The organism is 'Cynodon dactylon' phytoplasma, assembly GCF_009268075.1.
Classification (GTDB): Bacteria; Bacillota_I; Bacilli_A; order Acholeplasmatales; family Acholeplasmataceae; genus Phytoplasma; species Phytoplasma cynodontis.
In genome coordinates, this window is record NZ_VWOH01000002.1 from 1 (window position 1) to 57,671 (window position 57,671).

General features: G+C 20.1%; 48 protein-coding genes, 1 tRNA gene and 1 other RNA gene (1 of these 50 running past the window's edge). 35 read left to right on the forward strand and 15 right to left on the reverse strand.

Features of this window, described 5'->3' with window-relative positions:
- Window positions 1-265 precede the first annotated feature (265 nt).
- The 13 genes from F1741_RS01110 to F1741_RS01170 all read left to right on the forward strand — a co-directional run bounded on the left by F1741_RS01110 (window position 266) and on the right by F1741_RS01170 (window position 13,567).
- Window positions 266-2,455: a polyribonucleotide nucleotidyltransferase gene (locus F1741_RS01110; protein WP_152309775.1), complete on the forward strand. Its 2,190-nt coding sequence runs from the start codon at window positions 266-268 to the stop codon at window positions 2,453-2,455.
- A 59-nt stretch (window positions 2,456-2,514) separates the two neighbouring features.
- Window positions 2,515-2,940: RNase P RNA component class B (gene rnpB / locus F1741_RS01115), an RNA gene on the forward strand.
- Between the two features lie 98 nt (window positions 2,941-3,038).
- On the forward strand, window positions 3,039-4,535 hold the full coding sequence (gene lysS, locus F1741_RS01120; protein WP_152309776.1) for a lysine--tRNA ligase: 1,497 nt from the start codon (window positions 3,039-3,041) through the stop codon (window positions 4,533-4,535).
- An 84-nt stretch (window positions 4,536-4,619) separates the two neighbouring features.
- On the forward strand, window positions 4,620-7,238 hold the full coding sequence (locus F1741_RS01125) for a PHP domain-containing protein (protein WP_152309777.1): 2,619 nt from the start codon (window positions 4,620-4,622) through the stop codon (window positions 7,236-7,238).
- Between the two features lie 43 nt (window positions 7,239-7,281).
- Window positions 7,282-7,758, forward strand: a complete 477-nt coding sequence (locus F1741_RS01130) for a hypothetical protein (protein ID WP_152309778.1) — start codon at window positions 7,282-7,284, stop codon at window positions 7,756-7,758.
- Between the two features lie 43 nt (window positions 7,759-7,801).
- A complete protein-coding gene (locus tag F1741_RS01135) occupies window positions 7,802-8,470 on the forward strand; it encodes a hypothetical protein (RefSeq protein ID WP_152309779.1) in 669 nt (222 codons plus the stop codon).
- A gap of 28 nt (window positions 8,471-8,498) precedes the next feature.
- Complete coding sequence (locus tag F1741_RS01140; protein WP_152309780.1) at window positions 8,499-9,572, forward strand: GNAT family N-acetyltransferase; 1,074 nt, start codon at window positions 8,499-8,501, stop codon at window positions 9,570-9,572.
- Between the two features lie 78 nt (window positions 9,573-9,650).
- Complete coding sequence (locus tag F1741_RS01145; RefSeq protein WP_152309781.1) at window positions 9,651-10,556, forward strand: rhodanese-related sulfurtransferase; 906 nt, start codon at window positions 9,651-9,653, stop codon at window positions 10,554-10,556.
- 88 nt (window positions 10,557-10,644) lie between these two features.
- The gene (rplU, locus tag F1741_RS01150; protein WP_152309782.1) at window positions 10,645-10,959 is read left to right on the forward strand and encodes a 50S ribosomal protein L21; all 315 of its coding nucleotides are present in this window, start codon (window positions 10,645-10,647) and stop codon (window positions 10,957-10,959) included.
- Between the two features lie 8 nt (window positions 10,960-10,967).
- A complete protein-coding gene (locus F1741_RS01155) occupies window positions 10,968-11,276 on the forward strand; it encodes a ribosomal-processing cysteine protease Prp (protein ID WP_152309783.1) in 309 nt (102 codons plus the stop codon).
- Window positions 11,277-11,299: 23 nt separating this feature from the next.
- Entirely contained in the window at window positions 11,300-11,593 is a 294-nt protein-coding gene (gene rpmA / locus F1741_RS01160; RefSeq protein ID WP_152309784.1) for a 50S ribosomal protein L27, read from the forward strand.
- Window positions 11,594-11,617: 24 nt separating this feature from the next.
- The gene (gene obgE / locus F1741_RS01165; protein ID WP_193310878.1) at window positions 11,618-12,883 is read left to right on the forward strand and encodes a GTPase ObgE; all 1,266 of its coding nucleotides are present in this window, start codon (window positions 11,618-11,620) and stop codon (window positions 12,881-12,883) included.
- 30 nt (window positions 12,884-12,913) lie between these two features.
- A complete protein-coding gene (locus F1741_RS01170; protein ID WP_152309786.1) occupies window positions 12,914-13,567 on the forward strand; it encodes a hypothetical protein in 654 nt (217 codons plus the stop codon).
- On the opposite strand, the gene F1741_RS01175 is transcribed toward F1741_RS01170, so the two are convergent.
- Complete coding sequence (locus tag F1741_RS01175) at window positions 13,527-14,267, reverse strand: TrmH family RNA methyltransferase (protein WP_152309787.1); 741 nt, start codon at window positions 14,265-14,267, stop codon at window positions 13,527-13,529. The two genes, F1741_RS01170 and F1741_RS01175, sit on opposite strands and share 41 nt — an antisense overlap.
- A 294-nt stretch (window positions 14,268-14,561) precedes the next feature.
- On the reverse strand, window positions 14,562-15,350 hold the full coding sequence (locus tag F1741_RS01180; protein ID WP_152309788.1) for a hypothetical protein: 789 nt from the start codon (window positions 15,348-15,350) through the stop codon (window positions 14,562-14,564).
- Between the two features lie 891 nt (window positions 15,351-16,241).
- Here F1741_RS01180 and F1741_RS01185 point away from each other — a divergent pair.
- Complete coding sequence (locus tag F1741_RS01185) at window positions 16,242-16,865, forward strand: hypothetical protein (protein WP_152309789.1); 624 nt, start codon at window positions 16,242-16,244, stop codon at window positions 16,863-16,865.
- A 338-nt stretch (window positions 16,866-17,203) separates the two neighbouring features.
- Window positions 17,204-17,662: a hypothetical protein gene (locus F1741_RS01190; protein WP_152309790.1), complete on the forward strand. Its 459-nt coding sequence runs from the start codon at window positions 17,204-17,206 to the stop codon at window positions 17,660-17,662.
- A gap of 124 nt (window positions 17,663-17,786) precedes the next feature.
- Here F1741_RS01190 and F1741_RS01195 read toward each other — a convergent pair whose 3' ends face one another.
- From F1741_RS01195 to F1741_RS01205, 3 genes are all read right to left on the reverse strand, one after another.
- Window positions 17,787-18,179, reverse strand: a complete 393-nt coding sequence (locus F1741_RS01195; RefSeq protein WP_244609565.1) for an effector protein — start codon at window positions 18,177-18,179, stop codon at window positions 17,787-17,789.
- 317 nt (window positions 18,180-18,496) lie between these two features.
- The gene (locus F1741_RS01200) at window positions 18,497-19,384 is read right to left on the reverse strand and encodes a hypothetical protein (RefSeq protein ID WP_152309792.1); all 888 of its coding nucleotides are present in this window, start codon (window positions 19,382-19,384) and stop codon (window positions 18,497-18,499) included.
- 119 nt (window positions 19,385-19,503) lie between these two features.
- On the reverse strand, window positions 19,504-20,157 hold the full coding sequence (locus F1741_RS01205; RefSeq protein ID WP_152309793.1) for a hypothetical protein: 654 nt from the start codon (window positions 20,155-20,157) through the stop codon (window positions 19,504-19,506).
- Window positions 20,158-20,666: 509 nt separating this feature from the next.
- Here F1741_RS01205 and F1741_RS01210 point away from each other — a divergent pair.
- The 10 genes from F1741_RS01210 to F1741_RS01255 all read left to right on the forward strand — a co-directional run bounded on the left by F1741_RS01210 (window position 20,667) and on the right by F1741_RS01255 (window position 34,058).
- On the forward strand, window positions 20,667-21,503 hold the full coding sequence (locus F1741_RS01210) for a hypothetical protein (RefSeq protein WP_152309794.1): 837 nt from the start codon (window positions 20,667-20,669) through the stop codon (window positions 21,501-21,503).
- Between the two features lie 92 nt (window positions 21,504-21,595).
- Window positions 21,596-23,170 (forward strand): ABC transporter ATP-binding protein, encoded by a 1,575-nt coding sequence (locus F1741_RS01215; RefSeq protein ID WP_152309795.1) that lies wholly within the window; start codon window positions 21,596-21,598, stop codon window positions 23,168-23,170.
- A gap of 368 nt (window positions 23,171-23,538) precedes the next feature.
- Window positions 23,539-24,585, forward strand: coding sequence for a phenylalanine--tRNA ligase subunit alpha (pheS, locus tag F1741_RS01220; protein ID WP_152309796.1), 1,047 nt, complete (start codon window positions 23,539-23,541; stop codon window positions 24,583-24,585).
- 33 nt (window positions 24,586-24,618) lie between these two features.
- On the forward strand, window positions 24,619-27,054 hold the full coding sequence (gene pheT, locus F1741_RS01225; protein ID WP_152309797.1) for a phenylalanine--tRNA ligase subunit beta: 2,436 nt from the start codon (window positions 24,619-24,621) through the stop codon (window positions 27,052-27,054).
- A gap of 10 nt (window positions 27,055-27,064) precedes the next feature.
- Window positions 27,065-27,976 (forward strand): ribosome small subunit-dependent GTPase A, encoded by a 912-nt coding sequence (gene rsgA / locus F1741_RS01230; RefSeq protein ID WP_152309798.1) that lies wholly within the window; start codon window positions 27,065-27,067, stop codon window positions 27,974-27,976.
- A gap of 75 nt (window positions 27,977-28,051) precedes the next feature.
- Window positions 28,052-29,872 carry a translation elongation factor 4 gene (lepA, locus tag F1741_RS01235; RefSeq protein WP_152309799.1) on the forward strand — a complete coding sequence of 607 codons (1,821 nt, stop codon included), beginning with the start codon at window positions 28,052-28,054 and terminating at the stop codon, window positions 29,870-29,872.
- A 72-nt stretch (window positions 29,873-29,944) separates the two neighbouring features.
- Window positions 29,945-31,240 (forward strand): ABC transporter ATP-binding protein, encoded by a 1,296-nt coding sequence (locus F1741_RS01240; RefSeq protein ID WP_152309800.1) that lies wholly within the window; start codon window positions 29,945-29,947, stop codon window positions 31,238-31,240.
- Between the two features lie 6 nt (window positions 31,241-31,246).
- The gene (locus F1741_RS01245) at window positions 31,247-32,095 is read left to right on the forward strand and encodes an ABC transporter permease (RefSeq protein WP_152309801.1); all 849 of its coding nucleotides are present in this window, start codon (window positions 31,247-31,249) and stop codon (window positions 32,093-32,095) included.
- Window positions 32,076-32,870 carry an ABC transporter permease gene (locus F1741_RS01250; protein WP_152309802.1) on the forward strand — a complete coding sequence of 265 codons (795 nt, stop codon included), beginning with the start codon at window positions 32,076-32,078 and terminating at the stop codon, window positions 32,868-32,870. The genes F1741_RS01245 and F1741_RS01250 overlap by 20 nt, the downstream gene beginning before the upstream one ends.
- 6 nt (window positions 32,871-32,876) lie before the next feature.
- On the forward strand, window positions 32,877-34,058 hold the full coding sequence (locus tag F1741_RS01255) for an extracellular solute-binding protein (RefSeq protein WP_152309803.1): 1,182 nt from the start codon (window positions 32,877-32,879) through the stop codon (window positions 34,056-34,058).
- Between the two features lie 56 nt (window positions 34,059-34,114).
- Here F1741_RS01255 and F1741_RS01260 read toward each other — a convergent pair.
- Window positions 34,115-34,202 (reverse strand) — tRNA-Leu (locus tag F1741_RS01260).
- A 9-nt stretch (window positions 34,203-34,211) separates the two neighbouring features.
- Entirely contained in the window at window positions 34,212-35,885 is a 1,674-nt protein-coding gene (locus F1741_RS01265) for a DAK2 domain-containing protein (protein WP_152309804.1), read from the reverse strand.
- 401 nt (window positions 35,886-36,286) lie between these two features.
- On the opposite strand from F1741_RS01265, the gene rpmB reads away from it, so the two are divergent.
- The gene (gene rpmB, locus F1741_RS01270) at window positions 36,287-36,475 is read left to right on the forward strand and encodes a 50S ribosomal protein L28 (RefSeq protein ID WP_152309805.1); all 189 of its coding nucleotides are present in this window, start codon (window positions 36,287-36,289) and stop codon (window positions 36,473-36,475) included.
- A gap of 54 nt (window positions 36,476-36,529) precedes the next feature.
- Complete coding sequence (locus F1741_RS01275) at window positions 36,530-37,291, forward strand: hypothetical protein (RefSeq protein ID WP_152309806.1); 762 nt, start codon at window positions 36,530-36,532, stop codon at window positions 37,289-37,291.
- Window positions 37,292-37,428: 137 nt separating this feature from the next.
- On the opposite strand, the gene F1741_RS01280 is transcribed toward F1741_RS01275, so the two are convergent.
- The 8 genes from F1741_RS01280 to F1741_RS01315 all read right to left on the reverse strand — a co-directional run bounded on the left by F1741_RS01280 (window position 37,429) and on the right by F1741_RS01315 (window position 48,401).
- Window positions 37,429-38,505: a DUF2130 domain-containing protein gene (locus F1741_RS01280; protein WP_152309807.1), complete on the reverse strand. Its 1,077-nt coding sequence runs from the start codon at window positions 38,503-38,505 to the stop codon at window positions 37,429-37,431.
- A gap of 62 nt (window positions 38,506-38,567) precedes the next feature.
- Window positions 38,568-40,199, reverse strand: coding sequence for a glutamine--tRNA ligase (gene glnS / locus F1741_RS01285; RefSeq protein ID WP_152309808.1), 1,632 nt, complete (start codon window positions 40,197-40,199; stop codon window positions 38,568-38,570).
- A 53-nt stretch (window positions 40,200-40,252) separates the two neighbouring features.
- Window positions 40,253-41,248 carry a tRNA (adenosine(37)-N6)-threonylcarbamoyltransferase complex transferase subunit TsaD gene (tsaD, locus tag F1741_RS01290; RefSeq protein WP_152309809.1) on the reverse strand — a complete coding sequence of 332 codons (996 nt, stop codon included), beginning with the start codon at window positions 41,246-41,248 and terminating at the stop codon, window positions 40,253-40,255.
- Between the two features lie 21 nt (window positions 41,249-41,269).
- On the reverse strand, window positions 41,270-41,854 hold the full coding sequence (tsaB, locus tag F1741_RS01295; protein WP_152309810.1) for a tRNA (adenosine(37)-N6)-threonylcarbamoyltransferase complex dimerization subunit type 1 TsaB: 585 nt from the start codon (window positions 41,852-41,854) through the stop codon (window positions 41,270-41,272).
- 73 nt (window positions 41,855-41,927) lie between these two features.
- Window positions 41,928-42,419, reverse strand: coding sequence for a tRNA (adenosine(37)-N6)-threonylcarbamoyltransferase complex ATPase subunit type 1 TsaE (gene tsaE / locus F1741_RS01300; protein ID WP_152309811.1), 492 nt, complete (start codon window positions 42,417-42,419; stop codon window positions 41,928-41,930).
- A gap of 29 nt (window positions 42,420-42,448) precedes the next feature.
- On the reverse strand, window positions 42,449-44,917 hold the full coding sequence (gene gyrA, locus F1741_RS01305; protein WP_212380315.1) for a DNA gyrase subunit A: 2,469 nt from the start codon (window positions 44,915-44,917) through the stop codon (window positions 42,449-42,451).
- A gap of 93 nt (window positions 44,918-45,010) precedes the next feature.
- Window positions 45,011-46,918, reverse strand: a complete 1,908-nt coding sequence (gyrB, locus tag F1741_RS01310; RefSeq protein ID WP_152309812.1) for a DNA topoisomerase (ATP-hydrolyzing) subunit B — start codon at window positions 46,916-46,918, stop codon at window positions 45,011-45,013.
- Between the two features lie 94 nt (window positions 46,919-47,012).
- Entirely contained in the window at window positions 47,013-48,401 is a 1,389-nt protein-coding gene (locus F1741_RS01315; protein WP_152309813.1) for an rRNA adenine N-6-methyltransferase family protein, read from the reverse strand.
- Window positions 48,402-49,101: 700 nt separating this feature from the next.
- Between F1741_RS01315 and tig the strand changes: the two genes are divergently transcribed.
- The 8 genes from tig to F1741_RS01355 form a co-directional block, all read left to right on the forward strand.
- Window positions 49,102-50,430 carry a trigger factor gene (tig, locus tag F1741_RS01320; protein ID WP_152309814.1) on the forward strand — a complete coding sequence of 443 codons (1,329 nt, stop codon included), beginning with the start codon at window positions 49,102-49,104 and terminating at the stop codon, window positions 50,428-50,430.
- Window positions 50,431-50,585: 155 nt separating this feature from the next.
- A complete protein-coding gene (gene lon / locus F1741_RS01325; protein WP_244609566.1) occupies window positions 50,586-52,970 on the forward strand; it encodes an endopeptidase La in 2,385 nt (794 codons plus the stop codon).
- Window positions 52,960-53,199 (forward strand): hypothetical protein, encoded by a 240-nt coding sequence (locus F1741_RS01330; RefSeq protein ID WP_152309815.1) that lies wholly within the window; start codon window positions 52,960-52,962, stop codon window positions 53,197-53,199. Before lon ends, F1741_RS01330 begins: the two co-directional genes overlap by 11 nt.
- 124 nt (window positions 53,200-53,323) lie before the next feature.
- On the forward strand, window positions 53,324-53,518 hold the full coding sequence (gene rpsU, locus F1741_RS01335) for a 30S ribosomal protein S21 (RefSeq protein ID WP_152309816.1): 195 nt from the start codon (window positions 53,324-53,326) through the stop codon (window positions 53,516-53,518).
- 168 nt (window positions 53,519-53,686) lie between these two features.
- Window positions 53,687-54,091 (forward strand): rRNA maturation RNase YbeY, encoded by a 405-nt coding sequence (ybeY, locus tag F1741_RS01340; RefSeq protein ID WP_152309817.1) that lies wholly within the window; start codon window positions 53,687-53,689, stop codon window positions 54,089-54,091.
- A gap of 48 nt (window positions 54,092-54,139) precedes the next feature.
- On the forward strand, window positions 54,140-54,961 hold the full coding sequence (gene era / locus F1741_RS01345) for a GTPase Era (protein ID WP_152309818.1): 822 nt from the start codon (window positions 54,140-54,142) through the stop codon (window positions 54,959-54,961).
- Window positions 54,962-55,023: 62 nt separating this feature from the next.
- Window positions 55,024-56,382 carry a glycine--tRNA ligase gene (locus F1741_RS01350; RefSeq protein ID WP_152309819.1) on the forward strand — a complete coding sequence of 453 codons (1,359 nt, stop codon included), beginning with the start codon at window positions 55,024-55,026 and terminating at the stop codon, window positions 56,380-56,382.
- Between the two features lie 57 nt (window positions 56,383-56,439).
- Window positions 56,440-57,671, forward strand: partial view of a DNA primase gene (locus F1741_RS01355; protein WP_152309820.1) — the 5' portion only. Its footprint extends 778 nt past the window's final position; the window shows 1,232 of its 2,010 coding nt (coding positions 1-1,232); the start codon lies at window positions 56,440-56,442; its stop codon lies off the right edge, out of view.

Consider the following 57,671-nt stretch of genomic DNA (forward strand, 5'->3'; position numbering starts at 1 on the left):
ACTTTTAAAAAGTAGTTAATTTTAAAGGTTGAACTTGGAAAGCCGGATGCATGGAGACATGCCTGTCCGGTTTGGGTGAGGGCTTATTGAAACCTAGTTATTTTATTTTTAAATTAACAAAGGCGCAATATTTCTATTCACATTCAGAGGGTCCTAGGTTCGAGCCCTAGTATAGGCGCCATGTTTTTATTTTTTTTATTTTATTATTTTCAAAAATAGTTTTTATATTTAATTTGAAAGTAAAATAAAGAGAGGAAATCTATAAATGAATTCTAAAACTTTTAAAACTATTTTTGAAAATAATTTATTGACTGTTGAAATTGATAAATTAGCTAGACAAGCTAACGGAACTGTTTTAGTTAGTTATAATGATACTGTTATTCTTAGTGTTTCTATAATGAGAGAACAAAAAAATAAATTAAATTATTTTCCTCTAATGGTTTTATATCAAGAAAAACTTTATGCAGCAGGAAAAATTCCTGGTAGTTTTTCTAAAAGAGAAGGAAAACCATCTGATCAAGAAATTTTAAATGCAAGATTAATCGATAGATCTTTGAGACCTTTATTCGATATAGAAATTAGAAATGAAATTCAAATAGTTAATACTGTTTTAAGTAGTAATTTTGATTGTAATAATGAAGTATTTGCTATTTTATGTAGTTCTCTTTCTTTAATAGTTTCTGATATACCTTTTGAAGAACCTGTTTCTGCAGTTTGTATAGGTAAAATAGATAAAAAATTAATTATTAATCCTAATTCACAACAAAAAGAGAAATCCGAATTTTTATTAATATTATCTGGTACTAAAGAAAATTTAAATATGATCGAATCTATAGCTAAAGAATCTTCCGAAGAGGATTTATTAGAAGCAATGAAGTTAGGTCATGAAGTAATTAGGGAACTTTGTTTTTTTCAAGAAAAAATAAAAAAAGAAATAAATCCTGAAAAAAAAGATATTTTAAAATTAGAATCAGAACAAAAATCAGAAATAGAAACAGAAATAGAAAAAGAAATTTTTCAAAATTATAAAAATAATATTAGAGATTTTTTTTATTCTAATAATAATAAAGTGATTTTTTCTAAAAAAGAGATTAATCAAAAAATTCAAAAAATTAAAAATTCAATTTTAAATCAGTACCAAGAATTTCAAGAAAATGAAGGAAAAATAAAAAATTTTTTTTCTTCAGAACAAATAAAAGAAAAGATTTTTAAAATAGAATCCATTTTAGATAATTTATTAGTTGATGAATTACGTTCGATGATTATTAATAAACAAAAAAGAATTGATCAAAGAGAATTAGATGAAATTAGACCTATCGATATTCAAATAGGATTATTGCCTAGAACCCATGGTTCTGCTATTTTTAATAGAGGCGAAACACAAAGTTTGGCTGTAGTAACTTTAGGTAATTTAAATGAAAGCAAAACAGTTGATGATTTGTCTGAAGAGGAAGAAAAAAGATTTATTTTACATTATAATTTTCCTGCTTTTTCTGTCGGCGAAATAGGAAGATATTTAGCTCCAACTCGAAGAGAAATTGGCCACGGAATATTAGCTGAAAAAGCTTTATTAAATGTTTTACCTTCTGAAGAATTATTTCCTTATACTATTAGAGTGGTATCAGAAATTTTAGAATCTAACGGTTCTTCCTCTCAAGCAACTATTTGCGCAACTTCTTTAGCTTTAATGGATGCTGGAGTACCTATCAAAAGATCTGTAGCAGGAATTTCAATTGGTTTGTTTTATGAAAATGATAAAAATTATTTTCTTTTAAGTGATATAAATGGTTTAGAAGATCATGCTGGAGATATGGATTTTAAAGTATCTGGAACTAAGAAAGGTATTACTTGTTTACAAATGGATATTAAAATAAGAAATATTAATTTTGATATTTTAAAACAATCATTGCAAAAAGCAAAGATAGCAAGGCTTAAAATTTTAGAGAAAATGGATTCAATTATATCTCAATCAAGAAAACAAGTTTCTTTTTACGCTCCTAAAGTAAAAATAATTAAAATTAAAACAGAACAAATTCGAGATGTTATAGGAACAGGCGGAAAAATTATTTCTCGTATTATTGATAAGTATGATAATGTTAAAATAGATATTAAACAAGACGGAACAATATTAATTTTTCATCAAAACGAAGAAATAGTTCAAAAAACAGCTGATTATATTTTAAATTTAGTTAAAGATATTAAAATAGGAGAATTTTATAAAGTAACTGTTTTAAGATTTTTGAATGATAAAAAAGGTCAACATTTTGGAGCCATTGTAGAAATTTTTCCAGGTGTAGAAGGTTTTATTCATATAAGTAAGTTATCACATTATAAAGTTAATAAAATGGAAAATTTTATTAATATAGGAGATGTAATAGTTGTGAAATGTATTAGTATTAATGAAAAAGGTCGTGTTGAGTTTTCTTTAAAAGAATATAATGATAAAAAAAATTAGTTTTTTAACTAAAAAGTACTTTTTTTGTTTAATTTTTGTTAAAATAATACTGTTAAAATAACATAAGGTGATCAAGGTTTAGTATTTTAAATAAATATTAAGTTTAGGAAAGTCCATGTTAGCACATGTTTCAGGAATAACATGTAGTGTTTGTGCTTAAGAAAAAAATAACTTAAGGTACTTAATTTTATTGAGTAACGGCTTTTTTAGATTCTAAGAACTTATTTTTATAAGTTTATGAAAATAAAAAAATAAAGTGCCACAGAGACGAGTTAATTAGAAATAATTAAGTGAAACGCGGTAAACCCCTCAAGCTAATAATCCAAAAAAAGGTAGGAGCACATAAAATAAACTTTTCCTGATTTTATTAAAGTTATTTTTATGCTATTTAAATTGAATTAAATAGAGATAAATGATCACACTTATTTTATAAAATAATTATTTTTGATTATTTTAAAAATAAGCACAGAACATGGCTTATGCATGTTATTTTTTAAAATAGAATCTTAGTCATAACAAAGATTCTATTTTTTTTATAAAAAAATAAAAATATCAATTAAAAGGATTCATTTTAATAAAAAATATGATTAAAAAAGATAAAAAATTAGAACATTATAAAGTTAGATTAAAAAAAATAGATATTTTAAAAAAATTAAATATACATCCTTTTATAAATAAATTTGTGAATTCTCATTTAATTTCTAATATATTTAATGAATATAATAATTATGAAAGAGAAGAATTAGAAGAAAAAAAAATTTTGGTGTCAGTTTCCGGTAGAATTATTTTAAAAAGAGATCAGGGTAAAACAGGTTTTGTTCTTTTACAAGATTTTGATGATTTTATTCAATTATATATAAATCAAAAAATAATATCGGATAAAGATTTTCAAATTTATAAAAATTCTGATTTAGGAGATATTATAGGCGTTATTGGTAATTTATTTAAAACTAAAACTAACGAATTAACAATTAAAGTTTCTCAATTTGTTCATTTAAGTAAAAGTTTATTACCTTTGCCTGATAAACATAGAGGATTAAAAAATAAAGAATATATTAGAAAAAAACGTTATATTGATTTAATAGTAAATTCTAAAACTAGAAAAATATTCATTACCCGTAATAAAATTCTTAAATCGATTCGAAATTTTTTTGATAGTAGAAGTTTTATAGAAGTAGAAACTCCGATTTTAAATTCTATATTAGGTGGTGCAGCTGCTAAACCTTTTATTACTCATCATAATTTTTTAGAATCTGATTTTTATTTAAGGATAGCTACCGAAATACCTTTGAAAAAAATAATTGTAGGAGGTATGAAAGCTGTTTATGAAATAGGCAGAGTTTTTCGTAATGAAGGGATGGATGCTAATCATAATCCAGAATTTACCACAATAGAAGCATATTTAGCGTACGCTGATATGGAAGAGATGATGAAATTAACACAGTCTTGTTTACAAGAAGTTTGTCAAAATATCTTAGGAACACTTCAATTTGAATATCAAAAAAATATAATTGATTTTAGCAAATTTTATAAATATGATATGTTAGATATTATTAAAGAAAAAACAGGCATAGATTTTAATATAGAAATGCCATTATCTAAATATCAGGAAATAGCATTAGAAAATGAAATTATTTTAAAGTCTTTTTATACTAAAGGTCATATTATAATTGCTTTTTTTGAAAAATTTGTTGAACCTTTTTTAATCCAACCTACTTTTATTTATAATTATCCTGTAGAAGTTAGTCCTTTAGCTCAAAAAAATTTTAAAAAAAAAGGTTTTGTAGAGAGATTTGAGTTGTTTATTAGCGGTAAAGAATTAGTTAACGCTTTTAGCGAGTTGAATGATCCCATAGAACAAAAAGAACGTTTTCAAGAACAATTATTACAAAAACAATTAGGAAATGATGAGACTGAAGAAATGGATGATGATTTTATTGAAGCTTTAGAATTTGGTATGCCTCCTACTGGAGGAATGGGGATGGGAATAGATCGTTTAGTTATGTTTTTGACTAATACTTCTAATATTAGAGATGTAATTTTATTTCCTCATTTTAAATTTCATAAAGAAAAAAAATAAAAAAATATTTTATAATGATTTTTTTATTTTTTCTTATAAATTATAAAGCATTTGAAATATGAGAGGTTATAAATTGTTTTTATTATGTTAGGTGTTTTTTATTTACAAACTTTTTATAGTATTATGAAAAGTATTGATTCTGTAGAGAATTTAATTAAAAAAGCTAAGAAAAACAGTTATGATTTTGTTGCTTTAAGTGAAGATGAAAATTTATATAGTATGATATATTTTCTTGATTTATGTGATAAATATAAAATAAAACCTATTATAGGAGTTAAAATATATTTACATTTAGATTTTGTTTTTCTCAAAGAAAAAATTGGGATTTTGATCTATTCTTTAAATGATACAGGAATTAGAAATTTAATTCAAATTGTTAATTTAATTAAAATTAAAAAAGATCCTAATTATATTCTATTATCAGAATTAGTTTTATTTCAAGAAGGAAATTTTTTTATATTATCTAACATAGATTTTGTTTTTTGTAATATTCTTGAAGGAGAAAAAATTAAACATATTTTATTTATATTAAAATCTAAAATAAAATATTTTTTTTTAGGTCTTTCTTTACAATCTGATTTTTTAGAAATATTTTCTAACATTTTTCTTTCATTATCTGAACAAATTAATATTAAAGTAGTTCCAGTACATAAAACAAATTATTTAGAAGAGAAAGATAAAGAAGTTTATGAATTTTTATTAGAATTATCCAATCAAAAACTAAATAAAAATTTTAATTTTAATTTTTTAGATAAAGATAAAATAAAAAAAAAATATCAAGTTTATTTTGATGATTATAAAGATATTTTTTTAGATTTAGATTTTTTTATAGAAAAAATAAAATATTCCAATAATATAATCAATTTTGTTAATAAATTACCATTTGATAAATCAGAAGAACCGAATCATTTTTTAAAAAAAATAGTTTATAAAAAATTATTAAAAAAATTTTCTGAAAAACCCGATCAATTACAAATATATTCTAAAAGATTATCTAAAGAATTAAAGATTATACAAGAAGTTTCTTATGCTGAATATTTTTTAATTGTTTATGATTTGGTATCTTATGCTAAAAAGAAAAAAATTTTAATAGGACCTGGAAGAGGTTCATCATCTAGTTCTTTAGTTTGTTTTTTTTTAGGTATTACAGAAGTAAATCCTTTATTATATGATCTTATTTTTGAAAGATTTTTAAATTCAAATAGAAAACAAATGCCAGATATTGATTTAGATTTTCCAGATGATAAGATAATTTTAATTTTGAATTATATAGTTAAAAAATATGGAATTCATAATGTTGCTAATATAATTACTTTTTACACTTTAAGTATAAAAAGTTTAAAAAATGAATTTAAAAAGAAAAAATTAAATATTAATATCGAAAAAATAAAAAAATTAGAAGGAATTCCTAAAAATATAGGGACTCATCCAGCAGGTATTATTATCAGTAAATATAATCTTTATGATTGTTTACCAGTTCAAAAAAATAACCAGAATAATAATCCTTTTTTATATCAAACTCAATTTGATATCAAACAGTTAACAAAAATAGGTATTAATAAAATAGATTTATTAAGTTTAAAAAATTTATCTTTTGTAGAAAAAATTTTAATAAAAATTCCTAAACAACATAAAATTAATTGGTCAGAAATTTCTTTAACAGATTCTGATACTTTTCGAACATTACAACAAGCATATACTAATTATATTTTTCAATTAGAATCTTCCAATGCTCGAAAAATTTTAAAAAAAGTTTTTCCAAAAAAATTTGAGGATTTAGTGGATGTATTAGCTTTAAATAGGCCAGGACCTATTATTTTTCTTAACGATTATATAAAAAATAAAAAAAATCCCCCCATTAATATTATTGATAAATCAATTGATTTTATAGTATCTAAAACTAATGGTATCATTTTATATCAAGAGCAAATTATGGAAATAGCTTTTCATTTTGCAGGATACAATTTGGGTGAAGCAGAATTATTTATGAAAAGTGTTACTAGTTTAAAAAATAAAAATTGTTATGATGATTTAATAAAAAAAAAATTTATTAATTCAAGTGAAAAAAAAGGACATGAACGTATTTTATGTTATAAGATTTATAATTATATTTTAAAGTTTTCTAATTATACTTTTAATAAAAGTCATAGTGTTGCTTATTCTTTGATAAGTTATCGTATGACTTATCTGAAAACTCATTTTTTTTTGTTTTTTTTTATGGTTCTTTTAGATGAAAATATAAAAAATTCGATCAAAACTTTTGAATTAATAACAGAAATAAGGTCTAATAAAAAGGTATTTTTTTTAAAACCTGATATTTTTTTAAGTACTTTAGAATATAAATTAGTAGAAAATAACAAAATTTTATTACCATTAACTACAATTAAAAATTTAGACGTAAATGTGTGTCGATTGATTATCCAAGAAAGAGAAAAAAAGCAATTTCAAGATTTTTATGATTTTAAATACAGATGTAAAAGAATTTTAAACAATATTATATTGAAAGATTTAATTTTTTCAGGTTCTTTAGATAGTTTTGGTTTTAAAAGAAAAACTTTATTTCAAAATGCAAATTTGGATTTTTTAGAAAATGAAGAATATTTTCGAAAAAAAATAGAGCAAGAAGATGAATATCCTCTGGAATATTTAAAAGCAGAAATAATTAAAATTTTTGGTTTTTATTTAGATTGTTTTATTTTTTAATTAAATGAATTAAATTAAATAAAGAAAGGTTAATTAATATTGAATGAATTGTCCGAATATATTTTTTAATTTTGTTAATTTTGTCAAAAAGACTTTTAATTATATTTTTTTATTATGTCAAAAAAAAAATAAATTTATAATTGTTGTTTCAGGTATAATAATTTTTGTTTTATGTTTAATTTATGGTCTTAAAAGAGATATTTACAAAAAAAATAATAATTATTATTGGAAAAATTTTCAGTTTGATTTAAAATACAATGTTAGTTATATTAGGTTTGAATTAGATGATATTGAAGAAGCTAGAGTAGATTATGAAAATAGATTCATCGGTATAAAATCTATGTTTTTAGGTATAATTATTTGTGTTATTTGGTTTAGTTTAAAAAAAGGATTAACTATTGGTATTAGTTTAGGTACTTTTTTAGGTTCATGTTTAGGTATTTGGATGTTTATTTTTTTTCCTTATTTGATATATTCATTAGAATTATTTATTATTAATCTTTTTAAGATTAGTTTTTGAAATTAAAAATATAGAAAGATATTTAAATAATAGAGTTAAAATTATGAAAATTGATTTTTTTAAAAAAATTGTGATTATTTCCGTTTTAGTTTCTCTCGCTATTTTATCTGACTTAGTTTCTGGAATGATTTTTTTTTCAATGCCTTTTGGTGGAAAAATTATGAAGCTTTCTTTCATTATTCTTTTTCTTTCAGGTTTTATTTTAGGTTTTAAAACAGGATTTATTATTTGTTTTTTTTATTCTTTTTTTCACATAGGGAAATTTTTTTACCGATTATCTTCTGTAGACAAATTATTTAATTTTAATTTGCAAGATGTTTTTTTAAGTATGTTATTTGATTATATTTTGCCTGATATAGTGATTAGTTTTTCTGGTATCAAACAAAAAGTATTAAATAAAAATATAAAAGATAAGTTTTATAATAAAAGTTATGAAATTTTTCGTATTTTAAAATTAATGTTTATTATTAGTTTTTTTAGATTTTTATTTTTTTTCACTTCTAGTTATTATGTTTATTTTTCTAAAATAAAATCTAAAATAGATATATCAAATAAAATAAATTATTTTATTAGTTTATTTAGTGGTGATAATTTATTGTTATTCTGTTTTTTATATTGTTTTATTCCTGTATTTGTAAATTTTTTTCTTAGTAGTTTATTTATTATTCTTTTTAATTATCGTATTAAAAATGCTTTAGAAAAATATAATTAATTTTTTAAAATTTTATAATGGAGTTTTTATGAATTTTCTAAATTTTAAACCTCCTAAGATTATTTCTTTTAATGATAATCATTTTGCAAAATCAATAGATAAATTATTATCAGAAGAAAATTTAAAAAAAGATTTTATAGAAGAATATGCTGTTATTTTATCTAATAATGAAGAAATAATAGGATTAATAGGACGTTATGCTAACAATTTACGTTGTTTAGTTGTAAATAGAAAATATCGTCAATATAATATAGCTAATGTTTTAGTTGGTTTTATGTCTAAAAGAATTTATCAAAAAAATTTTAGAGATATTTTTGTTTTTACAAAAATTATTAATTTAGATATTTTTCAAAATATGGGTTTTAAATTAATATTTCAAAATAATAGTTTTTGTTTTTTAACTAGTAGATATGATTTATTTGAAGATTATTTAAATTATTTATCAGAAAATAAATTTAAATCTACTTTTGATGATGATGGAAAATTAAATAGTGTTATTGTTATGAATGCAAATCCTTTCACTAAAGGACATAAATTTATTATTCAAAATGCTATAAAAAAAAGTAATTTTGTTTATGTAATTGTGGTTAAAGAAGATGTATCTTTATTCACATATCAACAACGTTTTACAATGGTAGAATTAGGTGTTAAGTATTTAAAAAATGTTAGAATACTAGAAGGTAGTAATTATATCATTTCAAAAAATATTTTCCCTTCTTATTTTTTCAAAAGCCAAGAAGAATCATCTGTAGAACAAATGTATTTAGATTCTTATATTTTTAGTGATTTTATAGCTCCTAGACTTAATGTAAAAAAACGTTTTGTTGGTGAAGAACCTTTTTCAAAAACTACTTTACTTTATAATAATGTAATGAATAAAGTTTTTTTAGAAAAAAAAATAGAATTAGTTATTATACCTAGAATGTTATTTCAGAGAAAAGCTATTTCAGCTACTCAAGTTAGGAAATTATTTATTCAAGGTAATTTTGAAAAAATTAAAAATTTAGTTCCAAAAAGTACTTTTAATTTTTTGAAAAAATTAGATTATTTAAAATATCGAACAGATCCAGATTTATTAAAATTAGTAGATAAAGGATTTTGATTTATTTTTGGGATAGTCAAAGATCAAATAAATAAATAAAAACTAATAAACAAAGAAAGGTGTTGTATATTTTAAATTATGTTAATAGATAACAATTATTACATTATTTTATTTTATTATTATACCAAAATAAAGGAACCAGAAAAATTACAAAAAGAACAGTTAGATTATTGCAAAAAATTAGGTCTTGTAGGAAGAATTATTATTGCTTCTGAAGGAATTAATGGTACTTTATCTGGTTTGCGTCAAAATATTGAATTATATATGCTTGATTTAAAAAAAAACAAATATTTTAAAAAAATAGAATTTAAAATAATAGAATACAATAGAAATGTGTTTCCTAAACTTGCTGTAAAAATTCGAAAAGAAATAGTTTCTTTAAAATTAAAAAAAGATATTTTTCCTGATATTAACAAAACATCTTATTTAGAACCAAAACAATTTTTTAATTTTTTAAAAGAAAAAAAAAATATTTTTTTGTTAGATGTAAGAAATATTTATGAATATAATTTGGGTCATTTTAAAAATGCTGTCAATCCTAATATCGAGAATTTTAGAGATTTACCAAAATGGATAGAAAAAGAAATTTTAAATTTTAAAAATAAAAAAACCCTTCTTTATTGTACAGGTGGTGTTCGTTGTGAAAAAATTTCTGCTTTGTTAAAAGAGAAAGGAGTTAAAGAAGTTTATCAACTTAAAGGTGGTATTATTAACTATAGTCAAGATAAACAAGTTCAAGGTGAATTATTTCAAGGTCAAATGTATGTTTTCGATCAAAGAATTGCTGTAAAAGTTAACAATAAAGAAAACGTAGTGGTGGGAAGAGATTATTTTGATCAAACTCCTTGCGAAAGGTATATTAATTGTTCTAATCCTGAATGTAATAAACAAATTTTGTGTAGTAAAAAGAATGAATTAGAAAAATTAGGAAGTTGTTCGATTCAATGCAGAAAAAATCCTAAAAATCGTTTTTTTAAAAATTAATATTTTTTTTTAAAAAAATTAAATTTTATTAAAAAAAAATAAGATATATAATATAAGATATAATCATATATAGAAAAGAGGTTTATTAATGTTTGCTATTATTAAGTCTGGTAATAAACAATATAAAGTTTCTCCAGGACAAGAAGTTTTTGTTGAAAAATTGTCTTTAAATGAAAACGAAAATTATTTATTTGATAAAGTTTTAGCTTTAGAGAATGATAAAAATCAAACTTTATTAGGAAATCCTTTTTTGAAAAATGTTAAAATAGAGTCTAAAGTTATTAAACAAGGCAAAGCAAAAAAGATTATTGTTTTTAAATATAAAAAGAGAAAAAAATATCGTTTAAAAAAAGGTCATAGACAATTATACACCAAATTACTTATTACTAAATTTATTTTTTAATAAATAATATGATCCAATATTTTTTTTATTATAAAAATAATATTATCTATAAAGTGACTATTAAAGGGCATGCTTTTTACTCTGACAGAGGAAAGGATATTATTTGTGCATCTGTTTCAACAGCTGTTTTAATGACTTTAAATTTGATAGAAATATTCAAATTACAAAAAAATATTAAATATAGTTTAAAAAAAGGAAACTTGATTTTAAAAGTTTTGATTCAAGATCTAATAATAGAAAATTTATTAAAAAATTTAGAATACTCTTTAAGAGATTTAAATAAGAAATATGTAAATAATTTAATAGAAAAAAAGTAAACAGAAGGAGTATAGTTATTATTATGTTAAGAATAGATATTCAATTATTTGCCTCTAAAAAAGGAGTTAGTTCTACTAGAAATGGTAGAGATTCTCATTCAAAAAGGTTAGGATTTAAGTTATCAGACGGACAGTATGCTAATGCTGGTTCTATAATTTTTCGTCAAAGAGGGACAAAAATATTTCCTGGAAAGAATGTAGGAATAGGAAAAGATCATACTTTATTTTCTTTAATTAGTGGCATTGTAAAATACGAAGTTAATAAAAATAAAAAGAAAAAAGTTTCTGTTTATTTATATGATAAAAAACAAAATTAAAAAAAAGTTTAGATAATAATATTTATGAATTTTATAGATAAAACAATTAATTTTGTCCAAGCAGGAAAAGGTGGAGATGGTATTGTTGCTTTTAGAAGAGAAAAGTATGTTCCTTATGGAGGCCCTTATGGCGGAAGTGGAGGAAATGGTGGTTCTGTTATTTTTATAGGAGATTCTGGATTAAATACTCTTTTAACTCTTCAATATCAAAAAAAAATAAGGGCATCAAATGGTTCTAATGGGCAAAATAAAAATAAAAATGGTGCTAAAGCTTCTGATCATGTAATTAAAGTACCTTTAGGTACTTTAGTATATAATAACGAAAATAACGAATTAATAGGAGAAATTATAAATCATGGTGAACATTTAGTTATCGCAAGAGGTGGTAAAGGAGGTCGAGGAAATTACTCTTTAGCTAATGCTAAAAATAGAGCACCTAATTTTGCTGAAAAGGGTGATTTAGGAGAAAGTTTAACTATTAGAGTAGAATTAAAAATTTTAGCTGATGTGGGGATGATAGGTTTTCCTAATGTAGGTAAATCTTCTTTAATTTCAACAATTTCTAATTCTAAATCTAGAGTAGATATTTATCCATTTACTACTTTAAAACCTTTTTTAGGAAGAGTTTTTTTTAAAGAAAAAAGTTTTACAATAGCTGATATACCTGGATTAATTAAAGATTCTCATTTAGGAAAAGGAATGGGTATTCGTTTTTTAAAACATATTGAAAGATGTAAAGTTTTATTATTTGTTTTAAGCGCAGAAAGCAAAAATGTTTATAAAGATTATTGTGATTTAATAATAGAATTGAAAAAATATAATAATATTATTTTGAATAAACCTCAAATAATAGCTTTAAATAAGATGGATTTACCAGAATCTCATAAAAAAATACCTCTAAAAATTAAAATTATTCCTATTTCCGTTTTAAAAAAACAAAATTTAGATTTATTATTAAATCAAATTGATCAATGTTTGACAAAAGATGTTAAAATTATTCAAAATATAAAAAAAGATTCTATAAAAGTATTTACATTAAACAATCAAGAAAATAATAAGAATAAAAAAAATGTTTTTGAAATTTTGAAAAATAATCAAGGTGTTTTTGTAGTTAATAGCGAAATAATTGAAAAATGGTTTTATCGAACTGATTTTAATAACGATGAATCTGTAAAAAGGTTTTGTTTTTTTTTAAAAAAAATAGGTTTAGAAGAAGCATTAATAAAAAAAGGTATGACTAATAAAGATAAAGTTAAAATTTGTAATTTGATATTTGAATTATTATTTTAATTGATTATAGAAAGAAAAAAATATTGTTATATGTTCAAAAAAAATCACCTTTCTTTACAAGAAATTGTTATTACCTCTTTTTTGTCTGCTCTTAATATTGTTTTTTATATATCATTATTTTCTGTAAAAAAGAATAGTCTTTTTCCTCTTTATGTTTTGAAAAAAGTTTCTTATAAATTGTTTTTATCTGACTTTTTTGTTTTATTATCTGCTATTCCTTTTTTATTTTTACCTTTTTATTCGAGAAAATCATTTTCATTTTTAGGATCTTTTATTTCTGAAGCTGGTTGTTTTTTTTTAAGAGGTTCTAAATATGCTTATAATCCTTTTGTTAGTTTTTTTTATGCTATTTGTTGGGGTATATTGCCCAATATTTTTTTTAAGAATAAAAAAAATTTTATAAAAAAGAAAAAAAACTTTTTTAGTATATATTTTTTTTTAACTATAATTATTTTTTTTCATTTTATTTTTTATACTGTTTTTAATATATTATGTGCAAATTATTTGTATTTGAAAGATTTATCGTGGAAAAAAAATTTTGATATAATAGAATTCTTATTCAAAAGATATTTATTTATTAGATTTTTTTTATTATTTTTATATTCTTTTATAATTACTTACTTATATATTAAATTGAGTAGTGTTATTTTAAAATATACATCAAAATACTACCAGCTGAACTAACATTTAAACTTTCTGTTTGGATTGATGTTTCAATATTTAATAAAAAATTAGATATTTTTTTAATTTCATTAGAAATTCCTAATCCTTCGTTACCTAGAATTAAAATTCTTTTTTTATGTTGATTTAAAAAAATATTATCTATTTTTTTTATATTAATATTTTTTTCATGAACACAAGCACTAAAAATAGTATATTTTTGTTTTATCATATTATTGAGAAAGTTATAAATATTACCTTTTTCTAGTGATAAATTAAAAAAAGCACCTTGACTAGTTCTAATTATTTTTTCATGATATAAATCAACTGAATCATGACTAAAAAAAACATGTTGAAATCCAAAAGCACAAGCGCTTCTTAACAAATTTCCTATATTTCCTGGATCTTGAATATTATCTAAAACCAAAATTTTTTGATTTATTTTCGGTTTTTCATTGTTAATTTTACAAAGAGCTATTTCAGGGAATAAAATTTTTTGTGGATGTATCTCTTTTAATAATTCTTTTGTTATTGTGATAACATTTTTTTTATTTTTTTTTTCATTATATAGACTATAAATTTGTTTAACTATTTTTTTTTTCCAGGCTTCTTCTATAGAGTGTTTTCCGAATACTACGAATTCTTTATAAAAAAGTCTGTATTTAGCAAATTTCACTAGTTTTTTTAATTTTTTGAAATGAATGTTTTTTTTAGATAAAATCATTTTTATTTAATATATTATTAATTATTAAAAAGATTTTTTAATAATGAGACCTTTTTTATTTTTTTATTAAAATTTAAATTATTTTTTTAAAAGTGTTTATTCATTACTCATAGTATAACTTAAAAATATAGAAAATAAATAAAATATAAAAAATAAATAATAAATTTTTTATTTGATTTAAAATTTTTAATAAATAATCCGAAAACTATATATAAATTAAAAATAAAAACTCTTTTTTAAAAAAAGAGTTTTTATTTTTAATTTATATTAAATACTTTATAATCGTATTTTATTTTATATTTTTTTGGTAAAAGAAATATTTTCTATACCAAGGCAAAAATCAAAAAATAAATTTTCTGTTGTATAAGAATACGTTTTAAAAAGAAACATAATTGGTATTTTGTTTTCATCAGGAGATTTTGTTATTTCTATATCTAAAACTAAATCCAGAACATTATCCGCATTGAATCTAGTGTGTTGTTGAGAACCAACATAAGAGTGACTTTGAGTATCATACACAAAACTATAAATAATTCTACTGTCTGGCTCATTAGAGCTTGTGTTATTTTTTAATTTTAATTTCTGTTGTCCTTCTTCAAATAATGATTCAAAATTGCACAAAGGTATATGAGCTGTAGAAGCTATACAATCTTGTTTTTGTACAGAAAGATAATTTAAATGATTTGGATTATCATAGTTAGGGAAAAGTTGATAAAAATCAATCGAAACATAAAAATTAATTAATATTTCTGAAAATTTATTTTGAATTTCGTTTAAAGAACTAACTCCTAAATGTTGAGGATAATTTAAATCTATTTTAATACTTTTTAAAATATCATAAAAAGAAGCTTCATTGCTATTTGAATTTAATTTATGATTTAGTTTTTCCAATTTCTTAATACTGGCTGAATTACTAGTTAGTTTTAAACATTTGGATGGATATCTATACGTAGATGTTGAAGGATTCATTGCAAATAAATGGTTTTGTTGAAAAATAAATAAAAATAAAATGAATATAAATTTAAAATAATTTTTATTTAAAAAAATATTTTTCTTAATATTATATTTATTATTTAATTTCATTAATTTAATTTATACACCTCATAATTTTATGATTTTTTATTTAAATTCAAAATTAAATTAAAAAATTGAAAAGTTTGATTAAATATTAAAATATATTCAAAAAACACTATCATTTTAATAATTTATAGATAAATGTCAAATTAAATATTAAATATTTATTATTTAATTATTCATATAAAATAATTTGATCTTTTTTGATTAAAATTTTTAAAGATTGACATTTAGCTTTTTTTGTATTTGTGATGTTTTTATTGTTTGTAATTTTAATAAATTTCAAGTAATCAAAAATTTTAGCTATTAGTAATAAACAAAATATAATCTAATTTAGTTAATTTTGCTAATAAAAAATGAGAAAACAAATTAGATAAAAAGAATTAAGAAGTAATTGAAAATTAATTAAAGATTCAAATTTATGTTCTGAATTAAATAAAGCATTTGTTAATTTTTAATAAATTTTGTTAAAAAAATATATTCATAATTAGATAATTCATAGTTAATTTAATATTAAAAAAATCTAAAAACTAAATTAATAAAAATATTAAAAAATATTAGTATAATCATTAAATTATTTAAATTATTAAATTTTTTTGCTGAATTTTTTGAAAAAAACATAATTTTAGTTAAAATTTGTTTTAATAATAGAATTTATTTTACGAAAAATAATTTTTTGTTGTTATCTCTTTAAAGTTATTTTTAATATTTAGTAAATTTTAATTTTAAAAAATTTTTTTTATTTTTATCATTTTTTATGATAAATAATGTCAAAATTTTAATATAATATGTTTGATAATTTTTTGTAACTTTATTTTAAATTTTAGTTATAAAAAATTATTTTTTTGCTTTATTAAGATTTTTTTTGAAAAAAATAAATTAAAAAAAGGATATCTAAGAATGAAAAAAAATAAAGATGAAAAAAATAATTTAAAAACTTATACTAAAGTCAATAATAAAGAGGGTGATATATTTAAAATTTATTCGGGTTTTGTTATAGGTGTTATTATTGGTTTTTGTATTATTTTCAATTTATTTAGTTTGTTAAAATCTTTTATAGATGAAAAATTATGTTCAAAAGAAAAATTGCTTTTTATTTTATTAGAAGAAACGGTAATCTTATTAAGAATTAGTTTTGTTTATATTTTTGCTAATTTTTTATATTGTTTTGTTGTTTATTTTAATCTTATCCCATCTAAGATTAATTTTTTTCAAAAAATAAAATATTTTAATTTAAGAAACTCTTCTGAATCTAATAAAGAAAATAAAAATTTTTCTGAATCTAATAAAGAAAATCTTAATATTTATTTTTATATTTTAGGTTCTTTTTTCATTTACTTAATTTTTCTTGTATTTTTAAATATTATCCAAATTTTTATTGATTTTGTGTTTAAAAAAGAAATAACAATAGATCAATTTTTGTGGATTACTTTTTTTTCTGTCATAATTTTTAATTATTATTTTGATTTTTTAAAGTATATATTACAGAAAAAAAAGATGAAAAATATTGAGAAAGAAAATTAAAATAAAGCAAATTCAAGTGAAAATTAATATTTTTAAAATGAAAGAAAAAAATAGACAATGTTTTTTTATTTAAATAAAAATAAATAATTTTTACTTTTTTTTATATAAAAAAAGTAGAAAAGTTTATATTTTTTTATTTTGTTTATTGGGTTTGATTTTTACTATTTTATGATTTTTTTAAAAAAAATTTATTTTAAATTATTATTTTATAAATATAATAACAAATATAGTTTTTTATATAGTCAACCTTATTTATAAAAATAAAATTTTTATTATATACAAATTAAAAATAATATATAATTAGTTTGTAAATATATTAGAAAGTTTTTTTAAGAATTATGAATTTTAATACCAAAAAAAAAAATAAATTTAATTTAATATTTTTATTTATTACAATTTTATTTTTAATATTAACTAATAATTATAAATTTGATTCAGTTTTTGCAGGTTTATTTCATTCCATACAAGACAAAGATATTGTTTTAAAAAATGTTCCTTCAGAAATTAAAAATAAAATAAAACCTTTTCAAAAGAAAATAGATTATTTGTTAAAAGAAAAAGATTTAATTGTAAAAGAATTTACAAGAATAGAAGAAAGTATTTTTGCTTTAAAATCAGAAATAAAAGAAATAAAGACTGTTTCTGGAAAAACATTCAAATTTAAAAATTCAAACGATTTAAAAATATTCTATTTACAACAAAAAAAAGATTTTTTTATAAAAAGAAAAGATGAAATTTCATCAGAAATTAAAATGATAGAAAATTTAATTAAAGATATTTTAGAATCTAGTTTTTAATTTTTTTTTAAAAAAATATTACAAATTTTTAAATAAAATAAAAAAATATTATCAGAAATATTTTTTTACAAATAAAAAAATTTCGGTTTGTTAAGACCGAAATTTTTTTTATTTTTAATTTTTTTTATTTTTTATAAGAAGATAAAATTCTTCTCAATTTAATTTCTAAATACACTTTTTCTAAATATATTTCTTCTAGTTGTTTTTCAAGTAATAATTTTTTTTTTCTTAAAAAAAATATTTGAAATTTTAAATTAATTAAATTTTTTTCTGGAATATTAGGGTTTGTTTGATTTTGAATTTTTAAATAAGATAATAAATTTTTTTCTGATTTATGGATTTCGTTTAAAATTGAATTTTTTTGCATATATAAATCATCTATTTGAGATGTTAAAATTTCAATTTCTTTTTCTTTTTCTGAGTAATTAATTTCTTTTTCTGAATAATTTGATTTGTTAAATATTGAATAAACTTTACCTGCATAAATTAAATTAGATTTTGAATAATTTATTAACATAAAAAATGACAATACCATAAATAAAAAAACAGAATTCAATCTTATTTTTTTTGAATTTAAATACATATTTTATAATATCTTTCTAATATAATTTTTTAAATTAAAAATCATAATAATTATAACTATTAAAACAGTTAAAAATTATAAAAATTTAATTTTTTTTATAAAGATAATAAAATTCTTTTAGAAAGATAAATTTTATTAAATAATAATAATTAATATTGAAAATAAAAAAATGATAATTTTAATTTTTTAATTTTTTTAACCTTTATTTAATAAACTAAAACATTTGCTCAAATTAGCTATTTTTAAATGTTTCACAAATTTTCAATTTTTGAATAACAATATGTATAAACGTTTGAAATAGTGGATAATTTATTTTTTTGATGATGATGATTTTGTATATTTTTTTTATCTGTTTTTATTTTTTTGATTTTATAACCCATTGAATCATATTCATTTTCAGATATAGTTTTATTTATTACTTTACGAAGGAAAATAAAATTATATAGTTTTGTAAAAGGAAATGAAAAATTGTTTTCATAATGAATATCGTACAATATTTTCTTTATTAATTGTCCTTTTTCATTATATTCAAAATAATATGTTTCTGTGAAGTATTTATAATTATACTTATTCAACAAAAAATTTATTAAAGAATCTTGATTATGAATATTGTTAAGAATATAATAGAATTTTTTTTTACTTTTTACTCTTCCTTGTTCATCGTAATTGTATTTTTCTATAATTCGATTATTATCATCTTTTATTTTAATTAGTTGATCTTGATCATTATATAAATAATATGAAATATTTTGTTTATGTGATTTCTCAAATTTAAATACAAAAAAATTATTGCGAATTGTGACTATTTTGCTAATAATTTTGGATTTTTTTCCTTGAAGGTTATCATATTCATATTGACAAATTTTATATGGTTCATTTTGATCAAGTAAATAATATTCTTTTTCTTTTAGTACAATTTGGTTGTTTAATAATTTTTGATATTTATATTTTACTTCTGTTCTGCTAAAATCATGATTATGATATCTAGCTGTTTTTAATAATAAAGAATTTGTATTTCCATATACTTTATAATTGTTTTTAAGACAAAACAAAATAAGCATTAATATTATTAATATTTTTAATATTTTAATTTTAAAAAATGTATTTATGATTTTATTATTAATAATTTGGTTTTTCATTTTTTTTATATTTCTTTCTTTTAATTTTTTTTTGATGATTATTAACAAATTAAAAAAAAATTTATTTTTATTATAAAATTTTATTAATAAACTCTATATTTATAAAAATTATCCGAATTTTATTCAGATAATTCTAAAACTAACTGAACTTCTGGATTTATATTAACATCTACAAAAAATTTTTTATCTAGATCTGTATAACCATCTGCGTATATTTCTAAATCTAATATCAAATTTTGTGATGGGGATTCCTCATATTCCTCATTTTTTATTTTGGTTTCAATTATAATTGTTAATTCATTAGCTGATGTATTATTGATGTCTTCTATGTTTATTGTCCTTGGATAGATATGATGAAGTAAAATATTCTCGTTTTGTGTATGTTGTTCTAAATCAATGACATTTATTCTAGGAGTTCTAACAACAGTTGAATCAATAACTTGTTCTTGATTATTTTTCAGAATAGAATACATATTAAATCTGTTTAAATAAAAAAAAGAACATTTTTGTTTAAATTCTTCAAAAGATTCTATTCCTAATTCTTCTGTTAGATCAGCTTTTAAATGTACTAATAAATTCATGCTTGTATTTGGATTAAGATTTGGGTTTACAGATGATATTGTTTCAATAATTCTTGAATTTTGATAAAGAGCGTAAGTTGTTATTGATTTTCTTACAGCAAAAACATTATTATTTAAAAAAAATAAAAATAAAAAATTGATAAAAATCAAAGATATATTAATCTGATTTTTTTTATTATTTAAATAAAACACTATTAAGTACTCCTTTATTATTATTTTTTTATTTATTCTTTAACAACTCTTTTATTTAATATGATGATAACATTCTTATTTGTCCAACATACATAGTAAGATATTATAACTTTTTTTAAAAAAATAAAATTTTTTATACATATTTTATGATAATATTTAAATTAATTAAATATTTTTTAAGTTTTTACTTTAAAAACTTAAAAAATTTAATAATAATTTTAGAGAAAATTATGGATTTTTTAAAAATATAAAGTAATAATTATTAAAAATGATTTTAATAAAATAAAAGTCAAAAATTTTTTTCTTTTCAAATTAAAAAGAATAATTTCCAAATTTATTTATTTTTTAAACTTATTTTTTTCATAAAAAATTTAATATTTCTTTTTTTTATATTTTTGATAAATTATATTTAAAGTTATGTTATAATGAAAGTTAATTTTATAAATTATTTTTTTTTAAAATATGAGAAATCAATTTAAAAAAAATAAAATTAAGGTAGCAAACTAATTATGTATATTTTAACACCTAAAAATAAAAATTTAAATTTAAAATCAAATTATCCAAAAAATTTAATTTTGATTGTTTATTTTTTAGTTTTATATTTTTTTATTACAAATTTTTTTTCTAATTTAAAATTAAGAAATTTTTTAATTGATTTTAAGTTAGATCAAAAAAAGAATTCATTATATATTAGACAAGGAACTCTTTTTTCTGATTTGAGTAATTTGAAAGAAGGGGACGAAATATTTTTTTTATACGATGGAAGAGAAAAAAAAGCTAATATTATTAATAATAATATAAAGAATAAAAATGTTCTTGCTTCAATTCAAACTGAAAAATTTTTGAATTCAAATTTAACTAATGTATTCCAAACCGAAATTGATTATAAACTAATTTTGTCTAAAATAATTTTCGATATAAAAATAATGAGAATAAATATGTTTCATTTTGTTACTATATTTTTTTCTATCATTTGTTTCATTTTTTTTGATTTGTTTTTTTCTAAAAGAAAAATAGAAATAGAATTAACGAATGATTATTATAAAAAATATTTTTTTTCAATTTTAAATAAAATTTTATTTTTAAACTTAATGTTTAGTTTATTTATATTAATTGATAAAAATATACTAATGTATTTTTACTTAATGTTTTGTTTTTATGTTGTGGATAAATATTATGATGATCCATTAATGTACATTTACATTGTTTTATTATCTTATTTAACTTATTATTACTTAGAAAATCTATTTTTTTATTTAATAAATACTGAAGGAGAAGTTTCATTATTTGAGGTTGCTTTTATACTTCTTTCAATGTTAAATATTTATAAATTATTGTGTAATTAATATTTTTTTATGAGCTATAATTCATGAATTATAAATAAATTTTTATTTTTTGTTATTTAATGAAAAAAATTATGTTGAGGTTAAAATAATTTATGTTGAAATTAGAAAATTCAAAAGAATTTATGTTTAGATTAACAAATGTTAATAAAAAATATAATTGTAAAAAAAATGATATTACAGATGCTTTGATTAATTTTTCTATTAATTTGCCTAAAAAAGGTTTTATATTTGTTTTAGGTAAATCTGGTTCAGGCAAAACAACTCTTTTTAATATTTTATCAGGAATAGATACTGCTGATTCAGGAGACGTTTGGGTAGCTGGTAAATTTCTTAATAAACTTAGTATAAAAGAATTAGATGATTATAGAAATGGTATGATTGATTTTATTTTTCAGGATTTTCATTTCATTGAAGAAATAAATGTTTTAGAAAATATCAAATTAATTTTTCATTTACAAAATAAAAAACCTGATGAAAAAAAAATAGATTCTTTATTTGAAGAATTAGGTTTAGATAAAAAAATCAAATATAGAAAAATAAATGAACTTTCAGGCGGACAAAAACAAAGAATAAGTATAATTCGTGCTCTTTTAAAAGATTCGAAAATTATTTTAGCAGATGAACCTACAAATAATTTAGATAATATAACAGGTCAAAAAGTTTATGAAAAATTAAAAGAAGAATCAAAAAAAAAATTGGTTATAATGATTACACATGATGAATCAAAATTATGTGATTATGCTGATCAAATAATTAGAATGAATAATGGTATTTTAGAACAAAACTTAATTAGAACACAAAATAATAAGTTTATACCTATAGTTCAAATAGATAAAAATTTTTATCCAAAAAATGAAAATGAAAAAGAAGAAATTATTAATTCAAATAAAGATTTTGTTTCTATACCTAGTTCATTAAATTTTAAACTTTTCTTTAAAATGGCTTTTAGTGCTTTGATGTATAAAAAATTTCTTTTAATTATTTTTATTTTTGCTATATCATTTTTAACTACAGTAAATTTATCTTTACCTATAGCAATGTCTTATAATGATGAAAAATATTTTACTTTGTTTGAATATTTTTTTAAAAATATTAATAGAATTATTCTTGATTTGACTAACTTTTCGGCTAGTATCGATTCTAATTCTCAATCTACTGAAATTATAGATTCAATTTTTGGTTTGTCTTGGAAAACACAAATGTTTTATTTTACTTTTTGTTTTATTATTCCTGCTTCTTTAATTTTTATATATTTTTTAATAGGTATTCGTTTTAAAAGAAAAGAAATCGGTGTTTTAAAAATTTTAGGAGTAAATAATTTTACTGTAATAAAAATATTTTTATTTGAATGTTTTCTTTTTTCAATTATTCTTGCTTTGTTATCAAATGGAATTTTTTATTGGATTATGTCTAATTTTTTTGTATTAAATGCTTTGACATTTAAAGGCAATATTGATATTACAAAACATCTAATTCCTCGTGTTCCTTATACTCCTGACATGTTTAAACTTCTAATTCTATTTTTAAGTTATTCTCCTTTTAAGAGATCATTGTTTTGCTTTTTGAATGTGTTAACTGTTCATTTTTTCTTTAGTGTTATTTGCGTTTCAATACTTTTATTTTTCTTATATAGAAAAAAAACTATAGACATTATTTGGAAAAAATAATTTTATAGTTTTTTATTTTTTTATTGATAATTAAAATTAAATAATAATGGGTGTTTAAATTTTTTATCATAATTTTTTTATCCATTATTTTTTGATTATATTTTCTAATTATTAGAAAAAAAACAAATTTTCTTAATTATAATTTATTATAATTTCAAAAAAAGTAAAATCATTGTTTTTAAAATTAAAATATTATTTTTTTATACTTCACATCTATTGTTTGTTGTGTTATTATCTTTTTATATACTATTTTTTTGTATTTTAAATATTTAAATTTTAGTTTTAAATTTATTTTCAACTTAATTTTTATTAAAAATATTACAAAAAATAGAAAATAATAAAAAGGATTAATTATATAAATTGTTAAAATGAATGAAGATACAAAGAATTTATTTTTTTTACAAAAAATAAACAAATTAAAACATAAAATCCAAAAAGATTTGCAAAAAGTTCAAAATATAGAAAATATAAAAAAAATAGAAATCGAATATACCGGTAAAAAAGGATATATTGTTGTTTTATTAAAAGAGATGCAAAAAATGTCTCTAGAGAATAAAAAAAAAATTGGTCAAGAAATTAATATTTTTAAAAAAGAAATTGTTTCGTTAATAAAAGATAAAAAAGAATTTTTAGAAAAAGAAAATTTATTATATCTTACAAAAGGAAAAAAAATAGATATTTCCTTACCTGCTTTTCCTTTTCGTATAGGCAGTATTCATCCTTTAAACCGCACTATTAAAGAAATTGAGGATTTTTTTGTAAAATTAGGATATTCTAGTTTTATTGGAGAAGAAATAGAAACAGATTTTTATAATTTTGAAATGTTAAACATAGACAAAAATCATCCTGCTAGGGATATGCATGATTCTTTTTATTTAGATATTTCATTTAAAAAAGACATTCTTTTAAGAACTCATACTTCTTCAGTTCAAATAAAAGCTATGTTGGAAAATAAATCTAAACCTTTTAAAATGATTTCATCAGGAAAGGTTTACAGAAGAGATAAGGATGATGATACTCATAGTCATCAATTTATGCAATTAGAAGGATTTGCTGTTAGTCATGATATTAATTTAATGCATTTACAAAAAATTATTAATCTTTTTATTAAAGATTTTTTTGGTAAAGATCAAAAAATAAGATTTAGACCTTCTTATTTTCCTTTTACTAATCCCAGTTTAGAAGTTGATTTGATAATGACTGATAAAAATAATCAAAATATTTATTTAGAAATAATGGGAGCTGGTCTAGTTCATCCGGAAGTATTAAAAAAAGGTCATTACGATCCTCAAAAATATAATGGATTAGCTTTTGGTATGGGTATTGAACGTATTACAATGCTGAAATATTTTATTAATGATATTAGACATTTCTACAATAATGATATTCGTTTTTTAAGACAATTTTCTGAATAATATAGTAAAATGTTTTATAATTAAAGGTTAAAAATGATAATAAATGAAAAAATTTTAAAAAAATATATACCTTCTTTAAATGTTGATAATATAGAAAATTTTAAATTGTTTATCAATAATCATATTATTGAATCTTCTGTTTATTTTCATTTTTTAAATAAAAATGATAATTTAATTAAAATAGGGAAAATTATAGAATTTCATAAAATTAATTATAGCAATAACGATAAAGATTTTTATCTAGTTAAAATAGATATCAAAACACACAAAATATTTGTTGTAAGTTCTTCTTTAAATATTCAAAAAGATAGAAAAATTATAGTAGCTTTAAATGGAACATATTTATTTTATAATGAAAAGAAAATTTTTGTTGAAAGCAAAAAAATTGGTGATATTGAATCTAGTGGCATTATTTGTTCTGCTTTTCATTTGGGATTAAATCTTAATTATTTAAAAAATGATGAAAAAAAAGATATTTTATTTTTAGAAGATGATGCTGCTATTGGTGAATGTGCTTTAGAATATTTAGGTGTTAAAGGTTTTTTTTTAGATTTGTCTATTACTCCAGATAGAAATGATCTTTTATCTTATATCGGTTTTTCTAAAGATTTAAATTCTGTTTTAAGATCAAAAAAAAATAAAACAAATTTAAGATTGGAATTTAATATTGTAGAAAAGGAAGAAATTAATCCTTTTCAGGTTCAAATTTTGACTTCTAATTGTTTTGAATATAATATTCGTTATTTAACAGATATTCAAATTGATGTTTCTCCGTTATGGCTGCGAAATTATTTATTACAACATAATATTTTACCTATTAATAATGTAATTGATATTATCAATTTAATTATGTTAGAATATGGTATCCCTTTGGATGTTTTTGATGTTTCTTTATTAAATGATAATTGCATTCAAATTAGAAATGCTAAAAAAAAGGAATATTTTTTTTGTAATCAAGATAATAAAAAATATTTGCTTGATTCTAATGATTTAGTTATTACGAATAAAAATGATATTATTTCGTTGTCAGGTATTAAAACAAATCATTTATATGATATATCTGCTAAGACTCAAAAAATGATTTTATGTTCTTTTTATTTTCAATCTGAAAATATTTCAAAAACTAGTCAAAAAATAGGCGTTAAAAATGAAAAAAGTTTGCGTTTGTCTAGAGGTATTGAACAAGATTTAATCAAAAAAGTTTTAGATAAAGCTGTTTTTTTGTTACAAAAAGTTACTAAATGTTCTGTATATAAAAATATTTGTTCTATTCAAAAAAATAAATATATTAATCCGGAAATTATTTTATCTTTAGATTTTATTCGTACTAAAACAGGAGTTAATTTTTCTTTTCAAGAAGTTTATAATTTTTTAAATTATTTTAATTATAAAATAGAAACTATATCTTTTGAAAATTTTAAAGTTCAAGCTCCTTTAAATCGTTATCATGTCAGAATTATTGAAGATGTTATTTCTGATTTAATAAGAATGTATGGTTATAATAGAATGCTATTAGACAATGTTTCTATTTCGAATGTTGCAAAAAAAGGTATTAAAAATTTTAAAAATCAAAATATATATAGATTAAGAAAATTATTATCTAATTTAGGTTTAAATGAAATTATTAGTTATAGTTTAGTTAGTTCTGAAACATTTAATCTATTTCCTAATTATTCTAATCATTTGAAAATTTTAAAACCTCTTTCTTTTGATAAAATTTATTTAAGACAAAATTTAAGTTGTAGTTTATTAGAAATTTTAAGTTTTAATCAAAAAAATAAAAATTTTGATAATGCTTTTTTTGAAATAGGTAATATTTATACTTCAAAAAATGAAAACAAAGATGAAAAACTTCACTTATCTATAATTTTAAGTGGTATTTTTTTAAAAACTTATTGGTTTAAAAAAGATATTAAAAGTTCTTTTTTTCTTTTAAAAGGTATTTTAGAAAGAATCCAATTTTTTTTTGATATTAAACTTGATTTAAAAAAAAATATTTTTTGTGATAATTTTTTACCTATGAATCAAGCAGAAATTTTTTTCCAAGATCAAAAAATTGGATTTATTGGAGAAACTCATCCTTTTTTAAATAAAAAATATCATATTCAAAAAAGTTTTGTTTTAGAAATAAATTTAGAATATATAATAAATAATACAAAGAAGAGTGTAATATTTAAAGAAATAACTAAATTTCCTTCTATTATTCGTGATTTTAGTTTTTTTGTTAATAAGAAATATAGTTTTCAAGAATTATATCAAACTTTAAAAGATAAGATTTCTGGTTTTTTTGTTGAATGCGAACTTTTAGATTTGTTTCAAGATGATTGTGTATCTTCCGAAGAATATTCTTTAACCTTTAGATTAACTTTTAATGATCAAAATAAAAATTTAAATAAAAAACAAGTTAATATTTTTATGGAACAAATAGAATTAGAGATGAAAAAAAAATATAAAATTAAAATGAGATAAGGCGCATAATTTGGAAAAAAAAGATTTTTCTTTAAAAAAAGGTATTGTTATAGAGTTTTTAGTTAAAAAATATTTAATTTTAGATTTAAAAACTAAAGAGCAAATTTATGCTCAATATAAAGGAAGATTGAAAAATAAAGTTAATAAAATAGATATTAAGATAGGGGATATTGTTTTATATGAATATAAATCAGAAAATTTTTTAATTTATAATATTCTCCCAAGAAAGAATTTTTTATCTAGACCTAATATAGCTAATATAGATCAAGTTTTTTTAATTTTTTCTTTAATAAAACCTTGTTTACAATTTAAATTATTAGATAAATTTTTATTAATTTTAGCCAAAAAAAAATTAAAAGTAATATTAATATTTACTAAAATTGACTTATTAAATAAAGAAAAATTATTTTTTTTTAAAAGAAAAATATCTTATTATGAAAAATTTTATTCTATTTATTTCGTTAATAGTCAAAATAAATTAAATTTATCTTTTTTATTTCCTTTTTTTAAAAATAAATTAACTATTTTTACGGGACAAACAGGAGTGGGAAAATCTACTTTAATCAATTCTTTAACTAATTCAAATATAGCTACACAAGTTGTTTCAAATTTGTTCAATAGAGGCAAACATACAACTAAAAATTCAAAATTGTATATTTTTAAAGAAGGATATATAGCAGATACTCCGGGCTTTTCAAAATTATTTTTATTTAATATAGATCTTAAAGAAATTAAAAATTTTTATAATGATTTTTTAATGTTTTCTTATAAATGTTTTTTTGGAGAAAGTTGTTTACATATCAAAGAAAGTTGTTGCGGTGTGAAAGAAGCTTACCAAAAAGGTTTGATTTTAAATTTAAGATATAAAAATTATTTATCTTTTTGTGAAGAAATAAGTAAAAAAAATAAAAAAAATTTTTAATTTATTTTTATTTTTTTAATTCAAAATAATGTTTTTGTATTTGAGACAAAAAATATTAAAAGGTTTGTTATAAATATGAATTGGGATGAAATCAACAAAAGACAAAGTAAAATACGTAATTTCTCTATTATAGCACATATAGATCACGGAAAATCTACTTTAGCTGATAGAATTTTAGAAATAACTAATACAGTTGAAAAAAGAGATATGAAGTCGCAATATTTGGATTCTATGGCTTTAGAAAGAGAAAGAGGTATTACTATAAAATTAAATTCTGTAGAAATTATTTTTAAATCTTCTGATCAAAAAGAATATATTATGCATTTAATCGATACTCCTGGTCATGTGGATTTTAGCTATGAAGTTTCACGTTCTTTAGCTGCTTGTGAAGGAGTAGTTTTATTAATAGATTCTACACAAGGTATTCAAGCGCAGACATTATCTAATGTCAATTTGGCTTTAGAAAATAATTTAACTATTATTCCTGTTTTAAATAAAATAGATCTTCCTAATGCTAATATAGAAAAAGCTAAACAAGAAATTCAAGATATTTTAGGAATAGATAAAAATTCCGTTATTCTTGCTAGTGGTAAAACAGGTTTTGGTGTTGAAAAAATTTTAGAAGATATTGTTAAAAAAATTAGTCCTCCAAAAGGTGATTCAAAAAATCCTTTACAAGCTTTAATTTTTGATTCTGTTTTTGATTCTTATAAAGGTGTAATACCTTACATAAGGATTTTTAATGGTATTATTAAAAAAGGTGATAAAATTCGTTTTATAGCTAGTAGAGCTGTTTATGAAGTTATAGAAGTAGGTATTTTTAATCCTCAACCTATTAAAAAAGATTTTTTATCTGCTGGTGATGTCGGTTATTTAAGTGCTTTTATTAAAGAAATAGATGATGTTCAAGTAGGAGATACTATTACTTTAAATCGTAATCAAGATGTTTTGCCTTTACCAGGATATCGAAAAGTTAATCCTGTTGTTTTTTGTGGTTTATATCCTGTTGATTCTGGGAAATATATTAATTTAAAAAAGGCTTTACAAAAATTAAAATTAAACGATTCTTCTTTAATTTTTGAAAATGAAAATTCAAATTTTTTAGGATTAGGATTTAGGATTGGTTGTTTAGGGTTATTACATATGGAAATTACTAAAGAGAGAATAACTAGAGAGTTTAGCATCGAAGTTATTATAACTGCTCCTTCTGTTATTTTTCATGTTTTTGTGAATAAAAAAAAAATAATTATAGATAATTTATCGAAATGGCCTAAAAATCAATCTATTGATAAAATAGAAGAACCATATATTCAAGCTTTTATTAAATGTCCTGAAGTATATGTAGGAAATATAATGGAAATTTCTCAAAATAAAAGAGGTTCTTTACAAGATATTCAATATTTAGATGATAAAAGAGTTATGCTAAAATACTTATTACCTTTTTCAGAAATTATTTACAATTTTTTTGATAAATTAAAATCATCTACTAAAGGATATGCTTCTTTTGATTATCAAATGGACAATTATTATCCTAGTAAATTAAAAAAAATAGATATATTATTAAATTCAGAAATAGTTGATGCTCTATCTTTTATTGTGCATGAGGATTTTGCTTATAATAGAGCTAAAATTGTTTGTCAAAAGTTAAAAGAGTTAATACCTCAACAAATGTTTGAAATTATAATACAAGCTTCAATTGGTAAAAAAATAATTACAAGGGAAACGATAAAATCTTTGAGAAAAAATGTTATAGATAAATGTTATGGTGGAGATGTTAGTAGAAAGAAAAAACTTTTAGCTAAACAAAAAAAAGGTAAGAAAAAAATGAAAAATTTAGGAAAAGTAACATTACCTCAAAAAGCATTTTTAGCTATTTTATCTTCTTATGATAAATAAAATAAATAATCTTGTTTTCTCTATCGAGATTTTATGAAAAATTATTAATAAATAAAAATTGAGAGGAATAAAATGACAAATTTAATAGAACTTGTAAATATTAATAAAGTTATTAATGGCCAAATAATTTTAAAAAACATTAATTTAAAGATTAAAGAAAACGAATTTGTAACTTTATTAGGACCTTCAGGTTGTGGTAAGACTACTATTTTAAAAATTATTGGTGGTTTTTATGATTTTAATAGTGGAGATGTTTTATTTAATAATAAAAGTATTATAAATTTATCCCCAGATAAAAGGTTTGTTAACACTGTTTTTCAAAAATATGCTTTATTTCCTCATTTGAATGTTTTTGAGAATATTGCTTTTGGTTTAAGAATAAAAGATTTGAATTATAATGTTAAAAAAAAAATGCAAGAATTAAAAATTGAACAAAAAGAAAAAATTAAAAAAAATAAAATTATTTTTTTAGAAAAAATTAAAAGTTTTTTTCCTTCATTTAAGAATAGTTTTCTTTTTTGGTTAAAAAATTTCAATAATTCTAATTTAAAATTTTTAAAAAATGAATTTAAAAAAGAAAACCAAAAAATTTTATTTTATTATGAAGAAAAAATAAGAGAATTGAGTAAATTTTTATTATTACGAGAAAAAAAAGAAGATTTTATTAGAGAAAAAGTTTTACATTATTTGAAATTAGTAGGATTAAAAGGTTTTGAAAATAGAGAAATTTTTCAATTGTCTGGAGGTCAACAACAAAGAGTAGCTATTGCAAGAGCTTTAATAAATGAGCCTAAAGTTTTGTTATTAGACGAACCACTAGCGGCTTTAGATTTGAAATTGAGACAAGAAATGCAATATGAATTAAAAGAGATACAGAGAAATTCTGGTATTACTTTTATTTTTGTTACTCATAATCAAGAAGAAGCATTAACGATGAGTGATAAAATAGTAGTTATTAATCAAGGTGAAATACAACAAATAGGAACTCCAGAAGATATTTATAACGAACCAGCTAATAAATTTATAGCTCAATTTATAGGAGAATCCAATTTAATTTCGGGTATTTTTCTAAAAGATTATTTAGTTTTTTTTGATGATAAGGAGTTTAATTGTATAGATTATGGTTTTTGCAAAAATCAAAAGGTTGACATTGTTATTAGACCAGAAGATATTGATATTGTTAGCATTGAAAAAGGATTATTAAAAGGAATTATAAATTCTATTTTATTTAAGGGTGTTTATTGGGAAGTGATTGTAAAAACTGATTATCGTGATTATATTATTCATACTACGGATTTTATTAAAATTAATACCGAAGTAGGTATTTTTTTTAAACCGGAAGATTTGCATGTAATGGAAATATGGTAATTTGAAATGATATTATTTAGAAAGGAAAAAAATAATAAATTTAATAATTTTTTATTTTTGCCTTATTTTATTATTTTTCTATTTTTGGTTTTAATACCGATTATAATAATTTTTTTTGATTCAATTCAAAAGTATAATAATAAGAATCTTTTTAAAGTTATTTTAACTTTTGAATATTACAAAAATTTTTATACTAATACTACTTTTATATATGTTTTGTTAAGGTCTATGTCTGTTTCTATTATAGCGACTTTTTTTATTATTATTTTTGCTTATCCTTTAGCTTATATCATTTCCAGAATGAATATTCTTGCTCAATCTATTTTGATTTTGTTAATAAACGGTACTATTTGGATTAATATGATTTTGAAAACTCAAGCTTTAGTTCAAATTTTTTCTTTAATAGAAAAAAAATTTCATATTGTTATTTTGGAAAGTAATACAGCTATGTTTATTGGTTTTATATATTTATTTTTTCCTTATATGTTTTTATCTATTTATATTAGTATTTCAAAAATAGATTCTAATTTAATTGACGCAGCTAAAGATTTAGGAGCTAATGAGAAGCAAATTTTTAAGAATATTATTTTTCCACTTGCTTTGCCTGGTTTAATTACAGGAACAGCATTAGTTATTTTACAAATTGTAACTAATATTGTTGTTCCTAAATATTTAGGTCCTACAACTGTTATTGTTATTAGTGAATTAATTGAAAATAAAGTTTTTTTAAACGGTGATATTAAAAGTGCTTGTGCTATTGCTATAAATCTTTCTTTTTTAATGTTTTGTATTTTGTTATTTTTCAGAAAAGAACAATATAATATTGGTGAAATTAATGAAAAAAAAAATAAATAAAGAAATTTATAGTTATATTTATTTGTTTTTTATTTTAATATTTATTTATTTGCCGATTATATCTTTGATTGTTTTTTCTTTTAACGATAATAATGGAAGAATTTCTTCATTAGTTCATTTTAATAAATTTAGCTTAAAATGGTATATTAGAATTTTTAAGGATAAATCAATTATCTCTGCTATTAGTGTTACTTTTCGTATAGCTATTATATCTACTTTAATTTCTACTATTATAGGGACTTTAGCCGCTATATCTTTAATGAATTATAAAAAAAAATGGCGTCAATTCATTTTAAATGCTAATCAATTTTCTATGATTATACCTGAAATAATTAATGCTTTATCTTTATTTGTTTTATTTAGTTTTTTAAGATTAGAAAATAATTTTATCAGAATGTTGTTAGCACATATTTCTTTTAGTGTACCTTATGTTTTATTTTCTGTTTATAATAAATGTTGTAATTTAGATACAGATTTTTTAGAAGCTTCTTATGACTTAGGAGCTACACCTTTACAAACTTTAACCAAAGTTATTTTACCACAATTAAAAGGAGCTATGCTTACGAGTGCAGGAATTGTTTTTTCTTTATCTTTTGATGATTTTATAATTTCTTATTTTGTTGGAGGTTCTGATTATCAAAATATTTCTGCTTATATTTATAGTTTAAAAGGTACTATTAATCCTACTATTAATGCACTTTCATCTATTTTAATTTTTTTTGTTTTAATCAAAATTATTTTCGAATATAAAAAAATTAAGAAAAGTTTATATTAAAAGATTATGAAAAGAAAAATGTTATTTTTTACTTTTTTTTCATTAATAATATTTTATTTTATTTATTCTCAATATAATAAAATATTTTTGAATAATAAGGAAGTTATTTTATTTTTTAACTGGGGAGAGTATATTGATCCTATTATTATTGATGAATATAATAAACAATCTTCTCGTTTTGTTATTAAACAAAGTTTTTTTTCTTCTAATGAGTTAGCTATTAATAAAATTAAAGCAGGCAATAAATATGATATAGCAATTTTGAGTGAATATGCAATAGAGCAATTAAAAAATGATTATTTAGAAATAATTGAAAATTATAAAATAAAAGAAGATATCCAAAAAACGAAAAAATTTGAAGATTTAATACATAAATACTGTTCAACTACTTTTCAAAAACAAACTTTTTCTATTCCTTATTTTTGGGGTAAAATAGGTTTGTTGTATAATAATAAGAAAATTGATAAATCTGAAATTGTTAATTGGAGAAATTTATTTCAAAATCCTAATTATAAAATAGCTTTATATAATAATTCTTTTGAAGGTGTTTTTATAGGTATTAAGGCTGTTAATGGAGATATTAGCGGTACTAATGAAGATGATATACAAAAAGCTAAACAGTGGTTATTGGAATTAAAACAGAAAAACAGTAATTTGTCTTTTTTAACAGATCAACTTTTAGATTATATGAGAATTAAAAATGAGGAACGTTATGATATTACTGTTGCTTATTCAGGAGATGCTAGATTTTTAATGAAACAAAATGATAATTTGAAATATTATGATTTTTCAGAAGAAGAAGAATCCAATTTAAAAGGTAGTAATATTTGGGTAGATAGTTTTGTTTTGCCTAAAGGCAGTAATAAAGAAGGAGCTTATGATTTTATTAATTTTTTATTAAAAAAAGATAATATTCAAAAAAATATTTTTTTTACTTGTTATGATTCTCCTTATATGGATATATGGTCAAAAGAAATATCTTATTTGAATTTAGATATAAATAAAAATGATTTATTTTATAAATATAATGAAACATCAAAGAAAAAAATTCATGATGTTTGGAATTACATATATTCTTATCCTAGACCACAAGACAATTATTTATTTATTTTTAGTCTTTTTATTTTGTTATTTTTTCTTTTTTTAAAAATTAATTCTTACAAAAAAAAAAATATTTATTTAATATAAATAAATATTTTTTTATTTTAATCAAATATTTTAGATTAATTTTTTTTAATTTAATTTGGTGTGGATAATGAGATTCGAACTCATAAGAGAAATAATTCTCACATGCACCTCAAGCATGCGCGTATACCATTCCGCCATATCCACTAAATTTATTCATTCTACAACAAATATATATATAAAATTTTCATTATTATATTCTATTTTTTCTATTTCTAAATTTTCATATTCATTTTCTAAAAAAACTTCTATTTTTTTTAAAATATTTTGAATAAAAGTATTTTTATTATAAAAAATAGTTAAAAAATTATTTTTTGAGTTTATTATTTTTTTTAATAATTTTTGTGACAGAATTAATAAATCTTTTTCATAAATTTTTTTGTTTTTTACCATAGCTATAAAATCAAATTTTTCTTTTGTTGATGAATTTGATTGCTTCATTAAGAAAAAATTTGGACTTATAATTTCGTATATTTGTTTTTTTTCAATATTTTTTTCAATGTTTTTTAAATTTAAATCAAAAGACAAATTTTTGTTATAAATTAAAAGAGAACTATAAATTTGTCCTATATTATTAGTTTTAAAAACTCTAATATTTAAATTAGGAAAAATTTTATATATTTTTAGACTTTCTTTTATAGTTTGATCATTATGAGGAAAAATAATTATGTTATTTAGTTTGTTTTGGTTAATAATTTGTTGAATTTTTTCTATAGAATATTTTTTTGGTTCAATAATAAAATCTACTTTTAAATCTTGAAAAATTTTTTTTATTTTTGGTTCTGAAGATATTGTTATAATGAAAGAATTTTGTTTTGTTTGTGTATTATAAAAAAAATCTTTTTGTTCTTTCATATTATCTATTTTGCTTTTTAGCAAATTACCATATTTTATTAGATTATCTAATATAACTCCAGGATTATTAGTATGAATATGTATTTTTAAAATATCATTATCTTTTATTAAAATTAGAGAATCTCCAATATTATCTTTTTCTAATTCTTTCTTTTTTTTTGTTATATCTAAATTATTATCATTATTTAACTTGAAAATAAATTCAGTACAATAACAATACTTTATTGTATTATTATCTAATGTTATGTTATGATTTTTATTTTGAAAATTAGAATAATTTAAATAATTTAATTGATTTGATTCTTCTTCTTTTTTTATTTTATTATTATGAGTTAATAGTATATTGTCAACATAAAGAAGCATCCCTTCTAAAAAAGATACAAAACCAGCTCCGCCACTATCTACAACATTAGATTTTTCTAAAATAGGTAATAGTTTAGGAGTTTTTTCCAATGATATTTGAGCATATTGAAATAATTTTTGTAAAGTTCCTTTTATTGTTTTTAATTTTTTTTTTATTTTTAATGTTTTTTCTATAGATTCTCTTATTACAGTTAAAATAGTTCCTTCTACCGGTTTGAGAACTGAATTATAAGCTTTTTTATATCCGTTTGCTAAAGAATCTATAAATTCAGAAATGTTTATATTTTTTTTTTGTAATTTATAAATTTGGTCATGAAATCCTGAAAAAAATTGTGATAAAATAACGCCTGAATTACCTTTAGAACCAAATAATAAAGCATCTGATAAAATTTTAGTTACTATGATAATAGAAGAGTTTTTTATTTTTTTAATTTTTTCTACACCTTCCATCATCGTCATTTGCATATTGGTTCCTGTATCTCCGTCAGGAATAGGAAAAACATTTAAGTTATTTATTTCTTGATGTTTGTTTTTTAAATTTATAGTTCCGTTTATAAACATTTTTTTAAATAAAATTCCATCTATAGTTTTTTTATTTCTTGTTTCGAACATTTGACAAATTCCTTATTTATTAATTTGTTTAAATTATTTTTTATTATTAATTTTTTTTAAAAGAATATATATTACTCAATATATATGAAATTTTAAATTTTGCTATTGTATAATATAGGATGCTATTGAATATTTTATTGAATGATTTTTAATGTATAGCTAATTTATATCATAAAAAAATTAAAAAAATAATAGTTAAATTTATGTATTATAAATATAAATTTGAAATTTTTTTTAAAAAGATTTTAAAATTATTAATTAAATTTTATTTAGAATTTTTAATTAGTGTATAATAAAGAATATGCTATATATACTATATAACATAAAAATAACTAAATATAACAATAAAAATCTAACAATAGAAAGAAGAAAGACGAATAAAAAAGGAGTTATTTAAGGAAATGAGTAAATGTTATATTACCGGAAAAACTACTTTATTCGGTAACAAAAGAAGTCATGCGATGAATGCTACTAGAAGAAAATGGAAGTCCAATTTACATAAAATTCGCATTTTAGATTCAAAAGGTAAAATACGAAAAATTTATATTTCTTCTCGTGCATTAAAAAAAAATGAACTAAAAAGAGTTTAAAATTCATATTAAATCAAAAAGTTATTCAAATAAAAAAAGAGGAATTTTATATAGATGATAAGAAAAAATAAATTTAAAAATAACAAGACGAAATATAATCAAAAAATTTATCTAAAAGTATTATTTTTATTTTGGTTAATTTTATTAATACATATATTTAGATATTATTTGATAATAAAAGGAAAACCGGATTTTTTAGCTTTTAAATTAACAGAAGATAAAAGTTTCAATTTTATTCAACTATTTTCTCGTTTTTCAAAACAAAGTGTAATTTTAGTTTTTATTATAACTACTTTGAAATTATTCAATAAATTTACAAATAAAAAATGGTTTTTTTACTTATCATTTATAGCATTAGTAGATATATCTTTAAGTAGTATAGTATATAATGTTTTTATTGATAAATTCGATTCTTTGAAAAAATTTTATCTAGATTATCAATATTTAACTATTAATTTTGTAGAACATATTTATGTTCCGGTGTATTATTTAATATTTTTTTTATTTTCTAATATAAAAAATATACCTTTGAAAAAACATTATGTTTCATTAATACATCCCTTTTTTTATTTTTTAATTTTTGTTATAATCGGGATATATGATAAAAATTTTACTCAATATCCTTATAGTTTCATAAACCCTAATATAGGTAAATGTTTATTAAGATTTATATATAACAAAGATCCTAAAGGTTGGTTTGGAGTATTTATAAACTTTTTACTTATTTCATTAATAATATACTTAATTTCTTTTATATTAATTAAAATCAAGATGAAAATTATTAGAAAAAATATAAAAACAAAAAAATATATTTAAAATTTATATTTAGAAATTAATTATTTAATCCAGGTTTATTATTTGAATAAATTATAAAATAAAAATTATATTAATTATATTAGATTATATAAAATAAGCATTTGTTATTGTTTTTATATAGTCTATTTTTTTATTAGTTAGTTTCTTGTTTTATTTATTTTTTTAATGATTTTTTCTATTTGAAAATTTTCGATTTTTTTTATGAGAAGTTGTAAATGATATTCTAAAATTATTTTAGCTTTTTTTTCTATTTTATTATATATAGTAAGAATATTTTCTGATATATTTTTTATACTTTTGTTTTCTTTTATAATATCTTTTAAATTATTTTCTATTTTAATTAAGTAATTATTTAAAAATTTATCTTTCATATTTTCAAAAGATTTTATAATCTCTTCTTCTTTTTTAAATTTTTGTTTTTCTTTTTTTAAATGATAAATTAATTCTTTATTTTTTCGAGCTAAAGAAATTATAATATTCAGAAAAGTTACTAAATAAGGAGGTCTAACGATATACATTTTGTCATATTGCGAAACTTTTTTAATAGGCAAATCATTTTCTTGATCATATTCTAATTCACTAACTAATAAGGCAAATTCTAGTTGTTTATTTTCTCGATCCATATTTAATTTATGAAAATATTGATCATTTTTTTGTTTTTTTTTAAAAGGATCTATATTTTTAACTTCTGTTTTCATTTCTAAAATAGCAGATGTTAAAATTTCATTTTCAATTTTATTGTTATTTCTATAAACTTTAAATATAAAATCCGCTTTGCTTCCTTTTATAATTTTATTATCTTTTTGCCAGGAAATATCATTTAAAATTAGCATTTGATTTTGAATTTCGTTATCACACCATTTTTCTAAATTTTCACCAATTATTTTATTGTTAAAACTACTTCTTTTTAATTTTAATTTTAAAATTTCTTGATTTTTTTCATTTTCTAATTTTATTCTTTTTTTTTCATTTTCATATATTAATTTTTGTATTTCTATTTCTTTTTCATTTTTTAATTTTATTATTTCATTTTCTTTTTCTTGTATCAATTTTTTTTTTATTTTATTTTTTTCTTGCTCATAAATTTCTTTTCTAATAATATCCATATTAAGATATATATTTTCTTTAAGATTAATAATATCTCCTTTTTTTGCATCTTCTTGTAGTTCTAATTCGTGTAAATTTTTTATAATTACTTTTATTTTTTTTGTCATTTTTTTTACCATAATTAAAATTTTATTTACTTTTATTCATTATTATAAAAAATATATAAAATTTATTTGTAAGATTTTTTCAACGGAACGATTTCATTAAAATTTAATTTTTTTTGTTCTTTTTGATCCACATTGAAATATCCATGTCTTATAAAATGAATTTTTTCTAGATCAAAAACTTTTTCTAAACTATTTTCTACAAAAGATTGTTTTGTAATTAGTGAATTAAGATTAAGATTATTAATATCCAAATTATTATTATCTTTAAATAAAGGTTGAAAAAAATTAAATGTTGCTGTTTTAGCAGTTTTTTGTTCGACAAAATGAATAGTACCATTTGGTTTTCTTTCTTTGAAACCTGTTCCGCTTTTCGTATTTTTATCATATGTAACTAAAATTTCTGTTATATTGTTATAGTTATCTTTAATAATTTTATAAGCTTTTATGAAATAAGCATTTAATAATCTTACTTCACCATTTAAAAATAATCTTTTATATTTTTTATCTGGTTTATCAACAGAAAAATCTTCTTTTTCTATATAAATGTATTTGGAAAAAAAGACTTTTCTTTGCCCTAAACTATTATTATTAGGATGAAATGGAATTTGAAAAAATTCTATTTTATTTTCAGGATAATTAGTTATAGTCACTTTTAAAGGATTAATTATAGCCATAGCTTTTTTAGATTTATATTCTAAATCTTTTCTTAAAAAATGTTCCATCATTTCTATTTTTATATCGGTGTTGTTTTTAGCTACACCAGCTTCTAATATAAAATTTTTGATAGATTCTGGTGTATATCCTCTTCTTCTTAAACCTGATAAAGTGGGCATTCTAGGATCATCCCAACTTTTTACAAAATTATTTTCTACTAAAAAATTTAAATTTCTTTTGCTTAAAGAAGTGTTAGTAATATTTAAACGACCAAATTCAATTTGAGTAGGAGGTTTTTTGATTTCTGTTTCTTTTAATATCCAATTATATAAAGGTTTATGATCTTCGAATTCTAAAGAACATAAAGAATGACTAATTTTTTCTATAGCATCCTCTAAAGGATGTGCGTAATCGTAAGAAGGAAAAATAAACCAATGTTTTTTTTTCAAAGTATAAGTGTCTAAAATTCTATATAAAACTGGATCTCTTAAGTTGATATTTGCATGTGACATATCAATTTTAGCTCTTAGAACTTTTTCTCCTTTTTTAAAAAAACCTTTTTTCATTTTTTTAAATAGATCTAAATTGTCTTGAATACTACGATTTCTAAATGGAGAATTTATACCTTTTTTATTTATATCTCCTCTATATTTTTTAATTTGTTCAGCGCTTAGATCATCTACATATGCTTTATTTTTTAGAATTAAAATTAGAGCTTTTTTATACATTTTTTCAAAATAGTCTGAGGCAAATGTTATTTTATCGGGATTATATCCTAACCATTTTATATTTTCTAAGATAGAGTCAACAAAAATCATTTTTTCTTTTTGAGGGTTGGTATCATCATATCTTAAATAAGTTTTGCCTTTGAAAAAAGATGATAATTCAAAATTAATAATTATAGCTCTAGCATGACCTAGGTGCAAAAATCCATTAGGTTCAGGAGGAAATCTTGTAATTATTTTGTTATATTTTTTTTGCTTAAGATCTTTTGCTATTATATTTTTGATAAAATTAGAATTTTGTTCTTTTTTTTTCATTTTTATTTTATTTTCCATATATGAAATATTTTTGTTATAAGTTATTTTATAAATTATTTAAGATTCATATTAGCATTACCATTTAAATTGTATTTTTTTTGAGCTTTTTTATAAAATTTATTCTGATAATAAGCAGCAATTCCAATCATAGCTGCTTGATCAGTACAATATTCTTTTTTAGGTATAATTAATTCTATTGAAGGAAATTGTTTTTGAAATTTTTTTTTTAAAAATTTGTTTGCTGCTACTCCTCCTACAATTACTAATTGTAAAACAGGGAATTTTTGGATTGCTCTTTTGGTTTTTTCTAACAAAACATCTACAACACTAGCTTGAAATGAACAGCATATATCATTCAAACAATCGTCTAAATTGTTTTTTTTATTAATAAAATCAATAATTTTACTTTTTAAGCCAGAAAAACTAAAATTTAAATTTTTATTTTTAAGATAGGGTCTAACAAAATTAAAAACATCATGCCCTTTTTTAGCTTTTTTCTCTATGATAGGTCCTCCAGGATATCCTAAATTAAGACTTTTTGAAATTTTATCATAAACTTCTCCTATAGCATCATCTAAAGTATAGCCAATATGTTTAATTTTAAAATGATCTTGAATATAAAATAATTCAGTATGACCACCTGAAATTAATAGCACTAAGTTAGGAAATTTTAGTTCATTTTCGATTTGAGCAGAATAAATATGCCCTATTAAATGATTAATACCAATTATAGGTTTATCGTTAATATATGCGAATACATTTGCTCCATTTATTCCTACTAGTAGAGAACTAATCAAACCTGGACCTTCTGTAACTGCTACTAAATCTATTTCTTCTTTATTTATATTAGCTTTTTTTATTGCTTTTTTTAAAATAATAGTAAAAAATTCTAAGTGTTTTCGTGCTGCTATTTCTGGTACAACACCTCCAAAATTTTTATGATAATCAATTTGTGAAAAAACAACATTAGATAAAACTTCTTTGCCGTTTTTTGTTACAGCTATGCTAGTTTCATCACAACTTGTTTCTATAGATAAAATAATAGTCATTTCATTAAACTCTTTAACCTTTTAATATTTTTTATCATAATAACTTGGTATTAATTTATGAGGATTTTTAATTTGTTTAGTGTATAAGAAAACAGTAGATAAAGATATTTTGATATTATTAGAATTTAATAATAGATGATTTTCAAATTTATTTAAAAATGAATTTTCATAAATGTTTTCTTTTAAAACTATTTTGTTTTCGTTAAAACTAATACCATAATGAAAATTTTCATAAGCATAAATTTTAGGTGTTATCTTATTTTTTTTTATATATCCACTAGATAAAAGAATTAAACTACTTATTTTGTATAAAGGAATATTTATTTCTGAAGAAATAATTTTTGCGGTTAAAATAGCTATTCTTGTACCAATAAAAGATCCAGGTCCTTTTCCTACTATGATACCATTTAAATCTTTTAATTTGAAATTATTATTTTTTAGTATTTGATCAATTAAAGGAACAGTGTTTTCTACAAATTTTTTATAATTAGGAAAATTTATTGTATCTAAAATTTTTTTTTTTTGAGTTAAAATTATTAATTGTGTTTTTAAAGATACATCTAAAATTAGGTAATTTTCTTTATTTTGGTTTTTTGAATAATTCATATTAAACTATTTTTTCTTTCAAAATTTAAAAATTTAAATTTTATTTGATAATTTTAGAATAATTCTATTTGTATCATAATTTCGATATTGTATTATTTTGTTCTATTAAAATTTGTCTTTTGTTTAAGCTTAAAATGTTTATTTTAATTTTAATATCCCAATGTGGAAAAAAAGATAAAATGTTTTTTGTAGATTCAATAATTAAAATTTCTCCTAATTCTACAATTTCATTTATCTCTTCTATGATTGATATAATAGAATTTTTTTTTGAATTTAGCATTTTATATAAATCTAGATGATGTATTTTATTATTTTTCCCTTTATAAGATTTTAATAATAAAAAAGTGGGACTATTTATGTTTTGTTTTATTCCTAATTGTTTTGCAATTCCTTTTATAAGAGTAGTTTTTCCTGAACCAATACAACCTTCTAATAGAATAATATTTTTTTTTATATTTTTTTTTGATTTGTTAATTAATAAAGCTAATTGAGAACCTATTTTTTTTGTAAAAAGTGTTGAATTTGATATCTTATTTAATATAATTTTTTTTTCATAATTTTGCATAAATATATATTTGATTATTTTGATAAATTTTATAAATTTAAAATTTTTTCCTTAACAACAACTACATTTACTAATTTTTGTTTATTATCTAATTTAAATAATCTATTTCCTTGAGCTATTTTAGATTTAGTAGTAGAAATTTTGTTGATTTCCATTCTTATAACTTTTCCTTTATCAGAAATTAATATTAATTCTTCTTGCGCAAAAACAGTTTTTAAAGAAACTAATTTTCCGTTCTTTTCAGTTATTTTTAAAGTTTTAGTTCCTTTTCCTCCTCTTTTTTGTTTTCTATATTCGTTAATTTTTGTTTTTTTACCATAACCAAATTCTGTTAAAACTAAAATTTCTTGTTCTGGAGAAGAAACTATAGCTGAACCAACAATGTTATCTTCTGGAGCAATTCTCATACCTATAACTCCTGCACCCATACGAGATGTTTGACGAATTGAGTTTTCGTTGAATCTAATCGCTTTACCATTTGAAGCAGCAAGAATTATATCTTGATTTCCTGAAGATTTTAAAACATATAGCACTTCATCATCTTTTTTTAATACAAAAGCTATTTTTCCATTAATTCTTATATTTTCATAATTTTGAATAGAATTTCTTTTAATTAATCCTTTTTTAGTAACTAATATTAAGTAATCTTCAATTTTTTTAAAATTTTGTACACTGGTAATTGAAGTTAAAAATTCTCCTTTTTCTAAAGGTATTAAATTTATTAAAGGAATTCCTTTAGATTGGCGTGAAAAAACTGGTATTTGATAACCTTTTAGTTGATAAACTTTACCTTTATTAGTGAATAATAATTGGTAATCATGTGTAGATGTGATAATAAAATGTTCTACAAAATCATCTTCATTAATAGAAATACCACTTACACCTTTACCACCTTTATTTTGTTTTTTGTATGTATCTAGATTTAGTCTTTTAGCATAACCTTTATTTGTTATAGTTATTAGTATATGTTCTTTTTCTATAAGATCTTCATTAGATATATCTAAAATTTCTTTTTTTGTATTTATTATCGTTTTTCTTTTATCTTGGAATTTATTTTTAATTTCTATCAATTCTTTTTTTAAAATATTTTCTTTTTTTTCTTGTGAATTTATGATACTTTCGTATTCATTAATTTGTTGAATTAATTTTTTTTCTTCTTCTTTAATTTTTTCTATTTCTAGATTTGTAATTTTTTGTAAACTCATTTCTAGTATTGCTTTACTTTGTATTTCATCAAAATTGTATTTTTCCATTAACTTTTCTTTAGCATCAGGAATATTTTTTGCTTTTTTGATTAATTCTATAGAATTATCTATATCATTTAGAACTATAACAGAAGCTTCAATTATATGTTTTTTACTTAAAGCTTTTTTAAGTTCGAATTTTTTTTGTTTATTGATAACTTCTATTCTGAATAAGAAAAATTCTTCTAGAATTTGTTTTAAATTTACTATTTGTGGAATTCCTTTAACTAGTGCAATCATATTGAAATTAAAAGAAATATGAATTTGGGAATGTTTATATAAATTATTTAAAAAAACTTGAGTGTTTATATCTCTTCTTAAATCTATGACAATTCTTATTCCTTTTTTATTTGAAGATTCGTCTCTTAAATCAGTAATACCATCAATAATTTTTTCTTTAGCTAAAAAAGCAATACGTTCTATTAAACTTGTTTTTTTTATTTGATAAGGTATTTCAGTAATAATAATAGAATTTTTCTTTTTATCAGATTGAATAATATCTGTTTTTGCTCTTATAAAAATTTTTCCTCTTCCTGTTTCGTAAGCTTCTTTTAAATTATCACAACCTAAAATTTCTCCTCCTGTAGGAAAATCAGGCCCTTTAATATATTTCATTAAATCAGTTATTTCAATTTTTTTGTCTTCGATATACATTAATAATGCATCGATTACTTCTCCTAAATTATGAGGAGGTATATTAGTTGCCATACCAACTGCAATACCAGAACAACCATTAATTAGTAAATTAGGAAAACTTGTAGGTAGCACAATAGGTTCTTTTTCACTATTATCATAGTTATTAACAAAATCTATTGTATCTTGATCTATTTCTTTGATCATTTCCATAGCTATTTTCGACATTTTTACTTCTGTATAACGCATAGCAGCAGCAGAATCACCATCTATAGAACCGAAATTACCATGACCATCAATTAAAGGATAACGATAATTAAAATTTTGTGCCATTCTAACCATAGCTTCATAAATACTGCTATCTCCATGAGGGTGAAATTTACCCATAACATCTCCTACAACCCTTGCTGATTTTTTATAGCTAGAATTACTATAAATCCCTAATTCTTTCATACCATACAAAATTCTTCTTTGAACAGGTTTTAATCCATCTTTTATTTCTGGTAAAGCTCTAGATACAATTACACTCATTGCATAACTTAAAAAAGATTTTTTCATTTCTTCATTAATATCTACTTGTTGTGTATTATTTTTATTTTGATTTGATAATTCCGAATTCATATTTTCTAAATTCATTTCTTTTAATTTTTTTTTTGTTTTATTTGACATAATTATCGCCTATGTATTATTTAATTTATTTTTTTATTTAATTTTTTAAATATCTAAATCTGCATAGATAGCATTTTCTTTTATAAAATCTCTTCTAGTAGAAACTTCTTCTCCCATTAACATACTAAAAGTTCTATCTGCTTCTAAAACATCTTCTAAATTTACTTGTAGTAAAGTTCTTTTTTCAGGATTCATGGTAGTATCCCAAAGTTGTTCTGGGTTCATTTCTCCTAGACCTTTATATCTTTGTATAACGAATTTGTTTTTTTCATTTTTTATTAAAAAATCTTTAATATCTTTCTCATTATACATATAATGAGTTTTTTTGTTATATTGAATCTTATATAAAGGAGGTTGTGCAAAATAAATAAAACCTTTTTCTATTAAAGTTCTGAAATTTCTAAAAAAGAAAGTTAATAGTAATGTTCTTATATGAGCTCCATCTACATCTGCATCTGTCATAATGATAATACGATGATATCTTAATTTGGCTAAATTAAATTCTTTATCAAAACCTGTTCCTATAGCTTGTATTAAAGAAATAATTTCACTGTTACTTAATACTTTTTCTAAACGTGATTTTTCTACATTTATTATTTTTCCTCTTAAAGGTAAAATAGCTTGATATTTAGAATCTCTTCCTTGTTTAGCAGAACCTCCGGCTGAATCACCTTCGACGATATATAGTTCGGATAATGATGGTTCTTTAGTATAACAATCTGCTAATTTTGAAGCAAATCCGAAAGAATCTAAAGGAGTTTTTCTACGTGTAATTTCTCTCGCTCTTTTCGCAGCTATTCTAGCTTTTATCGATAGTAAGCATTTTTCAACTATTTTTTTTGCTTCTTTAGGATTTTCTAATAGATATCTTTCAAAATTTTCTCCAAAAGTTTTAGAAATTAGTTGTTTTATTTCTATATTTCCTAGTTTAGTTTTAGTTTGTCCCTCGAATACAGGGTTACTATATTTTAGAGAAATAATAACTGTAATCCCTTCTAAAGTATCTTCACTAATAAAGTTAATATCTTTTTTTAAAAAATTTTTTTCTTTTGCGTATTTGTTTAAAATTCTGTTTAAAGATATTTTAAATCCTTCTTCATGTGTTCCTCCTTCTAGAGTAGGTATATTATTAACAAAGGAATAAATATTAGTAGAGTAGTTTTCAGAATATTGTAAAGATAATTCAAAAGAAATATCATCTGAATTATATTCTTGATAAAATTCTGTATTTATATTTTTTTTATTTTCGTTTAAATATTTAAGATATTCTTTGATACCGCCTTCATAACAAAAATTAAAATTTTTATTTGGATAAATTCTGGAATCTACAAGATGTAATTGGATGTTTTTATTTAGAAAAGCTAATTGTTGAGTTCTGTTTTTAATAATTTCTAAACGATAAGAAAAATTATCCATTTCTTTGAAAATTTCGTTATCAGGTAAAAAAGTTATAATAGTTCCTGTTTTATTAGTTTCACCTTTTTTTTGTAAAGTAGTCACAGGTATTCCTTTTTCATATTTTTGAAAATATATTTTATTATTTAAGTGTATTTCTACTGTAAACCAAGATGAAAGCGCATTAACTACGGAAGCTCCTACTCCATGTAATCCGCCAGATATTTTATAGGATTTGTTATTAAATTTGCCTCCTGCATGTAATGTAGTTAAAATAGTTTCTACAGCTGGTTTTTGGGTTTTTGGATGTATATCTACAGGTATTCCACGACCATTATCAGAAACACGAATTACATTATTAGGTAAAATTTCTAAAATAATTTTATTTGCAAAACCAGCTAATGCTTCATCTATAGAATTATCAACTATTTCCCAGATTAAATGATATAAACCTTTTTCTGAAGTAGAACCAATATACATACCTGGTCTTATTCTAACAGCTTCTAATCCTTCTAAAATTTGAATACTTTCAGCATTGTAATCTTTATTTTTAAACATTTATTAAGATTTAACTCCTTAAATTTAATTTTTATATTATTTAATTATAATTTCAATTTTATAATTATTTTTCATTATTTTTAATTTTTTTATTTTATTCTTTTGAATATGTATAAACACTTACCGGAATTAATTGAGAAATAAAAATACAATTATTTTCTTTTTTTAATCTTGTAACTTGTCTTTTTTGTTTTTCAAATAATTTAAATCGATATTCCATATATTTAATATTGTTATTGTTGATTAATGTTTCTATACTTGATTTAAATTTTTGAAAATTTTTTTCATCAAAAATAGATAGTGGTAAAGTAGATACAACACCTTTTATCTTTTCTGGTTGTATTTTTTGTTCTTGTATTAATTCTAAAAAATCAGAAGCATTTCCTTGTATAACAATTAATTTAGGATATTTGTTTTTAAGTTCTTTACACAATTCAGAATCAATTTCAATGGATATTATATTTTCTTCTCCAAATTTATCAATTAAATATTGAGTTACATTACCAGAACCAGATCCTAGTTCTAAAATTTTATTTTTTTCTGATTCTAATTGTTTTTTTGTTAAGTTTGAAATTTTTTGAAAATATTCTGATACTTCAGCTGATTCCGGAAATAAACCTGCACCCATTATATTAGGTTTTAATATTGCTTTTTTTGCATGTTGCCAATCTTGGATATTATGAGATATAATAGACATCAAAAATAGAATTATTAAAAATAACAAAATATTAAAAAAATTATTTTGGATTTTTTTTGTCAAAATAATCCAAAAAAATAAACTTAATAATAAAAATGAAAATATTATTCTTATAAAACATAATAAAAAATGTTCTTTATTATAAGGATTAATAAATTGTTTTTTCATAAAAATAATAAAATCAAAATTATTTTGAAAAAATAGATTTATTAATATTTGTAAAATGAAGAAAATAATAAAATATATTATCGGAGATAAAAAAAATAGAATTTGTTTAATTTTATTTTGCTTTAAATCAAGAATAAATTTTTGATTATCTGAAAATGAGTTTTTTTTAAAATTTTTAATATAAAAAACGCAAAGCAAAGAAGGAATTATTATATATTCTAAGTAATATATTATTATATTCAATCCGCAGTTTTTTGTTGTAGGATAAATATTCCAATCTCGTATCAAAGATTTTATTATAAAAGAATTTATTAAAGTGCTTATAAAAGTACAAAATATTAGATAATTTTTTTTCTTATTGTGATTTTTTATTTTAGATGATAGACTAAAAAAAATTATAATAAGAATAAAAAAATTATTATATTTAGCAAAAGATAAATAATCATACCATTTAAAATCTTCATAAATAAAATTTTCTTTATAAATATTAAAACTATGAAAAATACCTAAAATTATAGTAGTAAATGTTATTATAAAAAAAATAAAATTAAAAAAATTTTTTTTTTTATTATTTTTTTCCGTATTTTTTTGAATATTTTTTTTTATTATTTTTATCATTATTTTTATTTAAATAAACCTTTCTTATTGTATATGTAAAAAAAACTCTTTTTGATAAAAAAAATTTTTTCTGTTCTTCATAATATTAATTATGATTTGTAATTACCTTATAATATTGTATAATTTTATAGTGTGAATAATAAAATAATTATTATTATAATCAGATTATTATTATATTACAAAAAACATTAAAAACATTATAAAACAAAACATTTTAAAAAAACAAATAATAAAAAAACGCATTTTTTTATTTTTTTCTAATTTAAAATTCCAACAAATTTTAAATTAGAAAAATATTAGAAAAAAAGAAAATAATTAAAAATAAAGAATTTTAAAATAATTTTTATTATTCAATTTTACATTTTAATTTTATTTTTTTAATTTATTGTATAATTTAATAATAACATACAAATTAATTTTATTTTTTTTATCTAAATATTTATTTGAATTATAATGAAAAGTTTTTAATTTTTTTGTTAAAATTATTTTTTTCAAATATAAAAAATAATTTATATTTTTTTAATTTGTTTTTTATTTTGGAATTGAATTTATTTTTTCTATTAAATTGAAATCATAATTTTAAAATCAAAATTTAAGTATGTGAATTATCAATAAATAATTTAAAATGTTTTATTATTAATGATCATTTAAAATGTAATCTTTTTTTTAAAAGTTTTTTTGAAAAGAATGTAGGTAAATAATGGAAATTAAAAAAATTAATGATAATTTTTTACAGTTTCATTTTCGTATATATAATGAAGAATTTGAAGATTATTTAAAATGTGCTTTTGATAATATAAAAGATAAAATAGAGATCAAAGGTTTTCGAAAAGGTTTTGTACCTAGAGATGTTTTTAAAAAAAAAATAGGAGATAAAAAACTTTATTCAGATGCTTTTGATATTTTATTAAAAAGCAAAATACAAAAAATATTAGAAAATCAGAATAATTTTTCTATTTTGGATAATCCGAAATTAATTAGTTGTGAAATAGAAAATTTAGATAAGAATGATTTTTTTGATTTTTCATTAGAATTTCCTTTGAAACCAAGTATTGTTTTATGTGATTATAAAAAAATTTTCATAAGCAATATTTCAAAGGAAAATGTTAGTTCTGAAGAAATTGATAATGAAATTAGTGTATTTCTTCAAAAGAATAATTTTTATTTATCTAAACTTTATTTATCTAAATCAAATAATTTACCTTTAGAAGAAAGTGATTTAGCTATTTTAGATTTAAAAATATTGTATAATGAAGAAAAAAAAGATGAAAATAATGAAATTAAAAATATTTCTTTAGAAATTGGAAAAAATCAATTTCTTCCAGGTTTTGATGAAGGAATTAAAGGTATGAAAATAAATGAAAATCGAAATTTTTCTTTATTAATACCTAATGATTTTTTTGATAAAAATGATAATAACAAAAATATTTCTAAAAAAATCTTTTTTGATGTTTTATTAAAAGATATAAAAATAAGAGATAAAAATTTTTATTTAAATGATGATTTTGTTAAAAGTTTGAAAATAGATAACATTTCAACTTTAAAAGATTTAAAAGAATTTATTAAAAAAAAATTGGAAAATGAAAAAGAAAATTTGTTTCAACAAAATCAAAAAGAAGAAGTATTAGATTTTTTAATTAAAAATTCTGTTGTAGAATTAAATAATAATTTTATTATTGATGAGATTAATTATTTAAAAAAAATTTTTTTACAAAAATTAAAACAAAGTAATCTTGATTTGGATAAATATCTATCCATGTACCAAATTAGTAAAAAAGATTTTGAAGATAAAATTAAACAACAAGCTTTAAAAAATTTAAAAACTTATTTTATATTAAAAGAAATTGCTGAAAAAGAAAATATAAAAATTTCAACTGAAGAATTAGAAAAAAGTTATGAAAAAATTAATTTAGATTATAATATTTCCTTTGAAAAGATAAAAGAAAATGATTTTTTACAAAAAAAAGTTCAAGAAGATCTTTTAATTAATAAAACTATTTCTTTTTTATTAAAAAATTTTATATGTTAAGTTTTATTAATTTTTGATACTATTTAATTATTTAAATATTAATTCTATGTTTTTATATTTATTAAGTTATATTTTATTTATGTATAATTCAGTAACTATGAAGACAATTATAATTATTATTTTAATTTTTGACGGATTAAGGATGTGAGGAAATTATGGATAAAATTATGGATAAAAACAAAAAAGCAGAATTAGAAAATATTCCAAAAGAACTACCTTCAATTATTGTTAGAGATGTTATTCCGATTCCTTTTAACGATTTAAGAGTTGAAATAGGACGTTCTTTTTCTATAAATGCTTTAAATTTTGTTGAAAAAAATAAATCACCTTATGTTATTATTTTGATACAAAAGGATTTTTTAAAAGATAATCCAAAAATATCTGATATAGAACAATATGGAGTTTTGTCTAAGGTTTTATTATCTATCAAAATAGATGAAGATCTTTATAAAGTGAAATTTCGTATTATAAAAAGAATAAAAGTACAAAAAATAACAAAAAATAACGATCTTTATATGACTAAATATAAAGATGTACCAGTTGTTTTAGGAGATTTACAGGAAGAAAAAGCTTTAATAAAATTAATAATGCAACAAATTTCTAGTAATATTAATAAAATTTTATTAATATCCGAAAATGCTTTTTTAGAACAGATCAAACACGGAATAACAACTGAAAAAGCTTCAGATTTGATTATTTTTTCATTAAAAATTGAAGAAAAGAATAAATATAAATATCTTAAGGAAACTCATTTGAATAAGAGACTAATGTATATTTTACAAGATATACAAATGAGAATAGAAATTATAGAATTAGAAAATAAAATCAATTCAGAAGTTAAGAAAAGTATTGATGAAAATCAGAAAGAATTTTATTTAAGAGAGAAAATGCGTGCTATTCAAAACGAGTTAGGAGATAGAGCGAAAAAAGAAGAAGAAATAGAAGATTTAAGAAATAAAATAAATTCTTCTAAAATGCCTATGAATATAAAAGAAAAAGCTTTACAAGAATTATCTCGCTATCAAAGTATTTCTTCAGCAATTGCTGATTCTTTCGTTATTCGTAATTATTTAGATTTTTTAATTGCTTTGCCTTGGGGAAAACAAAGTAAAGATATTAATGATTTAGAAAAAATCCAAATTATTTTAGATAAAAATCATTATGGATTAAAAAAAGCTAAAGAGCGTATTATAGAATATGCTGCTGTAAAAATAATGACTAAACGTAATCCACAAACTATTATTTGTTTAGTGGGACCTCCAGGAGTTGGTAAAACTACTTTAGCTATTTCTATTGCAGAATCTTTAGGCAGAAAGTTTGTCAAACAATCTTTAGGAGGATTACAAGAAGAGAGTGAAATTAGAGGTCATAGAAGAACTTATGTAGGAGCAATGCCAGGACGTATTTTGAATGGTATTAAAGATGTAGGTGTTATTAATCCTGTTTTTTTATTAGATGAGATAGATAAATTAGTAAATAATTTTCAACATGACCCAGCTTCTTCTTTATTAGAAGTTTTAGACCCTAAACAAAATAAAAGTTTTGTAGATCTTTATTTATCTGAACCTTTTGATTTATCAAAAGTTTTGTTTATTACAACTGCTAATGATCTGAGTAATGTTTCTGATCCTTTAAAAGATCGTTTAGAAATAATAGAATTAAATTCTTATACAGAACAAGATAAATTGATTATAGCTAAAGAACATTTATTACCTAAACTATTAAAAGATCATGGTATTGATCAAGAACAATTTGTAATTGATGATTCAACAATTATGTATATTGTAAGACATTATACTAAGGAAGCCGGAGTAAGAAATTTAAATAAACAGATTGCGAATTTGATTAGAAAAGCTGTCAAAGATATCTTAATAAATAAAACAAAAAAAATTACTATAGATCAAAATAATATTGAAAATTTTTTAGGAAAAGTTATTTATCAACATTTATTACCTACTACTAAAAATCAAATAGGTGTAGTAAATGGATTAGCTTATACAGCTTTTGGAGGAGATATTTTACCCGTAGAAGTTACTTATTATAAAGGTAGTGGAAAACTTGTTCTTACTGGTCATTTAGGCAAAGTTTTGGAAGAAAGTGCAATTACTGCTTTTAGTTTTTTAAAATCTAATGCGAAAAAATTAGGTATTGAATACAATATTTTTGATTCTAATGATTTTCATATTCATTTTTTAGAAGGCGCTATTCCTAAGGATGGTCCTTCTGCTGGTGTGACTATAGCAACTTCTATTTTTTCAGCTATTAAAGGAAAATTTGTTAGAAAAGATATAGGTATGACAGGTGAGATTACTTTAAGAGGTTCAATTTTACCTATAGGAGGTTTAAAAGAAAAGGCTATTGCTGCTAATAGAAGTGGTTTAAGTACTATTTTTATTCCTAAAGATAATATTAAAGATATAGATGATATACCAGAAGAAGTTAGATCAAAATTAGAAATAATTACAATAGAAAATGCTAATGATGTTTTTTTAAAAGCTTTAGTATTGCCTCAAGAGGAGGTTTTTAACAATGTTATATAATTTTTTTATATTAAAAAAAACTTTTTTGTTATATATGAATTGTATTTTAATTATTTTATTTATTTTGTTTTCTTCCGAAAAAAATATTATAGATATGTTCGCAGAACAATACGGAAATTATCAAACTCCTAAATCTGAAAAATTTTTTGATTGTATTATTTTTTGTTTTATAACAATTCTTTTTTTGCATTCTTATTTTAATTTAAAAATACAATTTTCATCATTATAGTTAATGTTTGTGATATAATACTGTTAAAGTTCTTTGTTTGGATTTTAGATTTTTTTATTTTTTGAGTTAGTTTTTATTTTTATAAAAAAAATTTTTATAAAAAAAAGGAGTGTTAAATTTAATAATGACTAAAACTGTTGTTAAAAAAGATGAAAATTTTGAAGATACTTTGCGTCGTTTTAGACGTGATACTTCCAAATCGGGTATTTTGGCGCAAGCTCGTAAAAAGGAATTTTATGTTAAACCTAGTACAGAAAGAAAAAATCGTAGAAAAAGTCTTAATATGAAAAAAAAGAAAAAAATTAATTTTTCTAAATAAAATTTTTAATTTAATCAAAGCAAATCAAAGCAAAATTTTTATTCGAAATTGTTTAAGCAACTAAAAAATATATAAGGCAGTTGCTTTTTTATTTTTGCTAAATTTTATAAATTTAATAATTTTTTATATTAAGTGATTTATTTGGATTAAAGGAGAAAAAAATTTTTAATGGAGATTAAAATACATAATCAAACAAAAATGAAAATTTATGATTTAAAATCAAAATTATTTATGGTTTTTAACTCTATTTTGGATGATAAAAAAATGCATATTATTTTTATAGAAAATGAAAAAATGCAGAAAATGAATTTTTATTATAGAAATAAAAATTATCCTACAGATATTTTAACTTTTATAAATGAAATAGATGATGATTCATTAGGAGATGTTTTTATTTCTTTAACTGAAGCTTTACTACAAGCTGATCATTTTTGTTGTAATTTTATAAAAGAAGTTTGTTTTTTATCTTTGCATGGTTATTTGCATTTAAAAGGCTATAAAGATGAAAATTACGAAGAACTTAACGGAATGATAAATATACAAAATCAAATATTAAGTAAATATATTTTTTAATTTTAATTTATTTTTTTGAACTATTTTTAAAATGAAGAGGTTGTTTTTTTGTTTAAATCAGGTTTTGTGTCTATTATAGGCAAGACTAATGTTGGAAAATCTACTTTATTAAATATTTTAATAAAAAATAAAATTTCTATTACTAGTTCTAAAACTAATACTACTTTAATCCAAATTATGGGTGTTTGTAATGAGTCAGATTATCAATTAGTTTTTTTTGATAATCCTGGCATAAATTGGAAAAATAATTTTTTAACTTTTAAAAACATTCAAGATTCAGATATTATTTTATTTGTAGTAGATAGAGAGTATAAAGATAAAGATCAGAAAATTTTAAATATTTTAAATAAATATAAAAGTAAAATTTTCTTAATTATTAATAAAATTGATATTTTAAAAAATAAGATGCTTATAGATAAAATTATTATAAGTTATTTAACAAAATTTAGTTTTGATGAAATTATACCTTTATCATGCTTGAAAGAAAAAAATTTATGTATTTTAAAACAAAAGATTTTGTTATATTTAGATCAAAAAAAACCTTATTTTTCTAAAAATTTTTTAACAAATATTACTAAAAAAGAATTGATATCAGATTTAATCAGAGAGAAAGTTCTTTTATATATTAATAGTGAAATTCCTTATTTTTGTAGAATTTTAGTAGAAAATATTTTTTTGAATGAAGGTTTGAGTTTGATGAATATTGACGCTTCTATTGTAGTCAAAAAGGAAAGTCATAAAAAGATTATTATTGGCAAACACGGAAGTAAAATTAAACAAATAGGTATGGATGCTAGAAAAGAAATTAGTCATATTTTTAAAATTAAAATTTTTTTAAATTTGTATATTAAATTAAATAAAAAGAATTAATTTTATTTTTTTATCAAAAATTTAATAAAAAAATAAAATTTAAAATATAAAAGGAATATAAAATGTTATCTCTAAAAGAAATAATTGATTTTTCAAAACAAAATGGTTTTATTTTCCCAGGTAGTGAAATTTATGGTGGTTTATCTAGTAGTTTTGATTATGGACCTTTAGGTAGTTTACTTAAAAAAAATATTAAAAAAGCTTGGATTAAAAAATTTATTCAAGAAAATGAAAATAATTTTTTAATTGATAGTTCTATTTTGTTAAATTCTAAAGTATGGGAATCTTCGGGTCATTTAACTTTTTTTATTGATTTATTAGCAGAAAATAAAGACAATAATAAACGTTATAGAGCAGATATTTTAATCAAAAATCATAATCCTAGTATTGATGTAAATAGTTTAGATACACAGCAAATGACAGAATATTTGATTACAAATAAAGTTTTAGGGACTTCGAATTGGGCCCCGATACAAAAATTTAATTTATTATTTAAAACTTACCAAGGTGTTGTTTTAGATAAAGCTCTTCCGTTATATTTAAGACCTGAAACTTGCCAAGGTATTTTTATTAATTTTAAAAACATTTTAAAAACAACCAGAAAGAAGATACCTTTTGGTATTGGACAAATTGGTAAATCTTTCCGTAATGAGATTACAACTAGTAATTTTATATTTAGAACTTGTGAATTTGAACAAATGGAGTTAGAATTTTTTTGCGAACCTTCTGAATATGAAAAATGGTTTTTTTTTTGGCAAAATTATATTTGTAAATTTCTTTTAGAATTAGGTTTGGATTCTGATAAAATAAAATTAAGAGAAAACACTGAAAAAGAGTTAAGTCATTATTCCAACAAAACTACTGATATTTTATTTAATTTTCCTTGGGGTTTTGATGAATTATGGGGATTGGCTTCTAGAACTGATTTTGATTTAAAGACACATCAAAAATTTTCAGGAAAAGATTTACAATATTTTGATGAAATTAAAAAAGAAAAATTTTGGCCTTTTGTTATTGAACCTTCTGTAGGAGTTGAAAGATTATTTTTAGCTATTATATCTAATTCTTTGTTTTATGAAAAAATAGAAGATTTTAAAACTAGAATCGTTCTTAAAATACATCCTTTTTTGTCTCCTTATAAGATAGCTATTTTACCTTTAATTAAAAAAGAACATTCTATTAAAGCTAAACAAATTCAAAAAGAATTATCTTCTTTTTTTGAGGTAGATTATGACGAAAATAGAAGTATTGGTAAAAGGTACAGAAGACAAGATATGATAGGTACTCCTTTTTGTTGTACTATAGATAATGAAACTTTATTAAATAATACTGTCACTATTAGGGATAGAGATACATTATTACAAGATAAAATTAATATAGAAGAAATTAAACCTTATATAGAAAAAAAAATATTTTTTTAATTTTTGCTCTAAAATAAAAAAAACTTAAATTTAAAATTAAAAAATGGTGTAATTTTTATGAATAAAAATTTGATCAGAGAAATAAATAAAAAAATCTCTATTTTAGAATTAGTCACAAAATGTGGAATAGACCTAAAAAAAACAGGAAAAAATTTTATGGGTTTATGCCCTTTTCATAATGAAAAAACACCTTCTTTTTCTGTTTCTCCTGAAAAAAATATTGCTTTATGTATGTCTTGTTTAAAAGGTGGTTCTCCTTTAAAGTTTTATAAACAATTCAAAGGTATTTCGTTTTCTGAAGCTATTTTAGAGTTATCTAAAGATTTTGATATCAAATTATCATCTTCTTTTTTGAAATTAAAATCTGTTGTTCATCCTTTATATATGGTTTTAGAAGACACTAATCAATATTATCGTAATAGTTTAAAATCTTTTTTTCGTTATGATATTCAATATAATTCATTTAACGAGAATAATTCTGAAATATATAAAAATTTTAATTTAAAAAATTTATTTAGGACAAATATTGAACATTTCTCTTTATATTCTTATTTGCAAGAAAGAAAATTAAATTTAGGATTAATTGAAGAATTTAATATAGGATTTACTGGTTTATATCATAATTCTTTAACTAAATATTTGTTAGAAGAAAAAAAATATGATTTAAAACAAATATTAAAATCAAAATTAGTTAAGAAGAAAGAAAATAGCGATCAATATTATGATTTTTTTAGAAATAGATTAATTTTACCTTTAAAAGATGATCAAGGTCAGATAGTTGGATTTGTTGGTCGTTTAATAGATTCAAATCACCAAACAAAAGAAATTAAATATTTATTTAATTCAGAAACAATTTTTTTTAAGAAAAAAAATTTGTTATATCGTTTTTTTGAACATTATGAATTTATAAAACAAAAAAAAGAAATTATTTTGTGTGAAGGTTTTTTTGATGTTATTGCTTTTTTTAAATTAAACAAAAAAAATGTTGTTGCAACTATGGGAACACAGTTAACTCAACAACAAATTAATCTTTTTAAAAAAAATGTTGAAAATGTTTTAGTTGCTTATGATGGAGATTCATCAGGAAAAGAAGCTGCTTTGAAAATATCTCAAATACTGAATTATAATGGTTTTATAGTTAAAATATTGTTTTTGAATCAAAATATGGATCCTGATCAGTGCATTAATTTTCATATAGAAAATAAATTAGATTTTGATTCTTTTTTGCAAAATAACACTAAAGATTTTATATTTTATACAATAGAAGAAAAGATTAAAATATTGAAAAA

What these genes read in the sequence shown, in the direction of transcription:
- F1741_RS01110 (WP_152309775.1), top strand. Translation starts at nt 266, where the DNA reads ATGAATTCTAAAACTTTTAAAACTATTTTTGAAAATAATTTATTGACT.
- lysS (WP_152309776.1), top strand. Translation starts at nt 3,039, where the DNA reads ATGATTAAAAAAGATAAAAAATTAGAACATTATAAAGTTAGATTAAAA.
- F1741_RS01125 (WP_152309777.1), top strand. Translation starts at nt 4,620, where the DNA reads ATGTTAGGTGTTTTTTATTTACAAACTTTTTATAGTATTATGAAAAGT.
- F1741_RS01130 (WP_152309778.1), top strand. Translation starts at nt 7,282, where the DNA reads ATGAATTGTCCGAATATATTTTTTAATTTTGTTAATTTTGTCAAAAAG.
- F1741_RS01135 (WP_152309779.1), top strand. Translation starts at nt 7,802, where the DNA reads ATGAAAATTGATTTTTTTAAAAAAATTGTGATTATTTCCGTTTTAGTT.
- F1741_RS01140 (WP_152309780.1), top strand. Translation starts at nt 8,499, where the DNA reads ATGAATTTTCTAAATTTTAAACCTCCTAAGATTATTTCTTTTAATGAT.
- F1741_RS01145 (WP_152309781.1), top strand. Translation starts at nt 9,651, where the DNA reads ATGTTAATAGATAACAATTATTACATTATTTTATTTTATTATTATACC.
- rplU (WP_152309782.1), top strand. Translation starts at nt 10,645, where the DNA reads ATGTTTGCTATTATTAAGTCTGGTAATAAACAATATAAAGTTTCTCCA.
- F1741_RS01155 (WP_152309783.1), top strand. Translation starts at nt 10,968, where the DNA reads ATGATCCAATATTTTTTTTATTATAAAAATAATATTATCTATAAAGTG.
- rpmA (WP_152309784.1), top strand. Translation starts at nt 11,300, where the DNA reads ATGTTAAGAATAGATATTCAATTATTTGCCTCTAAAAAAGGAGTTAGT.
- obgE (WP_193310878.1), top strand. Translation starts at nt 11,618, where the DNA reads ATGAATTTTATAGATAAAACAATTAATTTTGTCCAAGCAGGAAAAGGT.
- F1741_RS01170 (WP_152309786.1), top strand. Translation starts at nt 12,914, where the DNA reads ATGTTCAAAAAAAATCACCTTTCTTTACAAGAAATTGTTATTACCTCT.
- F1741_RS01175 (WP_152309787.1), bottom strand. Translation starts at nt 14,267, where the DNA reads ATGATTTTATCTAAAAAAAACATTCATTTCAAAAAATTAAAAAAACTA.
- F1741_RS01180 (WP_152309788.1), bottom strand. Translation starts at nt 15,350, where the DNA reads ATGAAATTAAATAATAAATATAATATTAAGAAAAATATTTTTTTAAAT.
- F1741_RS01185 (WP_152309789.1), top strand. Translation starts at nt 16,242, where the DNA reads ATGAAAAAAAATAAAGATGAAAAAAATAATTTAAAAACTTATACTAAA.
- F1741_RS01190 (WP_152309790.1), top strand. Translation starts at nt 17,204, where the DNA reads ATGAATTTTAATACCAAAAAAAAAAATAAATTTAATTTAATATTTTTA.
- F1741_RS01195 (WP_244609565.1), bottom strand. Translation starts at nt 18,179, where the DNA reads ATGTTAATAAATTATTCAAAATCTAATTTAATTTATGCAGGTAAAGTT.
- F1741_RS01200 (WP_152309792.1), bottom strand. Translation starts at nt 19,384, where the DNA reads ATGAAAAACCAAATTATTAATAATAAAATCATAAATACATTTTTTAAA.
- F1741_RS01210 (WP_152309794.1), top strand. Translation starts at nt 20,667, where the DNA reads ATGTATATTTTAACACCTAAAAATAAAAATTTAAATTTAAAATCAAAT.
- F1741_RS01215 (WP_152309795.1), top strand. Translation starts at nt 21,596, where the DNA reads ATGTTGAAATTAGAAAATTCAAAAGAATTTATGTTTAGATTAACAAAT.
- pheS (WP_152309796.1), top strand. Translation starts at nt 23,539, where the DNA reads ATGAATGAAGATACAAAGAATTTATTTTTTTTACAAAAAATAAACAAA.
- pheT (WP_152309797.1), top strand. Translation starts at nt 24,619, where the DNA reads ATGATAATAAATGAAAAAATTTTAAAAAAATATATACCTTCTTTAAAT.
- lepA (WP_152309799.1), top strand. Translation starts at nt 28,052, where the DNA reads ATGAATTGGGATGAAATCAACAAAAGACAAAGTAAAATACGTAATTTC.
- F1741_RS01240 (WP_152309800.1), top strand. Translation starts at nt 29,945, where the DNA reads ATGACAAATTTAATAGAACTTGTAAATATTAATAAAGTTATTAATGGC.
- F1741_RS01245 (WP_152309801.1), top strand. Translation starts at nt 31,247, where the DNA reads ATGATATTATTTAGAAAGGAAAAAAATAATAAATTTAATAATTTTTTA.
- F1741_RS01250 (WP_152309802.1), top strand. Translation starts at nt 32,076, where the DNA reads ATGAAAAAAAAAATAAATAAAGAAATTTATAGTTATATTTATTTGTTT.
- F1741_RS01255 (WP_152309803.1), top strand. Translation starts at nt 32,877, where the DNA reads ATGAAAAGAAAAATGTTATTTTTTACTTTTTTTTCATTAATAATATTT.
- F1741_RS01265 (WP_152309804.1), bottom strand. Translation starts at nt 35,885, where the DNA reads ATGTTCGAAACAAGAAATAAAAAAACTATAGATGGAATTTTATTTAAA.
- rpmB (WP_152309805.1), top strand. Translation starts at nt 36,287, where the DNA reads ATGAGTAAATGTTATATTACCGGAAAAACTACTTTATTCGGTAACAAA.
- F1741_RS01275 (WP_152309806.1), top strand. Translation starts at nt 36,530, where the DNA reads ATGATAAGAAAAAATAAATTTAAAAATAACAAGACGAAATATAATCAA.
- F1741_RS01280 (WP_152309807.1), bottom strand. Translation starts at nt 38,505, where the DNA reads ATGACAAAAAAAATAAAAGTAATTATAAAAAATTTACACGAATTAGAA.
- glnS (WP_152309808.1), bottom strand. Translation starts at nt 40,199, where the DNA reads ATGAAAAAAAAAGAACAAAATTCTAATTTTATCAAAAATATAATAGCA.
- tsaD (WP_152309809.1), bottom strand. Translation starts at nt 41,248, where the DNA reads ATGACTATTATTTTATCTATAGAAACAAGTTGTGATGAAACTAGCATA.
- tsaB (WP_152309810.1), bottom strand. Translation starts at nt 41,854, where the DNA reads ATGAATTATTCAAAAAACCAAAATAAAGAAAATTACCTAATTTTAGAT.
- tsaE (WP_152309811.1), bottom strand. Translation starts at nt 42,419, where the DNA reads ATGCAAAATTATGAAAAAAAAATTATATTAAATAAGATATCAAATTCA.
- gyrA (WP_212380315.1), bottom strand. Translation starts at nt 44,917, where the DNA reads ATGAATTCGGAATTATCAAATCAAAATAAAAATAATACACAACAAGTA.
- gyrB (WP_152309812.1), bottom strand. Translation starts at nt 46,918, where the DNA reads ATGTTTAAAAATAAAGATTACAATGCTGAAAGTATTCAAATTTTAGAA.
- F1741_RS01315 (WP_152309813.1), bottom strand. Translation starts at nt 48,401, where the DNA reads ATGATAAAAATAATAAAAAAAAATATTCAAAAAAATACGGAAAAAAAT.
- tig (WP_152309814.1), top strand. Translation starts at nt 49,102, where the DNA reads ATGGAAATTAAAAAAATTAATGATAATTTTTTACAGTTTCATTTTCGT.
- lon (WP_244609566.1), top strand. Translation starts at nt 50,586, where the DNA reads ATGGATAAAATTATGGATAAAAACAAAAAAGCAGAATTAGAAAATATT.
- F1741_RS01330 (WP_152309815.1), top strand. Translation starts at nt 52,960, where the DNA reads ATGTTATATAATTTTTTTATATTAAAAAAAACTTTTTTGTTATATATG.
- rpsU (WP_152309816.1), top strand. Translation starts at nt 53,324, where the DNA reads ATGACTAAAACTGTTGTTAAAAAAGATGAAAATTTTGAAGATACTTTG.
- ybeY (WP_152309817.1), top strand. Translation starts at nt 53,687, where the DNA reads ATGGAGATTAAAATACATAATCAAACAAAAATGAAAATTTATGATTTA.
- F1741_RS01350 (WP_152309819.1), top strand. Translation starts at nt 55,024, where the DNA reads ATGTTATCTCTAAAAGAAATAATTGATTTTTCAAAACAAAATGGTTTT.